Origin of the sequence: Anabaena sp. CCY 9910 (assembly GCF_963920875.1) — a bacterium.
GTDB classification, from domain to species: Bacteria; Cyanobacteriota; Cyanobacteriia; order Cyanobacteriales; family Nostocaceae; genus Trichormus; species Trichormus variabilis.
Map to the genome: position 1 here is coordinate 57,672 of NZ_CAWUDJ010000017.1, position 57,671 is coordinate 115,342.

The window sequence follows — 57,671 nt, forward strand, 5'->3', positions numbered from 1 at the left end:
TAGCAGACGAACCAACCGCCGCCCTAGATAAACAATCGGGACGTGATGTCGTGGAAATTATGCAGCGTCTCGCTAAAGACCAAGGTACTTCCATCTTGTTAGTTACCCACGATAACCGCATTCTCGACATCGCCGATCGCATCGTGGAAATGGAAGATGGTATATTAGCTCGTGATTCCCAAACAGCGATCGTCAGCTATGATGCCGGCGCTTGGAGTGAAACCCCTTAAGTTATCAATTTAGCATTCATTTAACGCCAGGCTGCTTCTGTGGTGTGGAGGCGTTTGCTTGACGGCTGGTACGGAAAGTTACATTTACACCATCATTCGATTGCTCTAACACTAATAAGGGCGTTGGTTTAGCCTTTTGATCCCAGTGCATATGAGCAATCCGACCTTGAATAGTTGGTTGCCATGTATCTTCATCATCCATTGGACTGAGATAAGTTTCAATACAGTCAATAATTTGGCTAATAGTCGTAGAAGTTGCCTGTGTTGGTAACTTCATTAAGCGAATTTGGATACGAAATAGTACTCGTTTAGCTGTGTTTGGGGGAGTACCAGTTTCATATTCCACATCAAAGGTTTCATCAACTTGTCGTCCAGTGGTGTTGGCAATACCCACAGTCCCTTGTTGCGATTGATTGGGACGCAAAGCTTGAGATATTTTATCTTTAATTCTAATTTTTACTTGATTGAGAATGGCAAAATGGAATACCTCTTCTGACATCCGCATCCGCAGATAATCAAGGTTAAAGTCCCGCGAGTTCACCAAGTCGGGATTGGTTTCCATTTTACGAATCGTTTCGAGAGCCAGTTTAAATTTTTTCTCTAGTTCTTTAGCACGAAATTTTTCAAACTTCAGTTTTTTCTCCAGTTGCGTCATCTGGAGCCTACCATAAACCACTAAAGCAATCACCGCTAAAAGTAATCCTCCAGAGGTAGCCAGCAAAACAGGTGAGATTTGAGACTCGGCTGCTGGTTTTTGCTGGATTACTTTTTTTGTTTTTGGCGGTGGGGATTGGGCAAGGAGTATTGAAGTTACCATAGTGAGTAAACGGAAAAGTTTGACTACTTAGTGTTAGGATGCCCAAATTTTGGCTTGTAAATTGCTGTATTATTACGCCTTGTGCAACTTTGTCTCAAACCTAACCCCCAACCCCTTCCCTACAAGGGAAGGGGAGCAAGATTTAAAGTAGAGACGTTGTATACAACGTCTCTACAGTTGCAGGAGAGAGGTACCCTGCGGGTACTCCTGCGGAGAACTCGTAGAGTAGCAAGCTATGGAGAGGGGTTTCAAGAATAAGCTGTAAATTGCTGTATTATTGGTATTTTTTACAGCTTCTCTCAAACCGCATATGTACATAAATCCCCATGTTGGTGCTGGGCATTCTCCAAATCTGCAAAGAATTTCCCAAAATACTGTGGCTGAATTGAGCCATGTCCGCCTCATTGCCACAGATATGGATGGTACTCTGACTCAGCAAGGAAGATTTTCTGCGGCTTTGTTGCAAACCCTAGAAGATTTAAAGGCTGGGGGGTTGACAGTACTGATTGTCACCGGACGTTCAGCCGGTTGGGTGAGTGGAATTAGTAGCTTAATGCCAGTTGCGGGGGCTATAGGGGAAAATGGGGGTTTGTTCTATCCTGCGAAAAGTGAGCATCCCTTACTATTAACACCCATTGCCGATGTAACTGAACATAGACAGAACTTAGCTTTGGTTTTTCAAGAATTAAAACTGAAATTTCCCCAAATTGAAGAATCAGGGGATAATCGCTTTCGCCTTACCGATTGGACATTTGATGTAGCTGGCCTGACTTTAGAGGAACTAAAAATTATGGGTAATCTCTGTCAAGATATGGGTTGGGGATTTACTTACAGCAACGTCCAGTGTCATATCAAACCACAAGGACAAGAAAAAGCGATCGCCTTATTGCAAGTTTTGCAAAAATATTTTCCCGATTATTCACCTACACAGGTTGTAACAGTTGGTGATAGCCCTAACGATGAAAGTTTATTTAATCAGCGTTATTTCCCCCTTTCTGTCGGTGTGGCGAATGTGTTGAAATATGCAGACCAGTTGCAGCATCAACCCGGTTACGTCACCACTGCGGCTGAGGGGGAAGGATTTTGTGAGTTATCTAGTTATATTTTGAGGAAGGGCAACTAAGGATTACCAATTACCAAATTATGCAAGACTCAGCATTTACCATTTTTATAGCTTTCGGCTGTATTTGGATACTCATAGGCGCAGTTGGTCTAATTGCTGTTGTGAAGTCGGAAGGTCAAAAACTTCGCTTTGATAAATGGGGACTGATAGTGTTAATCCCGATTATTGTGCCGATAGTGGTAGTTCTTCTGTATCAGGTGCTAAGACCGTTGTTTCGGTGAAGATGAAGCAATTATTCTTGAGCAAGGGATGATACTTATTCGACAGATAACCAGCTAGTTTGGGCAATTTTGCGACCATTAGGGTACAGCACTATCCTTGCCTACCATTACGCCCTCATACCCTTCCCCAGCAAAAAGTCTCATACCGTCAATCCCATAAATATTGGGAAATATCTACTTAAAACAGTACGATTGTTCTACTATAACCATAGTAAAAATAGTATTATTAAAAACTGTTTCACGCTGCCTCACTTTATCACCCTGTCGATATGTCAGATAATAAGCTAGCCGCATCCCTGAATGGACATCTTCCCTACGCCAATCACAACAGCCAGAATACCATTAGAATTCGGGGTGCGCGACAGCATAATCTGAAGAATATTGACTTGGAATTGCCACGCGATCGCCTAATCGTGTTTACTGGTGTATCAGGTTCAGGTAAGTCTTCCTTGGCGTTTGATACCATCTTCGCGGAAGGTCAACGGCGGTATGTGGAATCCCTCAGTGCTTACGCCAGACAATTTTTAGGACAATTAGATAAACCGGATGTGGAAGCCATCGAAGGTTTAAGCCCGGCGATTTCCATTGACCAAAAATCTACATCCCACAACCCCCGTTCTACTGTGGGAACGGTGACAGAAATTTACGACTATTTGCGACTGTTGTTTGGTCGGGCTGGTGAACCCCATTGTCCCATATGCGATCGCTGTATTGCACCCCAAACCATTGATGAGATGGTTGATAGGATTATGGAACTACCGGACAAAACTCGGTTTCAAATTCTCGCGCCTGTGGTTAGGGGTAAGAAAGGAACTCACCGCAAATTATTATCTAGTTTGGCTTCCCAAGGCTTTGTTCGGGTGCGGGTTGATGGCGAAGTCCGCGAACTTTCCGACTCGATTGAATTAGATAAAAATATTACTCATATCATTGAGGTTGTCATTGACCGACTGGTAAAAAAAGACGGTATTCAAGAACGTTTGGTAGATTCTTTGTCTACGTGTCTCAAACAAGCTGGTGGTATTGCCAACATATTGATCAGTAATTCATCAACAACGGACGATGGACAAGAGACAACTGACGATGAAGAATTAGTATTTTCGGAAAACTTTGCTTGTCCTGAACATGGCGCAGTTATGGAGGAGTTATCACCCCGCTTGTTCTCCTTTAACTCCCCCTATGGCGCTTGTCCCAACTGTCACGGCCTTGGCACTTTACGCAGATTTTCGCCAGAATTAGTCGTACCTGACCCTGAAGCTCCAGTATATGCGGCGATCGCTCCTTGGTCAGAAAAAGAAAATTCCTATTACCTGGAACTACTATATAGCTTAGGACAAACTCACAATTTTGAGTTACAAATCCAGTGGAATAAGTTAACCCCAGAGCAACAACAAATTATTTTGTATGGGGAAAAGCAGGAAGGTAAAGATAATCCTAAAACACCAAGTTTTAAAGGTGTATTGCCAATTTTGCAACGCCAATATGAAGGCGGTTCCGAATTAATTAAGCAGAAATTAGAGCAGTATTTAATTGACCAACCATGCGAAGTTTGTCACGGCAAACGGTTAAAACCAGAAGCCTTGGCAGTGAAGTTGGGACAATATAATATTTTAGATTTAACTGGAGTTTCGATTCGGGATTGTCGAGAGAGAACAGAACAATTAAAATTAAGCGATCGGCAGATGCAAATTGCTGATTTAGTCTTGCGAGAAGTTAAAGCTAGATTGCAATTTTTGTTAGATGTCGGCTTAGATTACCTCACCCTAGATCGTGCCGCCATGACCCTTTCTGGTGGTGAAGCCCAACGCATTCGCCTCGCTACACAAATTGGCTCTGGCTTAACAGGTGTTCTCTACGTTTTAGATGAACCAAGCATTGGTTTACACCAAAGAGATAACGCAAGATTACTCAAAACTTTAACTAAATTAAGAGATTTAGGTAATACCTTAATTGTAGTTGAACACGACGAAGAAACAATCCGTGCTGCCGACTACCTAGTTGATATTGGGCCAGGTGCAGGTATCCACGGCGGTAATATTATTTCTCAAGGGGATTTGCAAGCTTTATTAACAGCAGAAGAGTCTCTTACTGGTGCATATTTATCAGGACGTAAGGTCATTAATACACCAGGAGAACGCCGTGAAGGAAATGGTCGCAGTTTAACCATTAAAAATGCCTATCGCAATAATTTAAGAAATATCGATGTAGAAATTCCTTTAGGTAAATTAGTTGCTGTCACGGGTGTTTCCGGTTCTGGTAAATCGACATTAATTAATGAATTACTTTACCCATCACTACAACATCATCTAACTAAAAAAGTTCCTTTACCAAAAGAGTTAGAGAAAATTCAGGGTTTAAGTGCAGTAGATAAAGCGATCGTCATCGACCAATCACCCATCGGACGCACACCACGTTCTAACCCCGCAACTTACACAGGGGTTTTTGACGTAATTCGGGACGTATTTTCACAAACAGTAGAAGCAAAAGCCAGAGGTTACAAACCCGGACAATTTTCTTTCAATGTTAAAGGTGGACGTTGTGAAGCCTGTAGCGGACAGGGTGTAAATGTCATTGAGATGAACTTTCTTCCTGATGTTTACGTGCAGTGTGAAATTTGCAAAGGTGCAAGATACAACCGCGAAACGTTGCAAGTGAAATATAAAGATAAATCTATTTCTGACGTTCTCAACATGACTGTTGAGGAGAGTTTAGATTTCTTCCAAAACATCCCCAAAGCTGCTACAAGGTTGCAAACTTTAGTTGATGTTGGATTAGGCTATGTTCAACTAGGACAGCCTGCAACTACCTTATCTGGTGGTGAAGCGCAAAGGGTAAAATTAGCCACAGAATTATCTCGCCGCGCTACAGGTAAGACACTTTATTTAATCGATGAACCCACCACAGGATTATCTTTTTATGATGTCCACAAATTACTAGATGTGTTGCAAAGATTGGTCGATAAAGGTAATTCGATTTTGGTAATTGAACACAACTTAGATGTAATTCGTTGTGCTGATTGGGTGATTGATTTAGGACCAGAAGGTGGCGACAAAGGGGGAGAAATCATTGCGGTCGGTACACCAGAGGAGGTTGCTAAAAATACTAGGTCTTATACTGGGCAATATTTACAGCAGGTGTTAAAACAGTATCCTGCGGTGATAATTTAGTATAAATGTGGGTAAACACGAATAAATAAATTATCAGAAATTGACGGTTTGGTAGGGTGCGTCAGTATGAATCATTTCTGATTATAGTTAAGTTATATCGCACTGACGCACCCTACATTTTGGATAATTTTTTGTCTTGAGGGAAACAAGCTACATCTGCTGTTAATTATTCTTGCTTGTACCTCACTACAATGAGAACCGCTATATATAGAAATCATCAAACGCTTCACAATAATCAGTGTGCGCTTGACAAAATCCTCTAAGCTTTTTACGACTGATGACGTGCATTATTCAAAATAGGATGAGATAAGACTAAGCATCATCAGCAGTCTCATCACTTTGCGGTTGTAATGTTTTCACTACAACTCTACCATTCTCCACCACAGTATAAGTTTTACCCACACTTTTGCTGTGGTCAATAGGAGTATCCTCACCTTGGTTTTGATGAGAAGTATTTTGCATCTGTTGTTGGTTTAGGACAACTGCACAACTAGCGCAATAAAAAGAAGACATATCTAGTAAATTGAGATATGTCTTTATTATCGCATATCTAAGTTCTAGCCTCTTTCTAAGGAGGTTCGTTGGATAGTATTAGCTGATGTTCCATCTGGTGACTGTCCGCTAAACATATAGCGTTGTTCGGGAATTGGATAACCAGCTTGACCAAAAGTCTCCCTGATGGTTTTATTCGTATCAAAATAAACTTGCCAGTAATTTTCATTATGGCAATAAGGACGCACTGCTAATACTGGCCCTGCTAAATTGAATTCCAATATTTCTACATCTGGTGCAGGATTATTTAATACATGAGGAATTTGGCTAATTCTCTCTTTTAAACGCCTAATTGCATCCGTAGGATCAACTGCGTGATGCAGTTGTGCTTGCAAGTCAACACGACGGTAAGGATTGGCAGAAAAATTCTGGATATTATCAGCAAATATTTTATTATTACCAATAATTGTCTTTACATTATCGAGTGTATTGATAGTTGTGGTAAACAGTCCAATTTCTTCTACTGTTCCTGTAACTCCTGCTGCTTGAATAGTATCACCAACCATAAATGGGCGAAAAATAATTAAAAATGCACCAGCCGCGAAGTTTGCCAACAGACCACTCCAAGCCGCACCAATGGCTATACCAGCTGCCGCTAGTAATGCTGCAAAAGAAGTAGTTTCTATGCCGAAAAACCCAAGAATTGCTACGATTAAAACAATTTTCAGAATTACATTAACTATATTCACAATATAGTTAACTAGTGTAGGCTCAACGTGTTTATTGCGAAAAGCACGGCGCAGTAGTTTTAAGCCAAAATCAATCAACCATTGAGCAATAATCCAAAGAGCGATCGCTCCTAAAACTCTCAGTCCAAACTGTGTTAAAAGAGCTAGAGCAACTTGACTAATTTCAGCTACATTCATAAGAATTTATCTATTTTTGATGCTTTTTGAAAAGAACGGTAATTTAACGCTATATGCTGACTAAAAGTTATTAAATTTTTACAGCTTGCCATAATAGTGAGAATTAGTTGATGGCTTAACCTCTTTCTTAAGTTAGGTTTTATTTTTTACCCGGAAAAAGTATTAATAATGAATGCTGAAACACGAGAAATAAGGGAATATAAACACAAAAAAAGGTAAGCCAGAGAATGACCTACCTTGTAGTTAATCCTTATTCTGCTTGAGGAAAAATAAAGTACTTAAAACTCAGTAATTACCTTATGAAGATAATGCCGATGAGGGAATGACAGAACTAGTACCATTTTCGGGTGGCATACTAAAACCATAGCGTTGTTCAGGGATGGGATAACCTGCTTCACCAAATGTTTCGCGTATGGCTTTATTGGTATCAAAATAAACTTGCCAGTAATGGTCGTTATTGCAATAGGGACGTACTGCTAATACAGGGCCTGCTAGATTAAAGGTAAGAATTTCTACATCTGGTGCAGGGTTTTCTACCACATTGGGAATTTGACTAATTCTAGCTTTTAAAAGAGCGATCGCTTGATTATGATCAACATCATGATGAAGTTGCGCCAGTAAGTCAACGCGACGGAAGGGATTAGCTGAGAAATTCTGGATATTATCAGCGAATATTTTGTTATTGGCGACTATTGTCAACACATTGTCAGGAGTCGTGATATCTGTGGTGAACAGGCCGATTTCTGAGACTGTACCGGTTATCCCTGCGGCTGTGATAAAGTCGCCAACCTTGAATGGACGAAAAATAATTAAAAATGCACCTGCGGCAAAGTTCGCCAATAATCCACCCCAAGCTGCACCAATAGCCACACCTGCGGCTGCTAACAATGCCGCAAAGGACGTAGTTTCAATGCCAAAGAAACCGAGAATTGCCACAATCAGCACAATTCTCAATGTGACAGAAACAATATTCAGTAGGTAGTTAATGAGTGTTGGCTCAATATTCTGGGTGCGTAAACCACGACGCACTAGCTTGATGGCAAACTCAATCAGCTTTTGAGCAACAATCCATAGTGCGATCGCCCCTACAACTTTCAGCCCAAATTGAGTTAACAGTGCAAGGGCTACCTGTCCAATTTGTGGGAAATTCATAATTTCTTCTTATTTTAGTGTTTATCAAAAAAGATACTAGAAATTCCGTAAAAACTGTCTATGGATACTTTTTTTTAATCTTTGGCATCAATAAGCATGATTGAAAACGTCTGTTACGTTTCACAGAGTAGAAAACTCATCATCTATCTTCAGCTAGAGAAATAAGCTCTATGGAGAAAAATGTTGATACATGAAGCTGGATAACTGTACATAAATATGGGCATACTGGCTCATAGACAAGGTCTTGTACCATGAAACTCTTCACTTGGGAGCATTGTGAAGGTGACTACAAATTTGCCAAGCCGAGCGCTGACTACTCCTTTATAATCCTCCCTCGTCCGAAGGCTGATTATTAGTTTTCACACATAAGTCCTCAGAAAAATTGATATCCGCGTGGAGTCAGTCAAGATGAATACATATGTAGATTTGGCGATCGCAATTCCTGGTTATTTTGTATTAGAAGAAATTTATCATGGCTCAAAAACAGTTGTTTATCGGGCAGTAAGAGAAGTAGATCAGCAACCCGTGGTGATCAAACTGCTCAAGCGCGAGTATCCTACCTTTAGTGAACTGTTACAGTTTCGCAACCAGTATGCGATCGCTAAAAACTTAAAGATTCCCGGCATTGTCAATTTATATAGCTTGGAAGCATACCGCAATAGTTATGCAATGGTGATGGAAGATTTTGGTGGCATTTCTTTACGAGATTATGCTCAGCAGCAATCGCTTTCTTTAACTGAAATTTTGACCATTACCATTCAACTAGCAGATATTCTGCATCATCTTTACCAACAAAGGATAATTCATAAGGATATCAAACCTGCAAATATTCTGATTAACCCAGAAACTAAACAGGTTAAATTAATCGATTTTAGTATCGCCTCCCTACTTCCTAGAGAAACCCAAAGTATTATTAGTCCTAATATTTTAGAAGGAACTCTTGCCTATTTATCACCAGAACAGACTGGAAGAATGAACCGAGGAATTGATTATCGTAGTGATTTTTATTCTTTGGGTGTCTCACTTTTTGAATTACTCACTGGACAATTACCATTTACTACTGATGATCCAATGGAGTTGGTTCATTGTCATATTGCTAAACAACCAGACCAATTCAAACTACCCTCTTCCTTCCCTAAGGAAGACTATGGGAACGGGTTCTCCAACGGAGTACAAACCGCAAAATTGCCAAATGGGGAAACCATTCCCCAAGTTGTTGGTGAGATCGTGATGAAGTTAATGGCAAAAAATGCCGAAGACCGTTATCAAAATGCCTTGGGTTTAAAATATGATTTAGAAAAATGTCTAGCAGAATTACAAGAAACTGGTAAAGTCGAATACTTTACAATTGGTAGTCGGGATGTATGCGATCGCTTTCTTATTCCTGACAAACTCTATGGTCGAGAAGCAGAAATAGAAACTTTACTAGCAGCCTTTACTAGAGTGAGTCTTGGTGCTACAGAATTGATGCTAGTAGCTGGTTTTTCTGGAATTGGTAAAACGGCGGTAATCAACGAAGTTCATAAACCTATTGTTCGTCAACGGGGCTATTTTATTCAGGGTAAATTCGACCAATTTCAACGGAATCTTCCCTTCTCAGCATTTGTGCAAGCTTTCCGTAATTTAATGGGGCAATTACTTACAGAAAGTGATACTCAAATTCAGCGATGGCGAGGCAAGATACTAGAAGCTGTAGGTGACAATGGACAGGTAATTATCGAAGTCATACCAGAGTTGGAACGAATTATTGGTAAGCAACCACCAGCACCAAAACTATCAGGTACGGCTTTACAAAATAGATTTAATTTATTATTTAAAAAATTCACTCAAGTGTTTACTAGTGCTGAACATCCACTAGTAATTTTTCTTGATGATTTGCAATGGGCTGATTCTGGTTCATTGAAATTAATCCAGTTGTTAATGAATGACACAGGTTATCTGCTTTTAATTGGTGCATATCGGGATAACGAAGTGAATCCAGCACATCCGTTAATGTTAACGGTGAATGAAATTGGCAAAGATAATTGCACCATCAAGAAGATTGATTTAGCACCATTAAATCAATTGCAGGTGAATACATTAGTGGCGGAAACACTGAAATGCTCGGAGGAAATAGCCCAGTCTTTGGCTTTATTAGTATTTCAAAAAACTCAGGGTAATCCTTTTTTTACTACACAATTTCTTAAGGCACTATACCACGATAATCTAATTCAATTTAACGGCGATTTAGGCTGTTGGCAGTGTGATATTGCCCAAATTAATCACCAAGCTTTGACAGATGATGTGGTTGCCTTTATGGCATTTCAATTACAAAGACTGCCACGAGCAACTCAAGAAATATTGCAGTTAGCAGCTTGTATTGGCAATCAATTTGATTTAGAAACTTTAGCAATTGTTTGGGAATCATCGCCCACGAAAACGGCGGCTTGTTTATGGAAGGCATTAGAAGAAGGTTTGATTATACCCCAAAGTGAAGTTTATAAGTTTTTTGTTGGGCAAGAGCAGGAAATAGATCATGCACAAACTACGGAGATTGTTACATATAAGTTTCTTCATGACAGGGTGCAACAAGCTGCCTATTGTTTGATTCCAGAAGCTGAACGGGCGATCGCTCATCACAACATAGGACAATTACTACTACAAAAAATCTCCCCCGCAGCGAGAGAGGAGCATATCTTTGAAATAGTTAATCAGTTAAACTACGGCATTACACTGATTACACAACAAAGCCAACGGGATGAACTCGCCCAACTCAACCTGAATGCGGCACAAAAAGCCAGAGCTGCAACAGCTTATCAAGCCAGTCGTGAATACGCTGACACAAGCATCATACTTTTAGGTGAAACTGCTTGGCAGCGACAATATCAATTGACTCTCGCCATCCATGAATTAGCGGCGGAGATTGCCTTATTGTGTGGGGATGTTGAGCAGATGAACCAGTTAATTGAGACGGTGGTTAATCATGCCAAATGCCCTTTGGATCGGGTGCAAGTTTACCAAGTCAAAATCCAAGCTCTCACCTCCCGCAATGAGTTGTTAGAAGCGATCGCCACAGGTACATCCCTCCTGCAAGAACTAGGAGTCAGCTTGCCTGATCATCCCACTCCAGAGGATGTACAGCAGGCTAGAGAAGAAATTAACAGATTAATTGGCGATCGCCACCTAGAGGAATTTATCAATCTGCCGAAGATGACAGATCCGGAAAAACTTGCCATCATGCAAATTTCCAGCAGCCTCATCCCCGCTTGTTACATGACAGGTTCACTGTTGTATCTGTTGATTGTTCCTCTACAGGTGAAACTTTCTGTGCAATTTGGTAACAGTCTGTTTTCTGCTCATGGTTACGTGAGTTATGCCTTCCAACTGAGTACAACATGGCAAGATATGGCGTTGGCGCAACAGTTGGGACAAATAGCTTACCAGCTAGCCTCCGAGCCAGAGGCGAAAAACGTTCGCGCCGCTACTTTCATTGTTTTGGGAGGATATTTTTATCACTGCACAGCTCATCTGCAAGACACACTACCAATTATCCAAGAAGGATGTATTGCAGGATTAGAAACAGGTAATTGGGAATTTTTTGGCTACAACGTGCAGAATTTTGGGATGAACGCTTACTGGAGTGGTGAATCTTTGAGCGAATTTGCATCCCAAATTTCTACTTATTACCAGCAGTTACTCGAATTTAATTTGGTGACAAGTGCAAATCATTGTTTCGTTTATTGGGAATCAGCATTGACTTTACTAGGAAAATCAGCTGATGAGATTTCATTACGCCAAGATGCCTATGGAGAGAAAATTGTCGCTGAAGCACTAGCTGCTAACGATTTGTGGCGATTATTCCAGTTTTACCTGTATCGCTTGGTGCTGAATTTTCTGCTAGCAGATCCTCGCGCCAAACAAGATGCAGAAACAGCCAGACAGTATTTAACTGGCTGTGTAGGGAGTGTAGCCGAACCAATTTTTTACTTCTACGATTCCTTAATAGCACTGGCTGAACTTCACTCATCACCAGCCGACAGTGATAGTCAATGGCAACGAATCCGAGAAAATCAAGCCATTCTGGACAAATGGGCGAACCATGCGCCGATGAATTACCTACATAAATGGCAATTGGTGACAGCAGAAATACATCGTCTGCTGGAGCAGAAAACTGAGGCCATAGAATTGTATGAGATGGCAATTAAAGGTGCAAGAGAAAATAAATACCTCCGAGACGAAGCCCTAGCCAATGAACTTGCCGCAAAGTTTTATCTGGATTGGGAAAAAGAAAAAGTTGCCGCAGTTTATATGCAGGAGGCTTACTATTGCTATGCCCGTTGGGGTGCTAAAGCCAAAACTAACGACTTAGAAAAACGCTATCCCCAACTGCTCCAACCCATTTTGCAAGAACGACAGTTTAAATTTAACTCCCAAGAAACTATAGCTGTTTCTGGCACATCTTCATCTACCCTCATTTCCGCAGTAGGCAGTACTAGTATCTCCGACACCCTAGATTTTGCCTCTATTTTAAAGGCTGCTCAAGTTATTTCCACTTCCTTAGAATTAGACGAACTCATCACCAATCTCACCCAGATTATTTTAGAAAACTCTGGGGCAAAAAAATCTGCACTGCTGCTTCCCCAGGAAGATATTTGGCAAATCAAAGCCATGACTTTGAGCAACCTCCAACCAAATTCTTCCGAGTCTACCCAAACTATTCTGGAATCACAACCATTAGAAACTTGTGAAGATATCCCCAAAAACATTATTTACTATGTCAAAAATACCCAACAAACCGTTGTCATAGATAATCTACAAACAGATATTCCCGGACTGATTGGGGAATATATGTTACAAAATCAACCCCAGAGCGTATTTTGTACGCCAATGATGAATCAGGGGCATTTAGTGGGGATTCTCTATTTAGAAAATAGACTAACAAGGGGAGTATTTACTAGCGATCGCTTGGAAGTGATCCGCCTCTTATCTGCCCAAGCCGCAGTCTCTCTAGAAAAAGCTCGTCTTTATCAAGAATCTCAAACAACAGCTCAACAGCTGAAACAATCCCTCAAACAACAGAAAATCTTGTTTGATGTTGTTAATCAGATGCGCCAGTCTTTAGACTTGAATGCTATTTTCTGCGTAGTTACCCAAAATATTCGTCGTATTCTCGATGTTGATCGGGTGGGAATCTATCAGTTTCACCTAGATGTAAATTATGAATATGGCGAGTTTGTCGCCGAAGATGTATCACCTGCATTTCCTTCCGCTCTCGCAGTCAAAGTTCAAGATCACTGCTTTGGCGAAAACTATGCCAACCTCTATAAACAGGGACGCATCTGTGCAATAACCGATGTACAATCATCGGAGGTTTTAGATTGTCATCGGCAAATTTTGGCACAGTTCCATGTTAGAGCATCATTGGTAGTGCCAATTATGCAGGAAGAAGAACTGTGGGGACTACTTTGTATTCACCAATGCGATCGCCCTCGTCAATGGGAACCTTTAGAAATGCAGTTTGCCCAGCAAGTCGGCGCGCAAATGGGTATTGCCCTCAAGCAAACAGACTTATTAATCCAAACGCAAAAACAAGCCACCCAACTAGAACACACGCTGCAACATCTCCAGCAAACCCAACTTCAGTTAGTGCAGAATGAAAAAATGTCTGCATTGGGTAATTTAGTTGCAGGGGTAGCCCATGAAATGAATAATCCTTTGGGCTTTATTGCCGTCAGTCTGCAACATACTCAACCCACCTTTGCTGATATTGTGGAGCATTTAAAACTATATCAAGAAAGTCTGCCCCATCCTGGAGATAAAATTCTCCATCATGCCGCACAAATCGATTTAGATTACACTTTAGAAGACTTACCCAAGTTAATTGAGGCGATGGTGATGGCGTGCGATCGCCTCAAAAATATCAGCACCAGTCTTCGCACTTTTTCACGGGCAGATAAAGATTACAAAATACCTTTTAACATTCATAAAGGTATCGATAGTACCATTTTAATCTTGAAACATCGATTGAAATCTAACGACAAACGTCCAGCTATTGAGGTAATAACTAAGTACGGTAATTTACCCCACATTGAATGCTTTCCCGGACAATTGAACCAGGTCTTTATGAATATCTTAGCCAATGCTATTGATGCTTTAGAAGACGCAAATAATAATTTGAGTTATGCAGAAATTGCAGCGAATACTAACCGCATTATCATTCGTACCACCCAAGTAAATAACCACGTCAAAATTTCTATTGCTGATAATGGTATCGGCATGAGTGAAGAGTTAAAGCAAAATATATTTGAGCATTTATTTACGACCAAAGGCGTAGAAAAAGGTACAGGATTAGGACTAGCGATCGCTCGTCAAATTGTTGTAGAAAAGCATGGTGGAACAATCGATGTCAATTCTCAACTAGGTCAAGGCACTGAATTTGTGATTATTTTGCCCATAACAGCAGAAAGAGCCAATAAATATTGATAAGATAAAAAGACAAAAGGGCATCTAAAATAGATGCCCGTCATGCAGGGAAAACTTTTAATAGTTATCCCTACACCTTCCCAACAATCAGCAACAGTGGCTAGTTAGTGATTAGCCACACTCACAGTCACAAACGTGAATATAATTATCTTATTCACTACTAATTATAAAAGCCGCAGTGTAACCACTGAAAATTTATTTCTACTATCAATAAAATTATCATTACATTTACTAATAGTAAGGTTAGTTGCTAATCAACTTCAACGGAGGTAATGGGTAATGGATAATACGTACAGTTTCTTTTCTATCAGAAATTCCCCATTTCCACAGATACAATCAGTATTCAAGGAAACTGAATATCAATTGTCCTCTTTAACAAATTTTTGGTGTTGATTGTAATAATATATATTTCCAGCAATAGCAGCCATCACTACCCAAGAGAGAGTATTCAGCCTAAAATCAAAGAGAGTTACATCCACTGTATTGAATAATAGCCACTCTCCAAAAACAACAAGATAGCTGAAAAATATCAATTTATCTTGCTGATTTATATTGTTGGATTTCCATAAACTTTGCGAACCTGCAAACAATATCCAACTAAGCAATCCAAAAAATAAAAAAGTACTAGGTAATCCAGTTTCAGCAGAGAACATCAAAAACAAATTATGGGGATGTCCCAAATCAATGTTCATCTGAGCTTTGTAAAGGTCTGTAAAATTACGCAGTCCCCACCCTGTCCAAGGACGTTGCTGAGTCAAAGACCAAGCAAATTGCCATTGAGTTTTTCGCATCAAGGCCAGTGGTCTATCTGGATACATCTGGTCGTTTAATCTCGCCCAAAAGAAAGCAGGAACAATCTGGCGCAAAACTTGAGCGATAGGGGGAGGTGCAAAAGCTGACAGTAAGACTGTGGTGACGACAGCAGCAACGCCACCGACTAGTAAGCGCCAACCTTGATAAAGTGCAAAAGCTAAACAAGCAATAATGGCGATCGCCCACCCATTACGGGAATTAGTTAAAATCAACGCGGCAAAGTCGGCAATTACTGAGAGTGTTAGGAAAATAATCAAAGCTAGGGAATTATATTCTCCTTGCGCCCTGTGCCTTGCTTGCCGTTGTTCTAAGAGTAATCCTATACCTAGTGTGAAGGCGATCGCTAAATAAGCTGCAAAGATATTGGCGTGCATAAATAGAGCAGCCATGCGTCCTGGTGGACTACCTCCAGGTGCGATCGTCCAATCTAATAAAATCCACAAAACTTGTATTTGCAGGTTCCAGCCGAAAAATAACTGCCCAAAGCCCATAACTACGACTGGTACAGAACCAAAAACTAAAATCCAAGCTATGTGCCGTAATTGAGCAGTTGTCTGAATCAGGAAACCTAAACCTGTAAATAACAAAAAGAATGGCAGTAAATTAAACAACCCTACAAAAGCGGCTGTTTTGTCATTGGCAAAGCAGGCGGAAATAAACAGCAAAAAACTCAGCAGTGCAAATCCCCAGTTGATAGGACGGCGGATAATACTGCGGTATTGGCGTACCCAGGTTACTAACACCGCTAGCATCATGCTCACAAATCCCACAAAGGGAGTGAGGGGAAAGATTAACAGTCCTAATTGAAAGCAATTCCAAGGAAATTGGCAGTTAGGTTTGGGATGATAAAAAGCTATCTTCAAACTAGAAACCCAGGTTAATAATCACACAATCAGCGCATGAGAAAGGGGATTGAAGAAGGTCAGGGAGCAGGGACAAAGGGAAGAAATTGAATTTTGAATTTTGTTGGCGCAGCCTACTCTTCTCCTCCGGAGACGCTAAAGCGAACGAGTTCTCCTTTAGAGTACACGTAGGAAATTTTGAATTTTGTAGCTTGCTTCCCGTAGGGTATTTTGAATTTTGAATTGATTTCATCCCAGTCCCCAATCCCCAATCCCCAGTCCCTATCTTCAAGCCAATTCCCAACATTCAGCACGGGTCAGACGAATTTGGGCCAAGGCAAAAATAGTGGGGATGATCCGGCCGTAGTTTGTAGCAATGCTTCTCCAGCCTAAATCGGCGAAAAACCACGCCCACATTACCGGGCCAACAAAGGCAAACATAGTGCGGACTGCTCCATAACGGGCTGCACTCACAGTCATACCCTGACGCGCCATTTGCAATGTAACGTAGCTTTGAAACTGCGTTGTCGCTGCTTGAGAACCTTTAACTAAAGCATCTTTAGCCACTTGATAGGTAGCAAAATGGATAGCAAATTGACGGGCAATTTGTTGGAGTACAAACGGTTTAACTAGTGATGTGACAGCTAAAGCACTACCACCTTTTAACAGCAAGCCCAAGGGGTCACTTTGCAATAACAAAGGTAAAGGTTCTTTTACCTCTGTTTTCACAAGCTGACGTTGTACCTGCATAGCCAATTTTTGTTTTTCTTTTTCTGGTAATTTTTTCCAAACTTGTCCCAGCAGATGTAAAAATACTTCCGCTTCTAAATCAATTGTTGTTAAATCTTGAGAGTAAGGAATTTTTAAATACTTACAGACTTGAATTAATGCTTGACGGTAAGTTACTTGGCTTGTCCGTCCTCGTAACACTGTCACTCCATCGGCGGCTAAAAATCGAAAGCGATTTTCTAGCGAATCTAGCCAAGCTTCTCTATTTTGGCTTTGAATTTCGATTGGTTCAGGTGTCTGAACATAATCTAGGGGATTGAACTTACGACTAAACAGAATTGCTGTTAAATCCTGCAATTCTTCATCCGTTGCTAACTCCAGCGCCGCCCTCAGTTCATCCAATTTCCCTTCCTCCCTTCCATGCAGCTTTCCTGTACCCTATTCTACTATTAGCTTTCAGCAGAAATTAGTATTGGGGAGTGCTGAGTCATTAGTCCATAGTCAACAGATAATACTTCTTTCTTGCATTTCTTCCCAATCCTCAATCCCTAAAAATATGAATGACATTGTAATTATCGGTGCAGGTATCGCTGGCTTGGTTTGCGCCCAGCAATTAAGTCAGGCTGGGTATTCGGTGTTAGTTGTGGAAAAGTCCCGTGGTTTGGGGGGACGATTGGCTACACGGCGCTTGCACGGAACTTGGGCAGATCATGGAGCCTGTTATTTAAAGCCCAAGGGTGAATTATTCACGGATTTTATCAAGTTATTGCGCGATCGCCATATCCTAGAAATCTGGACAGATGAAGTTTACGAACTCCAACCCAACGCCGCACCCCGTTATGTTGCCCCTGGGGGAATGAGTGCGATCGCTAAATTTCTCGCCCAAAATTTAAATATTTTGCTCAATCAGCGTGTTACAGAAATTAACTTAACACCTGAAAACACCTGGCGTTTAACTTTAGAATCCAGTAACGAAGAATTAACAGCTAAGGCTTTAGTTATTGCTATTCCTGCACCCCAGGCTGCGATGTTGTTGACACCCTTGGGCGCAGGTGTTTTGGGTCAAGAATTTTTGACAAATTTGAGTGCTGTAGAATTTGCTCCCTGTATTAGTGCGATCGTTGGATATCCCTCTTCATCTCATCCACTACCAAACTGGAAAGCTTTCAACTTTATCGATGATGCTGTTTTGGGGTGGATGGGTTTAGATAGCAGTAAGCGTCATCAACCCCAACAACCAGTATTTGTTTTACAAAGTAGCGCCAATTTTGCCCAACTTCATTTAGAGTCTTCAGATTTACAACCCATAGGACAGCAGATGTTACACCATGCAGCCCAAACGCTAGAACTCCCTTGGTTGGGTATTCCAGAGTGGTTACAAGTACATCGTTGGCGGTATGCCTTTCCTCATATTGTTTGGCACAATCAAGTTTTAGTAGCTCAAGCTAAACTCCCTTTAGTTTGCTGTGGTGATTGGTGTGGTGGCAATCTTGCTGAAGGTGCTATGCTCTCTGGACTGGCCGCATCTGTGGAAATTAACAATTATTTAAACCAGCTAATTCTACCTGATGTGAACTTTCTCAAAGTTTTTACCTAATATTTCCATCTATCGTTAGACTGGTTTCGCAATGTAGTAAACCTCATTTTTATGAATTAGTAAATTACTGGTTAAAAATGATGTTTCACGAAATACATAGATGATGAAAAAAGCCGTGTATAAGGCACACCCAATAATCTATAGGCATCCGATTTGATGATTCTTGGTGCTGGCTGCACTTGTGCATAAATATCTAAGTATCTGTAGGGTTGGCATTGCCCACCACAAATATGATACGGTGGGCAATGCCAACCATACGTATATTTTACGTTGATCCCTAATCTTATTTAATGCGTTTTGTGTAGATTTTCGTTAAAAACTCATAAATTTGAAAAAATTAAAATATAAATAGAAAAAATTAGGCTTAGTAGTCTCTTGAGTCCTGTTTTTTAACAGCTATACTGTCCATCAGACTCTATTTCAAAGAAAGGTGTAAAACCAAATTTCTGGAAACTCACCAAAATAAAAAGTTCGTTTATGGTCGGTGTGTATATATAAAGATAGTTTCTAAATAGTTACCCGAAAAAGAGTGTTATTTAGGATCTTTCTGCTTTATACAAATCGAACCACCAAATAAATAAAAAAGGAGTTAAAAATGATTAAAACAGTAGTCAATTTAACACAACAATCAGTCTTGGGAGAGATTGAAAACGTTTTAGATACCTATCCATATCACCCTTATCAACAAGCATTTGCAATTCCTGATTTGCGCCAAGAGCTAATCGCTTTTGTTCTCAATCGTATCCCCTGCCTCTATAGCGCCATATCTGACGAACAGTTACTCATACCAAGCTGTGAGCAAGAAAGCTGGTGGAACAACAAATTACCTCGTAGTCCTTTGGAGCAGCAACAACACCTACAACGCTTGATTCACCAAGGCATTTATTCTATATTCCAAGAAAAATCAGACTGGATCAGTCACCACCTTTGTGAATCAGTACAAGTAGGCTGTGAGCCATCTCACTGGTTTGGTTAACTATTTAGTCAATAGTCATTAGTCAGTGGTCATTAGTCATTGGTGATTCAACAAAAATCTCAGACTATGGACTATTGACTATGGACTATTGACTAATTACAACTATTAGATGATTGCTGATGTAGGCAGATGCGATAGACTACGCCTTAGTGGAAGCGCACATACTCCTGCAAAGAAGCAAGCTATGCGTAGCGTCTCGAAGCGTTTGTTGATTCCCCGATGTACAAAACGCCAATTCTACATTTGAGATATCGGCAGTTGTGGAGTAGACGATATTCTAAAGAAAGCTACTCTACAAACCCTGAGGAGTGAGATAAATACCAACTTCATCACCTAAGTTGGTGACGCTCTTCTTCTGATGTTAATTCAACACTGTCTTGTAGAGAACGTTCATTTTCCTCGTACTCTTGTTGAATCATCTCAAAAACGTCAATAAGTTCACCACGAGCTTGATCCGGTGCTTTTCCCCAAGAGTGATAACCAGACATTGTTGAGATGTGTGCAACAAATGAGCCATTATCGCCAGGGCGGTTCACAGTGGTGTAGCCTTGTTGAGACTGCATGAGGATAGCCTAATGGTTGAAATTACATCTTCAGTGTAAAAGCAAAATCTCAAAAGTAGGTAAATTTAAGGGTAATATTCAACTATGGTAATCTTTTGCAGCACTTAACTAGTTTGTAATTCTGGTGTGGCCACTTGTAAAAACTCCCGTACCCGCCGCAGATAGGTAGGCGCATCTTCCAGCATAGGGAAATGTGCTGTATTGGGAATCAAGACAAACTCCACTTTGTCATTTAAGGAAGCTGCTTGTCGTCCCATCTTCGCCGGGATAATTTGATCATATTCCCCAGCTACTAATAGAGTTGGTACTTGTAACTTAGCAAACTCCTGAGGCATGACTTCAGCTTGAGCTTTACTGACAGAAGTAAAAATTGTCCCTAATGCCGTGTCATAATCGGCTACTAGAAAATCCTCTAAGAAGGCCTTGCGCTCACTTTTAGGTATAGGACGATGTAAAAATCTCGCCATAAACATTCTGTCAACAAATGGTATTTTTCCTAACCACTTGGGACGGAACTTAACTACATAACCACCAAATTTATGAAAAGCGGCGAAAGCTTTTTCGTCATATTCAAAAATACCGCTACAGGTTAATATCCCCCGTTCTACTCGTTGGGGATAGCGGTTAAAAAACATTGTGGCGACAGAAGCACCCATTGAGTGAGCGTTCACATAAACACGCTGAAGCTTTAATTCATCAAGGAGAACCACTAAATCCTCAGCGTATGCTTCTATCTCATAAGTTAACTCTTGAATGGCTTGAGATTTTTCCTGAGTAGAATTAGCCCCCGTTACAGACTCACTAGCCTGAGTAACGGTTGGTTTACCCTGGGAGCGCCCAAAACCCCGCAAATCGTATAGTAGACAATCAAATTGATCTGATAAAGCGTTAGCAGTGCTGATCCAGTATCTAGCCGAACCAGCCCAACCATGAATGAAAACCATCACAGGCTTAACTAAATCTACCGATGGTTGTTTCACCCACTCGTAATAATGCTCAACGCCACGAACATTGATATAAGGCATTTGCTCAAAGTCAATAGTCAATAGTCCAAAGTCAATAGTCAATAGTCAACAGTCTATTAACTATTGACCATTGACTCATGACTACTAAGCTGATTCTGGTTTAGGTAATGAAGAGGGGTGTACTAGCAATTCTGCGGTTGAGCGCTTCTCTACCATTTCCCTGGTGACTGTGCATCGTGTCACATCTTTACGGGATGGTAACTCGTACATCACATCTAGCATTAGTTCTTCCACAATACCCCGTAATGCTCTCGCGCCAGTTTTCCGGCGGTAGGCTTCTTGCGCGATCGCCTTGAGTGCATCTGGTTTAAAGTCTAATTGGACGTTGTCCATCTTCAGCAGTTTTTGGTACTGCTTGACTAGGGCGCTGCGTGGTTGAGTGAGAATCGCCATCAAGGCTTCTTCATCTAAAGGATCTACCACCGCTACCATTGGTACCCGGCCGATAAATTCGGGAATCATGCCAAATTTCACCAGGTCATCTGGTTCCAGGTGGCGTAGAACATCTGCTGCCCGTTTTTCTTTAGATTGCCCTTCCCCAGGCTGCACAAAGCCTATTGACTTTTTGCCTCCTCTCTGGTCTACAACCTTCTCTAAACCAACGAAGGCTCCACCACAGATAAATAAGATATTGCTGGTATCAATTTGGATGCAGTCTTGGTAAGGATGTTTCCGTCCTCCTTGGGGGGGAACATTGGCGATTGTACCTTCTAGCATTTTTAACAAAGCTTGTTGTACACCTTCGCCGGAAACGTCCCTGGTGATGGAGGGGTTTTCACTCTTGCGGGCAATTTTATCAATTTCATCAATGTAGATGATGCCACGCTGGGCTTCTTCTACATCCAAATCAGCTACTTGTAATAATCGCAGTAAGATATTTTCTACATCTTCCCCTACATACCCTGCTTCTGTGAGCGTTGTCGCATCAGCCACAGCAAAGGGGACATCGAGAATTTTGGCTAGGGTTTGGGCTAGGAGAGTTTTGCCGCAACCAGTAGGGCCGATTAAGAGAATGTTTGACTTTTGCAGTTCTACGGCATCATCAGCGCCATTTTTGCTACTACCCTTAGACTGCAATATGGCCAAGCGTTTGTAGTGGTTGTAAACAGCTACAGATAAAACTTTCTTGGCTTCATCTTGACCGATAACGTGTTCGTCTAGGTACTTTTTAATCTCTCTAGGCTTGGGTATTTGGCTCAGGGAGAGATTAGAAGAACGGGCGCGGCGTTTCTGAGGGGGTTCTGATTTTGGTGCTGGTTGCGCCGCCGCACCGCTAGTATCTAGCAACTCCTCATCTAGTATTTCATTACACAAGTCTACACATTCATCGCAGATGTAGACTCCCGGCCCTGCGATCAATTTCCGCACCTGCTCTTGAGACTTGCCACAGAAAGAACATTTTAAATGGGAGTCGTACTTAGACATACCAGCCTCTTATTTCACGATGGTGACGTTTTCCCCTGCTGTGGGAAGATTTTGTCTGGAGATGACTTGATCGATCAAACCGTAATTTTTTGCTTCTTCTGCTGACATAAAGAAGTCGCGATCGGTATCTGCTTCAATTCTTTCTAGGGGTTGACCAGTATGATTAGCCAATAACTGGTTCAACTGAGCCTTAATGTAAAGAATTTCCCGTGCTTGAATTTCTATATCAATGGCTTGACCTTGAGCGCCACCCAGGGGTTGGTGAATCATAATGCGGGAATCAGGTAGGGACATACGTTTACCTTTAGTTCCTGCGGTTAACAAAAATGCCCCCATGCTTGCTGCTAACCCAAAACATATAGTAACAACATCGGGACGGATTTGCTGAATTGTATCATAGATTGCCATGCCTGCGTAGACAGATCCACCAGGGGAGTTGATGTAGAGTTGGATATCTTTTTCTGAGTCTTCCGCGTCCAAAAACAACAACTGGGCAACAATTGTGTTGGCTACAGCATCGTCAATGGGAGTTCCTAAGAAGATAATCCGCTCTCGCAGCAGGCGGGAGTAGATGTCGAAGGCTCTTTCTCCCATACCAGATTGTTCTACGACCATTGGCACGATGTTGCCTATGCCGTTGAGGTGTGAAGACATTCCAAATCGACTTAAACTGTTGATGGAGTGATTTGCCGACTGCGATACAAGCATACGAGGACAATTGGAGATAGTTGGGACAGAGATTTTGGCAACATATAGCTGCCTTTGGGTTAATAAATGAGATTTTGATTCACCTATGTGTTAACCATTATGCCTCATCTATATTCTTCTCGTGTTACCCCCAATTAGGTGAGGGAGAGTGCAAACCATTCCATTGACTATTTTTTCCACATTTACGGTGAGTCTTGAGTAATAATTTTTCATACTCATGACTCAGCATTTATAACTTAAAAATTTCAATTTGGTGAGGGGGTGTTCTGGAGACAATGGCTGTTAACACCTGGTAGGGTGTGTTGTGGTTTGAGCCTGAAGGAGCAAAAATACATAACACACCCTACAAAATTGCCTTTTTATTCCCCTGTAGTCGATTCTGCTGTAACCTCTATGGTTTCTGCCTCAGTCTCAGGTGCAGTTATCTCAGACTCTTGGCTAGCTAATGAGCCTTCTGGTACAAGTTCAACGGTAGAATTTGCTAACAGCCAATCGATGATTTTTTCGGATAATAGCTCGTTTTCTACGATTGTATGCAATCTTTCTACGTCAATATCCTCGTCTGGGTATTGTTGCACCAATTCTGTCACCCTGGCTTGAATTTCTTCTGGGGTGACTGCAATTGATTCGCGTTTAGCAACTTCTTGCAAACCCAAAGACCGTTTAAGGCGTTCTACAGCCTCAGGGCGCGATCGCTCCCGTAACTGCGGGATAATATCCTGGGTGAATAATTTCTTCACATCCAGTCCCTGTTGCGATAGGCGCATAGCTGTTTGCGTCAGCATCGCATCTACTTCTTTCTCAATCAAGGTTTCTGGCAAATCTACTTCTATGTGCTTAACTAGTTCGCCTAACAAAGCCTCTTGCTGATTATTCTTGGTTTTGTCTTCCGCTTCTTTCTGATAACGCTCTGCCAAAGATGCGCGCAATGCTTCTAGGGTATCGAAATCGCTGACTTCTTGAGCAAAGTCGTCATTTAATTCCGGTAGTTCTTTTTCTTTAATTTCTTTGAGAGTCACCGTAAAGATTGCCGGTTTCCCTGCCAATTCTTGGTTAACGTAAGGATCTGGGAATTGAGCTGACACTTCTTTGGTGTCCCCTGGATTCATGCCCACGATGCCAGTTACGAAACCAGGAATAAATTTATCTTCCTGTAATTCTACCTGGAAATCGCTAGCGTCACCGCCAGGAATGGGTTCTGGTTCGGCATTTTCGTCATCACCTCCAGCTTTGGCGATTACACCTTTAAAGTCCACTACAGCCACGTCACCAATTTGGGCGGCTCTTCCTTCTACGGGAATTAATGTCGCCAATTCTTGACGTTCTTTTTCTAAAACTTCATCAACCCGCGCTGGATCATACTTGATTTCTTCGGCTTTGGCTTCTAAACCTGTGTACTGTACTAGGTTAATTTCTGGCTCTACATCCACCGCCGCAGTAAAAGTCAGGGGCTGTCCTGGTTCGTAACTATTAATTAAATCATCGAAAGATGAGCGCAGGCGTGGTTGACCAATTGCGGCAATGGATTCTTGTTTGATTGCTTGCTCTATCCCATCTTGCAGCAATTCTTCCAGGGCTGCGGCTTTGATGTGAGTTTTACCTAGACGCTGTAATAATACTTGTCTTGGTACTTTGCCTTTACGAAACCCAGGAATGTTAACGGTTCTGGATAAATTTTTAATTACCTGTTCGTAAGTTTTTTGCGTAATTTCTGGTGTAATCTCTATTTCCAGACCAATTTGGCTGGCGGGAAGTTTTTCCTGGGTAACTTTCATGCTTCGTCTCTAAATTTTGGGGGTTTGTGACTCCAAGTACATACAAGATGCGATTAACTAAAGTGAGTGCTGGGTTTTGGGTTCTGAATTCTGAGCAAGATTTCTTATTCAGTCATCTTTACTGGGAACTTTTCCAGGAGAACTTGCTTGGCACTTGTAACTTTGCATCGCTTCTGTGATTTGATGTTTCTTGGTGATAAGTGGGAAGTGTCTACAAGGCAGATTTCTAGGCCTACAGTAGATATCCAGTTTACTGCTAATGGCAAAAAACTTGACGCTTTAGTGCTATAACTTTACCGAAAGAGTCATAGTTAACCTACCGCATCAGTTCTATAGGACTATTATCGTGATATCCTGGTTTTCACAAACAACAAACCAATAGCCTGTATCCTATAATAAAACGCCAAGTTTGTTTATTGTCCAAGCGTTAACGCCTTCACAGTAAACTAGTCTTGGGTTGTTAGATGGACTATTTTAGATGAACTCTAGCCACAAGGACAAAGAGCTGGAGAACTTTACATTGGTACTTTTGGATTTTTTCTGTCTACAAAAGACAGGGTGTGTAGCAAAAAACCAGTTTACAATTCAAAGTTGTTTGGTTGGACTGACTTCGTTGACATTGAATCATAGTACATTACTCATCAAGCTAACCCACATCACAGACAGGTGTGATTGTCTCCCAGAGTGAATTTTGTATATCATCTTGAAAACATAACTCTTCTCTATATTTTTCTCTGCAATAGAGATTTATTGTATAATGGGGTTAATTTTTTAATTAAGCAGTGAATTTAAGCAAAAATTGCTGTGAGAACCTGCATTTATTAAAGTTATGTAAACTTTAAAATCAGATTACCTAATTTAAGAAATATCGCTAAAAATCAGGAAAGTTTGCACTCAATATTTGATTATTCTTATTTTCAAAGACTGGATAAATTATAAATCTGTAAGAAACCACCAAAAACTTAACCGTAACCTCTGAGGAAGGAGGATTTTAGTTTGTCTAAAACGTATCGTGTAGCTATTTTGGGAGCAACTGGTGCTGTCGGCACAGAGTTGCTGGAGTTGTTGGAAAGCCGTAATTTTCCGGTGGCGGAACTAAAATTATTGGCATCAGAAAGGAGCGTAGGCCGATCGCTCCCTTTTAAAGGTGAAAATATAATAGTCGAGGCAGTGAGCGATCGCGCCTTGGAAAATGTTGATATAGTTTTAGCCAGCGCTGGTGGTTCCACATCCAAAGCTTGGGCATCTGTAGCAGTGGAAAAAGGTGCCGTAGTTATTGATAACTCCAGTGCCTTCCGCATGAACCCAGATGTTCCCCTGATTGTGCCAGAGGTGAACCCCCAAGCCGCCGCCGACCACAAAGGCATCATTGCCAACCCCAACTGCACCACTATTTTGATGACCTTGGCTGTATGGCCACTACATCAAGTTAGACCAGTGCAACGTATTGTGGCAGCAACTTACCAGTCTGCTAGTGGTGCAGGTGCTAAAGCAATGGCAGAAGTGAAAACCCAAAGCAGCGCCATCTTGAGAGGTGAGGAACCAGTCGCCGAAGTATTACCTTACCCCTTAGCGTTTAATTTATTTCCCCATAACTCTCCCTTGACAGATTCGGGGTATTGTGAGGAAGAGTTGAAAATGGTCAACGAAACCCGCAAAATCTTTGGTACACAAGAAATTAGAATTACAGCTACTTGTGTACGGGTTCCCGTACTACGTGCCCACTCAGAAGCAATTAATCTAGAGTTCGCAGAACCATTTTCTCCAGACGAAGCAAGAGAAATTTTAAGTCACGCACCTGGAGTAAAATTATTGGAAGATTGGGGAAAAAATTACTTCCCCATGCCCATTGAAGCTAGTGGTCGTGATGAAGTTTTAGTAGGGAGAATCCGCCAAGATATTTCTCACCCTTGTGGTTTAGAACTCTGGCTTTGTGGCGACCAAATTCGTAAAGGCGCAGCATTGAACGCGGTACAAATAGCCGAGTTGTTGGTAGAAAAGAATTTACTCCAACCTACAAAAGCTTATGTTGCTAGGTAGTCAGTGGTCATTGGTCATTGGTCAGTGGTCAGTAGCCATCATGAACTGCATCAGGGATGGGGGATTAGGGACTAGGAACTCAGCACAGGCTACACGCCCCAAAACCGCTCAAACGCAGCTATGCCCACAGGGCTTTACAGCACTCTTTCCAGTCAGTAGCTAGCAAGAAGCAACTGACCACCTTTGACCGAAGACTATTAGCAGTTAACTGGCAACTAACAACTAACAACTGACCACTGACAAACATAAAGGAGTAACAAAAGGGTGGGAGATTTTGGCACAGTTTTAACCGCTATGATTACACCGTTCAAAGCGGACGGGAGTGTTAACTATGCTGTAGCGGCAGAACTAGCAGCGCATTTAGTTGACAATGGTACAGACACATTGGTTGTGTGTGGTACAACTGGAGAATCACCCACCTTGAGTTGGGATGAAGAATACAATTTATTTGTAGAAGTTTTACAGACAGTAGCAGGCAAAGCCAAGGTAATAGCTGGATGTGGTTCCAATTCCACCAAAGAAGCGATCGCAGCTACGCAAAAAGCAGCTAAAATAGGAGTACATGGTACTTTACAAGTTGTACCTTACTACAACAAACCGCCACAAGCCGGACTGTATCAGCACTTTCAGGCGATAGCGCAAGCCTGCCCAGACTTACCGCTATTGTTATACAACGTTCCTGGTCGTACTGGTCAAAATCTCAGTCCAGAGACAGTTGTGCGGTTAGCCGAAATCGACAATATTATTGGTGTTAAAGAAGCTAGTGGCAATCTCGACCAAGCGGGTGAAATCCGTCGCTCGACACCAAAAGAATTCCAGATTTACGCTGGAGATGATTCGTTAACCTTGCCCTTGTTAGCGATAGGGGCAAAGGGCGTAGTTAGTGTAGCTTCCCATCTGGTAGGGAACCAACTACAACAGATGATTCAAGCTTTTAATTCCGGGCAAGTGACAGTCGCCAGTGATATTCATCTTCGACTCTTGCCGTTGTTTAAAGCTTTATTTATCACTACAAATCCGATTCCCATTAAACAAGCACTAAAACTTCAAGGTTGGGAGGTTGGTTCAACCCGTCCGCCCCTAAGTGATGCGGATGCAGAAGTCAGTCAAAAACTAGAAGCAGTAATGAAACATCTCAATTTAATCTAATCACTCATATCTCAGGACTAGTTAAATTCTATTTGTCAAAACTGTATATCTATAACTAATGGGGTTTATTAGAAAAATCTGATGATTAAAGTTTTATTACCGCCCAGCTTCTAATACTCTGAAAATTTGTGCTAAAACCTAATAAATATACAATGAATTTTTCAACTTAAAATTCCTTTTTATTGAATCAGAAACTGCACATTTAATCAAAATTTGGCTGCTTGTGAAAAGTAGGCTCATGTTTGTCATTCCTAAAAGAAGCTGAATTTGCAAATTTACTTAAAGTCTAAAACAACAAACAACAATCTCAGGAGAAAATGGCTAAAAACGAAACTAATGCTGGCCTAAAAATTATTCCCTTAGGCGGTTTACATGAAATTGGTAAAAACACCTGTGTTTTTGAATATGATGATGAAATCATTCTTTTAGATGCAGGTTTGGCTTTCCCCACAGAGGCGATGCACGGAGTAAATATCGTTCTGCCAGATATGACTTATCTGCGTGAAAATCGCCACAAAATCAAAGGTATGGTTGTTACCCACGGCCATGAAGATCATATCGGTGGGATTGCTTTTCACCTCAAACAATTTGACATTCCAGTAATTTACGGCCCTAGACTAGCAATGGCAATGCTAGAAGGTAAATTAGAAGAAGCTGGAGTACGCGATCGCACAGAATTAAGAAAAGTTTTACCCCGTGATGTTGTACGCATTGGTAAATCATTTTTTGTCGAGTACATCCGCAACACCCACTCCATTGCTGATAGCTTCACCGTTGCCATTCACACTCCTTTAGGTGTCGTCATTCACACCGGAGACTTCAAATTTGACCACACCCCAGTTGATGGCGAAAAATTCGACCTGCAACGCCTTGCAGAACACGGCGAAAAAGGTGTACTTTGTCTGTTGAGTGATTCCACTAACTCGGAAGTCCCAGGCTTCACCCCTTCAGAAGCATCAGTTTTTCCCAATCTAGATAGAGTTTTTAGTCAAGCGGAAGGACGGCTATTCGTCACCACCTTTGCTTCCAGCGTCCATCGCATCAACATGATTTTGCAACTGGCGAAAAAGCATAACCGCGTTGTCACAGTTGTTGGGCGTTCCATGCTGAACTTAATTGCCCACGCCCGTAATTTGGGTTACATCAAGTGTGAAGATAACCTGTTGCAGCCCTTGCACATGGTACGCAATCTGCCAGATGATAATGTTCTGGTTCTCACCACTGGTTCCCAAGGTGAAACAATGGCAGCCATGACCAGGATTGCCAACAAAGAACACCCCCATATTAAAATCCGCCAAGGTGATACTGTTGTCTTCTCAGCTAACCCAATTCCAGGGAATACAATTGCTGTAGTCAATACCATTGACAAATTGATGCAGCAAGGGGCAAAAGTGGTCTATGGAAGAGACCAAGGGATTCACGTTTCGGGTCACGGCTGTCAGGAAGACCAAAAGCTGATGATTGCCTTAACTCGACCAAAATTCTTTGTCCCAGTCCACGGTGAACATCGGATGTTGGTGAAACATTCCCAAACTGCCCAGAAGTCAGGCATTCCCGCCGAGAATATGGTAATTATTCAAAATGGGGATATCATCGAACTGACGGAAGACTCAATTCGTGTCGCCGGGAAAGTTCAATCTGGTATCGAGTTGGTGGACACTACAAGCTCTGGAATGGTCAGTGCCAAAGTACTGCAAGAACGTCAACGCATGGCAGAGGAAGGACTGGTAACTATTGCAGCTGCTATTGATTGGCAAGGTAAATTGTTGGCTAAACCAGAAATTCACCTGCGTGGTGTTGTTACTAGTGTAGAGCGATCGCTCTTACAAAAATGGGTACAACAGCGTATTGAAGAAATTTTGGGTGTGCGTTGGTCAGAGTTTGCGACTTCTGAAGGTGAACAGCCTGAGATTGATTGGGGTGGTTTGCAGGGAACTTTAGAGCGCGAGTTGCAACGTTCTATTCGTCGTGAGTTGCAATGTCAGCCATCGGTGACTTTATTGATGCAAATTCCTGATGAGCCACCTGTGAAGGTTGCTGATGGTAGAAGGCGGCGGACTCGCACAGCTGCTCAAGTAGCTTCTTAGAGAGTATTCAGGGGTAAAGCTCACGCAAAGGTGCAAAGACGCAAAGGCTCGTAAGGTGTCTTTGCGTTTTGCTGTGGGATATTAGGCGTATACAAGTTCTCTGTAGAGCGAGACTATATCCAAAAAACCTGTCTTAGAGAATATTGGATTGTTGACCCTCTAAAAAATATAGTTACTGTCTGTTTACTAGAGAAAGGTAGTTATCCGCAAACTGTATTTATGGAAAATCAACAGATTATTTCTACCTTATTTCCAGCATTAACTTTTACTGTTCAGCAAACACTTTCAACCTAAGTTAACCCACAAATAGGTAATTATTAAAGTGCATATTGTTAGTGGTACGCCAAAACGTAAATGCTCTAAAAATGTAAGCTTGTAACCTAAATCGGCAGCAGCTTCTACAGTAATGAGATTGGCAACTGCACCAAATAAAGTTAAATTACCTGCTAGAGTTGAACCTGCTGCTAGTAATAGCCAAGATTTGGTATCATCTGGGGAGATTAACGGTTGCAATAACAGTACAGCCGGAACATTAGAAATCAAGTTAGATAAAACAACTGTCACACCCAATAAACTTGCAGCAGAGTTGATGACATGGGTAAATGGCTGTAATAGATTCAATTTTTGGGTAGCTTTCGTCAAAATAAACAGTCCCGAAAACATCACCAAAAGATTCCAATCTACCTTTTTTAAAACTCGTTGTGGTTTAATTCTTCTAGTAATTAAAAGTAAACTAGCTGCAACTAGGGCTGACTGTGCTAAAGGTAAGCCGATAGTAAAAGCAATAAGTAAACCTGTAGTAATAACTAATGTTTTATTAAATAAAGGTTTAAATATTCTTTGGTTGTTGATGGGTACAACTTGGCAAGGTTTAGCTGAACGGACATCTGGGTAAAGTAGCCACAGTAATCCTACCTGAATTATTAAGCCGATAAAAGCAACGGGAGCTAAGATACGCAAAAATTCTAGGTAGGGAATCCCAGAAAAAGATCCTATCAAGATATTTTGGGGATTACCGCTTAGGGTAGCCACAGAGCCTATATTAGTTGCTCCGGCGATCGCTAGTAAATAGGGAATTGGATTTAAACTCAAGGCTTGAGCCAGACTCAAAGTCAAAGGCGTGAAGACTAGCGCCAAAGTATCGTTCAGGAAAAAGGCGGAGAGAATACCGCTACCAAAGGTTAAAGCAATCAACAAACCTAAAGGACTACGGGTAAAACTCAACAACACAGCTAAAGCACGCCGGAAAAACCCTGCATAGGATAAGTTGGCGTTGACTACCATCATACTTAACAGAAATACGATGGTATTTGGGTCAATTGCCTGCCAAGCTTCCTGTAAATTCAGTACACCAAAGGCAATTAAAAAGGTAGAGCCAACTAAGGCAATGGTGGCGCGGTTCATCCGTAAGCCTGGAATGTAGCCCAAGGCTAAACCCAGGTATGTCAGCCCTATTACGCCATAAATGGCAAATTGGATGAGAATCACTGTTTTTACTGCATGACTGTAAGTGCTAATAGTTTCTACAGTAACGCCGTGTGCAATTTTCTCTCAGACCTAACCCCCAACCCCTTCCCTACCAGGGAAGGGGAGTAAGATTCAAAGTAGAGACGTTGCATGCAACGTCTCTACAGTTTCAGGAGAGAGGTACCCTGCGGGTAGGCTTACGCCATTGTAAGATAAGCCAGCTATGGAGAGGGGTTTTAAGAATAAGTCGCACATCGCGTACAGTACTTAGCCAACAATAAAACTATTTCCGTATAAATATTCTTTTACTAGCAAAAATACTTGTGTTAACCTTTGTGAAGATTACCGCAAATTCCACCCTAGTACAGATGTCTTCACTAAAATTTAAACTGTGTCAAGTTATGAATAAGATCGGATGATCACACTACCACTTCCGAGAAAATTGCGATTAACTTGACGTAGTAATAAGTTGTGTTCTGGCTTCAGTACTCTTCCTGAATTAACGTTATATCGCTTTTTATGAGCGTTTTTTCCCGACAAGCTAGTTATCACACTGTATAAGTTCATCGGAAAGGTGAATACCCTCATATAAAAAGAGGCATTAAACATGAAGGTATTTGATAATACCACAAAAAAGCTTTTAGTTGCAAGCTGGGTTTGGATAAGTCACACAGAAGTTAACAATACTCCTTTAGCCCAGTTGCAGACTTCTCCGTCTCGGTCAGGTTGGGACATTCTCAGACCCTTAAGACGCTACTTAGACAGCATTGAAGTGAGCGATCGCTTATTAGCTCACCGCCTATGTCAACTAATTCCTGCTCAATGTCCGTTTGAACGCGACATCAATTTATTTGGCAAAACTCTGCTGCACATTCCGCCATTGTGCAAACTCAACCCTCTATATGAAGAAGTCGTTAGCTTGCGTTTTCGGGCGCTGTGCTATTTAGCTGATGAATGCGGCGAGGATGTATCGCAGTATTGTTAGTCAATAGTCAATAGTCAATAGTCAATGGTCAATAGTCAATAGTCGATAATTAGAAGCTAAAAATGACGGTTTTGAACTATGGATTATGGAGTCTTTTTCCGGGCTTCCCATTTCTGGATGGCTTCTTGAGCATCTTCGTAGACAGTTGTTCCTTCGGGGACTAAGGTAGCGGTTGCAATTGCAGCACTAAAATTTTCTTGATCGGCGCGATTTTTAGCGAGGTCAAGAATTTTTTGACTCCATTGATTAATAGATATTTGTGCCAAATCAAAGCCTGGTTGCCCTTGGGGTACTCTTTTAGCTACTTCGATGGCACGGTTATAAGTGGAAGCTTGCCCTTGTTTAATTAAAGCGTTGGCGGCATCTATCAGAGTTTGATTAGCTAGAAACTGTTTGGCTTCTGAGCGCCACTGGGCAATTGTGGTTTGAGCTTGGGGATAGAGTGTTTCGTCTTTGGGAATTAATTTAGCAGCTGCGATCGCATTGGCATATTGTCTTTGTTTGGCGCGACCTTCTGCTAAATCGAGAATCATCCGACTCCAAATCTTAATATTTTCCTGGGCTTGTTCGTAGAGTGGTTCGCCTGGTTTGATTTTCTTTGCAGTGGCGATCGCCAAACTGAGATCGCTAGCTTGAGTCTGTCTCAAAGACATTTTGGCTAGGTCTAATACAGCTTGATTACGTTTTTTTGATTCAGAAATAGGCGCAATTTGGGCAGTTGATTGATTCTTTGGTCGATTGAGTGGAGCTAACTTGGCAACTGGACGAGGAGTTGAGGGAGTTTTGATGATTTGTGAATCACTGGTAGCGGTAGGTAGTTGCTGTCTCGCTCTTAAAACTCTGGCTTGATTACGCAGGAGAATAATAGAAATTAAGGCTACAACCACCATAGTTCCGCCTCCCCACAGCAAAAACTGTCTCCATAATGGAGGCTCTGGCTTATTGCTTGGTAGCCGAGAGATATAGGGTTGGGGAGCATTGGGGATGAACCTCCCGCCTGTTTCTTCCTCGTCGGGTATTGGTGGTTGGTATGGTTGGGGAAAGTCAGTATTTATGGGAAATGGCTGTCTATCTAAGGTGATGGTGGGTGATTTGCCATTACCGTTAGTTTCCAGCCTGGGAGAATCTTCCCATTTCCCAAATTTTGGGGGCTTGGAGGTTGTTCTAGGGGATTCTCCCAAAGATGGTGCTGTTAAGGCTACAGCAAAACTTTCTTCTGAAAAAATAAGAGGTTCGGCTTCAGAAGGTTCTAGGGTACTAGGTACGGCGGCGCTCAGTTCAGTTTCAGGGTTGTTGGTTGTTTCTACTGGGGGTAAAATTGCCTGTTCATCAAAGGGGATAAAGGCTACAGGATTTTGTGTAGGTCGCCAGTAATGCTGAGATAATTCGGGAGTCAAAACACTTAAGTATTTTTCTAGTTCCCCTAAATTACTGCCGTAACCAGAACGCAAGGCTGATAATAATGCGCCTGTAAATATGCCGTGGCCTAGCTCTCTACTTTCCTGGGAAAACTGGTCTGGCTGACAGGAAAGAATGGTAGCCAGTTGTAGTTCTTCGGCTAGTTCGATGATTTCTTTACCTACGGGAGTATCCCCAAGGCTTGCAGAAGCACGATTGATATCAAATAGCAGCAAAACATTGAGGTTAGCTAGCTGCAAACTTTGCATCAGCGATCGCACTTCTATGCCAGTTTCTTCTACTAGCTTGGGGTCGCCTTCTGTGGGCATTAAATAATCTCTGCCGTTGTAATTAACCCCATAACCGCTAAAGAAGAACCATAAATGGTCTTCTGGTTGCCAACAGGCTGCGGCTAAGTCTTCTAGCAACAGCAATATATTTTCTTTAGTTGGATAAGTATCTCTATCGTCAATTGGTGGCGATGTATCCGTCATGAGCAAGCAGCGTTGGTTGACAAAACCTGCTTGATGAACCAAAAAGTCCTTTAGCGCCTCGGCATCGGCTTGGGCGCAGCGTAAAGGTTGAAATAATTGATATTGATTAACGCCTATGGCGATCGCCCAGTAGTTTGCCATCCCGCTCTTTGTAGGTTGTTGTGTGCTTGCCTAAAATTGCGGTTGGCTTTGCTGAAAAAACAAAGCTAACCTATGTCTAATAGTCTAGGAGATTCTCATTGAGTCATTAAAGATACGTATTTTTTATTACTTCCACTTTCGGGAAATTTTCTTGAGTTATTCAAATTACAGAACCTCAATTAAGGAGCTATCAGGTTATGACTAGGAGTAGTACTCACCCACTATCATCAATCATTCCCTTTAAAGTTATTAGCCAAATTGACAAAAAAATCCGGACATTTCCGTTAATCTTTTTGCTTTTATTTCCTGTTCCTGTATGGCTTGTAACAGAATTGGTTTTCCCGCAAATTGTCCGTGCTTACACTGCCAGAGTGGACTTGACTATCGACAGATTACCTGATGAAGCCTACGAAACCATACTACGCAGGGCAGAAATGAGTGCTAGGGCTGCCGCACAAAGGAGCTTTGATCAAGATATTTTGGTAACAGATATTTCCGTGATCATTTCCGTACAAAGTAATGGAGCGATCGCACCAGTGTTAGCCTTAGATGTCAGCCGTCAGCAATGGCGCACCCGCCCTGATCCGCAACGTTGGGCAACTTATTTCAAAAGCGCGCGATCGCTCTTATTTTTTGAACAGCCACAAAGCACTTCTAACCCAGCCGCCGCCGTCACTATTCCCTCAGCAACCCCTAGTCCCGCCCCGTCCCCACCACCAACAATAGAACCCGCCAATCAGCCACCAAAGTGAATATTAGGGGTGTAGTAAGAGGCAAGGGAGCAGGGGGCAGGGGGAGAAGGGGAGGCGAAGAAGAATGACTAATGGCTAATGACAATTGACCATTGACTAATGACCATTGACAATTGACTAATGACGAATCTCTGAAACTTTTCCATTTGACTTCGCCAAGCGATCGCTTAGAATAGAAAGGTTGTCAAGAATTGCGATATCGGCTATCATGGCGGTTCCTAAGAAGAAAACATCTAAATCAAAACGAGATAAACGTCGAGCTACCTGGAGACACAAGGCTGCTGTGGAAGCGCAAAAAGCTCTCTCTTTGGGTAAATCAATTTTGACTGGACGTTCTACATTTGTCTATCCTACTGCGGAAGAAGAAGACGAAGAAGAATAAAAAAATAGGTAATGAGTAATTGGCAGAACCTATTACCCATTACCTTTCACCCATGACTGATGATCAAATAATGATCTACAGCGTAAGTTATCTCTAGCTATTAATTTTTTAGTGTTTAACAAAATTAATATTTGTAAGTATTTGTAGGGTAAATATTAACTTAGTATTGCTTTCAATCAGTTTGTCATATTTTTAAGCTGAGTCATCTCTCTATTTTTGATTGTTATATAAATATGCTAGGAAAGTTTTTTCAGAAACCAGACCAAGAAAATAGCGATCGCGTTCCCCCAGGACAGCATTTAGCTAAGGGTTTTCCTGTATTGACTTATGGCGCAGCGCCTAAAGTTAGTATAGATGGGTGGGAGTTTCGGGTTTGGGGTTTGGTAAAACCATCTGTGTTTACTTGGTCTGATTTCATGAATTTACCTCATCATGAATTTACAGCCGACTTTCACTGTGTAACCCGTTGGTCTAAGCTTGATGTCAAGTGGACGGGGATTAAGGTCACAGATTTTATGAGTCTGATTGAGGTAGATTCCAAGGCTGCTCATATCATGGAACACTGCTATGGCGGTTACACCACGAATATCGCAATGGCAGATTTTGTCAGGGAAGAGAATTTTTTCGCTTTTAAGTTATTTGGTGAAGACCTACCCTCAGAACATGGCGGGCCAATGCGTCTGGTTGTACCCCACCTCTACGCCTGGAAAAGCGCCAAGTGGATTAATGGGCTGGAGTTTCTTGACAAGGAAGAATTGGGTTTTTGGGAACGCAATGGCTACCATCGTCGTGGTGAACCTTGGGAAGAGGAAAGATATAGTTGATGGGATTGGTAATGGGTAATGGGTAATGGGAGTATTACCTCTTATACCAACTCTATATGAAGTTGCGTCAAATAAATGATGTAGAGACGTTGCATGCAACGTCTCTACAGTACAGGATAAAGTGCATCTTCATTAAGAAACGGTATTACCAGATTCCTCATTCTTTTGTGGGTGAGGAATTTTAATTTCTATTTCCTGATTTCCCAATCCCCAATCCCTAGTCCAAAGTAAAAGTCAAAAGGAAAAATCTTTTACCTTTTAACTTTTTACTTTTAACTTTTTTGCTCCCAATCCCCTACTTCATCATTCGTTTGAGTAAAGATAATTTATCTTTGTAGGGTGCATAACGCCAATCTAGGTCTAGCCAGAAGGCGTTTTTTAAGACACTCTTGTAATGGGAAAATGTGTCAAAGCTGGCTTTACCATGATAGCTACCGATACCGCTATCGCCTACACCACCAAAGGGTAAGGATGAAACACCCACCTGCATAATGGTGTCGTTGATACACACTCCACCTGATGAGGTTTCTTGGAGAATTTGTTGTTGTAGGTCTTTATTTTGGGAAAATATGTATAAAGCCAGGGGTTTTGGTTGAGAATTAATGAGGGCGATCGCATCTTTTATCTCTGTGTATTCAATCACAGGTAAAATCGGCCCAAAGATTTCTTCCTGCATTACAGGATCTGTTACAGAGATGTTATCTAGTAATGTGGGAGCAATATATTTATCTTCGTAGTTTGTTTCCCCACCAACAATAACTTGACCATTGTTAAGGAATTTAGCTAAACGCTCAAAATGTCTATGGCTAATAATCCTCCCGTAATCAGGACTATCTATTGGTTTATCGCCATAAAATTCTTTGAGACTTTTTTGTATGGCAGCAATTAAATCTTTTTTAATTTTCTGATTAACTAAAAGATAGTCGGGTGCGATGCAAGTTTGTCCGGCGTTAATGAATTTGCCCCAAGTAATGCGTTTAGCTGTATATTCGAGATGAATCTCACTATCAACAATGCAAGGACTTTTACCACCCAACTCTAAAGTAACTGGTGTGAGATGTTTGGCGGCGGCTTCCATAACAATTTTGCCTATACCTGTACCACCAGTAAAAAATATATGATCGAACTTTTCAGCTAGTAACTCTTGGCTAGTTTCTGCGCCACCTTCTACTACTGCCAAATACTCACTGGAAAAATATTTACTAATCAGTTCTGCTACTAAATTAGATGTGTGAGGTGCAAGTTCTGAAGGTTTTATAATGGCACAATTTCCGGCGGCGATCGCCCCTACTAATGGTGAAATTATTAATCCGAATGGATAATTCCAAGGACAGATAATTAAAACGACTCCTAGCGGTTCTGGATAAATTCGTGCTGAATAAGAAAAGAAGTCTAGGGGAACATCTGCTTTTTTTGGCTTAGACCAATTTTTCAGATTTTTGATTGCATAATCAATTTCTTTAATTACCCCAACCTCGGCAAAGTAAGCTTCGTATTCCGATTTGTTTAAATCCGCTTTTAATGCCTTAGTTATTGCTGTTTCATTATCAGTAACTAATTTTCTCAGTTTTTTGAGTTGTTCCAGCCGGAAGTTGATATTTTTAGTTTGTCCAGTCTGAAAAAAATTACGTTCTTGTTGAATTATTTTCCTAATCTTCGATGTTTCAATAGTAAGCATTTTTTCCAGCCTTTAATTTTCTACTTTCTCAAACTCTAAAAATATTTTCATCTAGTCTGCTTTACCTACTATTTGAATAGGTAAACTAACGACAAAAACACTGCCTTTGCCTAACTCTGAATTAACTACTATTTTACCGTGATGAGCCTCAACAATGCGCCGAGAAAGATACAAGCCTAGACCACTACCAGAAATTTTATGACTACCTTGACGAAATCTTTCAAATAATGTGGCGTGTTCTTCTAATGGAATACCTGCGCCTGTATCTGCGATTTCAACCTGTATATAGTCGATGTTGGGAGAATGTAAGGAAGGGTCAGAAAAATCTTGTTTAGCGTTTAATATAATGCCTTTGAGGCGGATAGTCACTGAGCCAGAGGCTGTAAATTTGATGGCGTTACCTATAAGGTTGGTAAATAAGCGATGCAATTCTAAGCGATCGCCTACGGTGGGCGGAATGCCATCGCCTAGTTTATTTGGTGTTGATGTGTCGCCAAAATCGCTATTAATTGCCAAGTTTTTTTCTTGAGCCAAGGGGGTCAGTTCTGCAATCACCTCATTTAATAATTGGCTGAGATTTACTGGTTGAAATGCTAAGGTTTTGCGACCAGCTTCAAAGCGATAAACTTCTAATAAAGTATTCACCATTGACAGCAGGTTAATATTACTCCGCGCCATGATGGTGATTACTTCCTGCATTTGCGGTGATAAATTTCCCAAAGCACCTTGTTGAAATAGTGCCAACATCCGATCAGCCGCTACTAAGGGAGTGCGTAAATCGTGGGTGAGACGAGAGACGAAATCTTCGCGCTGACGAGCTATTTCGTCCCGTTCATCCATACTATGCTTCAAGCGAAGAAGCGATCGCACTCTTGCCAGTAATTCGTCCACTGTGACGGGTTTGCGGATAAAATCATCAGCACCCAAATCTAATCCATGCGCCACATTTGGGGCATCATGGGCGGTAATCAGCAAGATGGGGATGTATTGCTGCAACTTCATCTCCCCACGCACCCGCCTAGTAACTTCATAACCATCCATCCCTGGCATCATTAAATCCAACAGCACCAAATCACAAGGGGATGCTTGCAGTTCTGCTAATGCTGAGATGCCATTTTCGGCGGTACTAACTGTATAACCTTCTTCCTCCAGAATGGTTTTAATCAAAAACACGTTATCTGGAGAATCATCAACAACTAGAATTTTTCCAGATTGAGCAGTTTGTAAACTCATGGGATGCCAAAGTATAGAGTAATAGGGATGCTGTTATTAGCAAGTACTTAGCTAAATATGAGGCTTGACTCTTCCGTAGAGTAGGATAGCTCCCTATAAACAATCTGGCAATTGAAAATTTGATGGAATTGCTGGGAATTATATAAAATTTCAGCTAATAGTAAAGCTCTAAAAGCATTAACGCTTTAAAATAAAAAATACCTCTGCGCCATTGGTAAAACTGTTGCAGGTTCGCAAGTCAACAATTCCCCATCTGCTCTAACTTCATAGGTTTCGGGATCTACTTCTATATGGGGTAAAGCATCATTCAGTTTCATATCCTGCTTAGTTAATTGGCGAGTTCCAGAAACTGCGACTGCTGATTTTCGTAAACCCAACTGTTGAGGAATGTCTCTTTCTAAAGCGGCTTGGGAAACAAAGGTTAAAGATGTGGCATTTCTCGCACCTGCAAAACTGCCAAACATGGGGCGCATATGGACAGGTTGCGGCGTGGGAATGCTGGCGTTAGCATCCCCCATCTGTGACCAAGCAATCATCCCGCCTTTAATGACTATCTCTGGCTTGACACCAAAAAACGCTGGTCGCCACAAACATAAATCTGCAAGTTTACCTGCTTCTACAGAACCTACATACTGAGCGATTCCATGCGTAATTGCTGGATTGATTGTGTATTTAGCAACATATCTTTTAGCTCTTAAATTGTCTGCTTTGCCATCTCCAGCAAGGCTTCCCCGTTGTAATTTCATTTTGTGAGATGTCTGCCAAGTGCGAATTATTACTTCACCGACTCTACCCATAGCTTGGGAGTCGGAAGCAATCATACTAAACGCGCCTAAGTCATGGAGAATATCTTCGGCGGCGATGGTTTCTCGGCGGATGCGGGATTCGGCAAAAGCCACATCTTCAGCGATCGCCGGATCGAGGTGATGACATACCATCAACATATCTAGATGTTCGTCTAAGGTGTTGACGGTGTAAGGACGGGTGGGATTGGTGGAAGATGGAAGGACGTTGGCTTGTCCGCAAACTTTGATGATATCTGGTGCGTGTCCACCGCCTGCGCCTTCGGTGTGGTAGGTGTGAATGGCGCGATTTTTAAAGGCGGCGATGGTATCTTCCACAAATCCGGCTTCGTTGAGGGTGTCGGTGTGAATGGCTACTTGTACGTCGTATTCATCGGCTACACTCAAGCAAGTGTCAATGGTGGCGGGGGTGGTTCCCCAGTCTTCATGTAGCTTTAAACCAATTGCACCAGCGAAAATTTGTTCTGTCAGCCCTTGGGGTTGACTGGTGTTACCTTTACCTAAAAAACCTAAATTAACAGGAAAAGCATCAGCCGCTTGCAACATCCGGTACATATTCCAAGGGCCGGGGGTGCAGGTAGTGGCGTTGGTTCCTGTGGCTGGGCCTGTACCGCCGCCAATCATGGTAGTGATACCGGAGGCGATCGCTACTTCTATTTGTTGGGGACAAATAAAATGGATATGGGTATCGATACCGCCAGCCGTGAGAATCATTCCTTCACCAGCTAAGGCTTCAGTTCCAGGGCCGATAATAATATCTACATTGTCTTGAATATAGGGATTCCCGGCTTTCCCAATTTTAAATATCTTCCCATCTTTAATGCCAATATCTGCTTTGACAATCCCCCACCAATCGAGAATCAAAGCATTTGTAATTACTAAATCTACTGCACCATCGGCGTTAGCAATGGGAGATTGTCCCATCCCATCCCTGATGACTTTACCGCCACCGAATTTCACTTCATCGCCGTAGGTTGTGAAGTCTTGTTCTACTTGTATAAATAATTCTGTATCAGCTAGTCGGATGCGATCGCCTACTGTGGGGCCGTAGGTTTCTGCGTAGGCTTGGCGGGACATTCTGTAGGGCATTATACACTCCTGATAAATGAGGTTATAGTTGAAACGCAGAGGGGCGCTGTAGACGCTTCGGCTTCCCGCAGGGTGGTTAGCGCAGAGGGGAGAGGAGAATGGAGGAGAATGATTTGACTGGGATGATAATTGGGTGTGGGATGAGGGTGCATACGGTGTTGGGGCCAGGGTTGTTGGAGTCGGCTTATGAGGAGTGTTTGTTTTATGAGTTGAGGCGGGAGGGACTGAGAGTGGGTAGACAGATTCCTGTACCGCTTGTGTATAAGGAAGTGGAATTAGATTGTGTTTATCGATTGGATTTAATAGTAGAAAATAAAGTAATTGTTGAAATCAAATCTGTAGAATCTCTCAAACCCATTCACGCAGTACAACTTCTAACTTATTTAAAACTCACAAACTGCAAACTCGGACTCATCCTCAACTTTAACGTCCTCCACCTCAAAGAAGGCATCAAACGCGTAGCCAACAACCTCTAACTCCGCGTTCCTCTGCGCTAACCTCCGCACCCCTCTGCGTTAATTTCCCCATTCACCCTCCCATTAAACCCATAAACCTCACGACTCCCAACCAAAGGAACTAAACTAACTTCCTTCTCATCCCCAGGTTCAAACCTAACCGCCGTCCCCGCAGGAATATCTAAACGCATTCCCAAGGCCAATTCCCTATCAAAAATTAACGCCTGATTAACTTCATAAAAGTGAAAATGGGAACCAACTTGTATAGGGCGATCGCCTGCATTCGCAACACTTAATTTCACAGTATCACGACCAGCATTTAATTCAATTTCCCCGTCGGATGTGATTATTTCCCCTGGAATCATAATTAATTAAATTTATTAAATTAACGAATAGGATTATGCACAGTTACCAACTTTGTCCCGTCAGGAAAGGTTGCTTCTACTTGTACCTCATGCACCATTTCCGCAACACCTTCCATCACCTCATCTCGTGATAAAAGAGTTGTGCCATAACTCATCAATTCTGCTACTGTATTGCCATCTCTTGCACCTTCTAAAATAGCCGCAGAAATATACGCCACGGCTTCTGGATAGTTAAGTTTTACCCCCCTATTTTTGCGCCTCTCTGCTACTAAAGCGGCTGTAAAAATTAATAATTTATCTTTCTCTTGTGGCGTAAGCTGCATAATTAATTAGGAATTAGAAATTACGAATTAAGTTTGCCACACTCTGGGTATACATTTACCACGACTGAAGAACTCAACTCGCAGCAATTGCCAAACAGACGTAAACCAGTTTCTCACCTCAGATGTGGAAGCACCACGATATCTACATAAAAATCCATTTTCTAAGGAAGTAACGCCTGCTTCGCCTTGAGTATTCCCTAAATTTCGCACTTTGGCGATGATTTCTGTAGAAACCGCACTACCCAACCAAACTAGACTACCTACTATTGGTTGTCCAGCCAAACCATGAGGACTGTGAAAAACGGCTTCGTTTCCTGGTAGCCATTGACGATCTATCCACAAAGGAACGCCTTGTTGCCAAATTTCTGTATGCGATCGCCATTCTCCTTGGTAAAATTTCTCTCCTCTAGCACTACGACCAAATCGCGTAATTTCCCAGCCTAAAAAATTAGCGCCAGTGGCTAATTCTACCCGTAAATCTTGGCGATAAATTGCCCCGTTAAATAAAATTGTTTCTTGCGGTAGCCATTCTAAACAAGCACCCGCATCAATTTTTATCTCGATGGTTTGTCTGGCTTGTAAGCCTTCGCTGCGATATACCTTCCCGGCGGCGGCTGTGGTAATTAAAGCTTGTGCGTTGGGTTGGAGATGGAGGTTATAAGATAAGCGATCGCCTCCCACCACACCCCCAGCCGTATGCAAAATCACGCTATGACAGACCTTTTCCCCTTCTGGATAAAAGGGACGCTGTACCTTTAGCGGTGCTTGCTGGTGATTGTAAATTAATTGGGTAGAATTTGAGCGATCGGCATAAACTAAATCAAGTTTGCCATGCCAGCCTTTTATTGCTTGTAGATTGAAACCCATTTATCCTAATACGATTTAACATTATTTTTTTGCTAAAATTACATAATCATCTAATGTATAACTTGACTGATACTTTTGACCAAAGTATTTTTGCAAAAGTGGAGTCATATAGACTTGTTTAGGCAGATTATGTTCAGCAAATTGAGCAAATTTTACAGCAGAACAAGGATTCCTAGAATCTCTAGAAGTTAAATATTGATACCATACTAGTTTCAGTCCTAATTCTGAAACAAATTTAATTACAGTATTTTTTTCCTGTTCTTGGTCTTCTCTTAATTTTAAATTGTAAATTTTGAATAACTTCTTATCTTGAATAATTAGCAAGACATAACCTTCTTCATTTAATCCAGTTTCAAATATTTGTTTATAAGTATTATGTGCTTGTAGCCTTACATCTGGGTCTGAAAAGAAGCAGTGAGAAATGACAATAAAATCAAAAAAATTTTCAGGCAAGTTACTAGGTTTTTGTTGCCAATTTAAAATATCAGTAGTCACAAAGCGATAGTAAGTATTTATAGGTTTGGTTTGGGACTCTATATATTTTCGCCAAAACTGGAGTCCACGATACTGAAAGGAATCTTGTTTTTCTAAAGAATAATAAGATATATGAGTTTGTGGCAAAGGCGTAAATTCACTAATACTTTGCAGAAGTAAAGCTAAACTATAAGCTACTGTTCCTGGTCCTGCTGCAATATCAAGAATATTAATTTTATTATTTATTAGCCCATCTTGATAAATCAAAAACCAAGCTAAATATACACAATAAACATTATCTAAGAAGTATTTCATAAAATAAACATGGGGTGTCAGACTAAAACGGTAGTCTGGGTCTTTCCCTTTTTTTAAGCCATCAATATCATCAATGGCATCTTCTATTTTTATCATTAGTTTCTGTTGGGAAAATCTACTAAATTCATCATTAATGTATTCAACTAAATTTACTTCCAAATCTTCAAATATATGTTTTTGAATTCCTGTACATTGAAGCTTATATTGATCATGTTTAACTAAATTAAACTCCTTGCAAACGAAATCAATAAATTGTTTATTTGGAATTAATCCTAAATTAGCTTTTGACTCTTGCTTTTCTTTTAAATTTTTGTTATTATCTTTATATTCTTGATATAATCTTTCAAACTTAATTCTATCTCTAAACAGTTTCTCTAACCAAGAAAATCTTGCACCAGATTTTTGAATATCATGTAATATTTGTAATGATTTTCTTGTATCTCCACGAATTACTGCTAATTTAAACTGCTGACTACGCCACCAATTTGCTATAGGATTAATCATAACCAAATCCGTCTTTACCTTCTTTGATATCTACATGAGGAAGCCGAGAAATTAATTTTTCTTTGAATTTAATGTAGCTTGATTTTTCACTATCATACCACCAAGCATATTTCTGCTTAATTGTAATTACTTCTTGACGTGTTGAAGCGATGAGCGAGCTACTATGACTAGGATGAAAATCTTGAATTACAACTCTATCGGCAATAACTAGTCTATCAATAAAATCTGCTTCGTCATTGATAAAAGTAGGAAGTAAAGGGGTAATAGTTATAGAAATTCTAGGAACAAACCCCTTGGTAGAATCTATACTTTTTTTAATGATATAAATGGCATTTAATCTAGCTTTAATACTAGGCGATCTCGGTTCAAAATCTTTTCTCACTGATTCGCTTCCAGTGGGTATACTCATATTAATTCGCAATCTCTGAAACCGTTGTAAATAATCAATATCTCTGGTGATAATTGGACTGCGAGTTTGAATAACCAAAGTTGGTGTAGGATGACCATCATTTCTCACATCAAGCATTACTTCCAGTAACCTACGAGTTAGCTGATACTTAGACTCGAATGGTTGATAAGGGTCTGTCACGCTACTCATGTAAATTCGAGGAGGAATCTGAGGATTATGCTTATACCATTTATGCAATTCCTTAGCCAATATCTCCTCAGAATTTTCTTTAAAAATTACCCAATTACCCCAATCTTGGCGCATTTTATTGTTAGGACTAAAAGCCGCAGCATAACAATAACTACAACCATATTGACAACCACGATAAGGATTTAATGTAAAATCATAAGCCGCAATAAAACCTGTTGCTTTTGTTAGCAAAGATTTAGCTATTTGTCCATAAACGTTAGTGTTACCAAATTTTTCTCGAACTAATTTTGTCGGTTCGCTGTCGCAGTAACCTTCATACCTTGGTTTTATCATTTTTCATCTATATATCTATATAAAGTAAGTTAAATTGCTCTAACTCACCCTATTTGATATTATTCCCACTTTTATTTGACTTTAAAAAATAAACTAATCAATTAGCCAATTTTCTAACTGTAAATCTTTCACTCTAGTTAAATCTGAATCATGAGAGACTAAAGTTAAATCATGAATTATAGCGGTAGCAGCTATCAAAATATCCGCATCCTGAATAATTTGACCTCTGTTGGTTAAATCAGCATGAATTTCTGAGGCTTTTTCAAAAATTTTGATATCATCTAAAAATAAAATAGGATAATCTTGGCAAAATTGTTGAAATAAAGCTAATTTTTTAGTGGCATTACTTCTTAAAAGTCCTCTTTGGATTTCATAGTAAGTTATTCCACTAATCAAAATGTCTATTTCTAATCTACTTACCTCTTGCAATTTTAAATTGATTTGGAAATTCTGTTTTAGTGATGCAGAAACAATATTAGTATCTAATAAATAACCCATCTAACCTCGTTTTACGGATTCGTCAAAAAGTTGCATTTGCTCTGGCGTGAAGTCATTTAGCATTCCTGAAACTAGGTGTAAAGATAAAATTCTTTTAATCCGTTTCGTCAATTCTTCTTCAGAGATACTTTCCAGATCAGGAACAGCAGCCGGATCAAAAGTGCGATTAATCATTTCGATCATTTCCTGTTGATTTAAGTTTTCCTTATAAATATGATTGTTGTCAATTAAGGTTTCGACAATTTCAGTTAATTTTTGAGAATTAGGTTGATGATTAATCAAAGTCATAGTTAAATCTCCTCAAAATAATATGTCTGTCGCTTAAATCTTATGTTAGCAGTTTCCATTTTTCTGGAAAGGTAAGAGTTGACAAAAAAATAGCCACCTCCACTAGGGAAGCAGCTATTTTTTTTAACTTATCTGACTGACTACAGAATATTAGTAATCGAAGTCACCGCCGCCAGCGCCAGCGCCAGCAGGAGCAGCATCCTTGGGTTCTGGCTTGTCAACAACGATGCACTCGGTTGTCAACACCATTCCAGCGATGGAAGCAGCGTTTTGCAGTGCAGAACGTGTTACCTTCGCGGGGTCAACGATACCAGCGCCGAACATATCTACGAATTCGTTGGTAGCAGCGTTGAAACCAACGTTGAATTCTTTTTCTTTGACGCGTTCAGCAATTACAGCGCCGTTTTGACCAGCGTTTTCTGCAATTCTCTTCAGAGGCGCGGGTAATGCACGAGCGACAATCAAAGCACCAGTCAACTCTTCATCTTTGAGGTTGCTGTTAGCCCAAGCTTCCAATTCAGGAGTGAGGTGAGCTAGGGTGGTACCGCCACCAGGAACGATACCTTCTTCTACAGCCGCCTTGGTAGCGTTGATAGCGTCTTCTAGGCGGAGTTTCTTGTCTTTCATTTCTGTTTCGGTAGCTGCACCAACTTTAACTACAGCTACACCACCAGAAAGTTTAGCCAGACGCTCTTGTAGTTTTTCTTTGTCGTAGGAAGATTCTGTTTCTTCCATTTGACGACGAATTTGTTCTACACGACCTTTGACGGCAACATCGTTACCTTCAGCAACAATTGTGGTGCTGTCTTTGGTGATGGTGATGCGGCGAGCTTTACCCAAGCTGTCTATCTTGGTGTTTTCTAGCTTCAGACCAGCATCTTCGGTGATTAGTTGACCGCCGGTGAGGATAGCGATATCTTCTAGCATAGCCTTACGGCGATCGCCAAAGCCAGGAGCCTTCACAGCAGCTACGTTGAGTACACCGCGTAAACGGTTAACTACTAGGGTTGCTAGAGCTTCTTTTTCAATATCTTCAGCGATAATCACCAGAGGACGACCAGCACGAGCTACTTGCTCTAGAACTGGTACTAAATCTTGGACGAGAGCAATTTTCTTATCGGTCAACAACAAGAAAGGCTCATCGAAAATCGCTTCCATCCGCTCTGGGTCGGTAGCGAAGTAGGGGGAAATATAGCCTTTGTCAAAGCGCATCCCTTCGGTGATTTCCAATTCGGTAGTTACAGACTTACCTTCTTCTAGAGAGATAACGCCTTCCTTACCTACTTTGTCCATTGCTTCGGCAATCATCTGACCGACTTCATCGTCGTTACCAGCAGAGATTGAGCCAACTTGAGCAATAGATTTAGAATCTTCTACAGGACGAGCGTGTTCTTTAATTCTGTCAACCAAGAAACCGGTAGCTTTATCAATACCGCGCTTCAACAGAATTGCGTTAGCGCCAGCCGCTACGTTCCGCAAACCTTCTTTCACAATGGCGTGAGCCAGAACGGTTGCAGTGGTTGTACCGTCACCTGCTGCATCGTTGGTTTTGGAAGCCGCTTGACGAATCAAAGCAACCCCAGTGTTTTCAATATGATCTTCTAATTCTATTTCTTTAGCGATGGTTACACCGTCATTAACGATTTGCGGCGCACCAAATTTTTTCTCTAATACTACGTTACGACCTTTGGGGCCAAGGGTAACAGCTACAGCCTCAGCCAGGATATCAATGCCTCGCTCTAGAGCGCGACGAGCGTTTTCGTTGTAGATAATGCGCTTTGCCATAGGTGTCTCAATCTCAGGAAGTTAAATCAAGTTTTGTGTCGTGAAATTTGATCTTCGGTAAATAGATGTTGCGATTACCTATTACCTATTACCCATTAGCCAACGACTGCTAGAATGTCTTTTTCAGAAAGTAGGACGTATTCTTCGGTTCCCAGCTTGACATCGGTGCCAGCGTACTTGGAGTACAGCACTTTATCGCCAACTTTTACTTCCAATTCTTGACGGCTACCGTCGTCATTCCGTTTGCCTGCTCCAAGAGCAACTACTTCACCTACTTGGGGTTTTTCCTTAGCGGTGTCGGGCAAATACAAACCACCTGCGGTCTTTTCTTCAGAGGCGCTCACTTTTACGAAAACGCGATCGCCTAAAGGTTTAACGGTGGATACGCTTAGAGATACTGCTGCCATACTTTAATTTCTCCAGAGTTAGCACTCTCAACTCCTGAGTGCTAATCTACCGAAGAATAGTCCCCAATGGCAATATTTACGTGTGTACGGGTTTCCGAACTAGAATAATTGGGGAGTGGGGAGTAGTGGTTTAGAAGGCTTTCCATTAAAAATTACAAATTCAGTAGCTAGCTTCTTGCTTTTGGTGAGTATTACGAATTACAACTGATAAGTCATCATCTATACGTTTATCGACAAGCCCGTAAGTACTAATACTCAATTATTCGTATTTTTCAGGTTCTTTTCTGTAAGTAATGAATATTTTTATATGGACAACTTTATTTGCAAACTGGGGAAATTGTTATAGAACAGTAATCAGGGAGACGCTCAATGAGTAACAATACAGTGATGTAGTGCAACAAAACTCAAGCTCATAGCTTGCTAGTTTGTTGTTCTAGATCGATAATAGTTGTCTAACCGGAAGTGTCTGGTATCGCCAAGCAAACCCGGAGGTTATTGAGCGGATCGTCCAAAAACACTTGGTAGGCATAATGGTGGCGCAAGAATCAGCATTTTTAACCCATCCTTTGCCAACAACTCCCTTACTTGCTTGTGAACATCTAAACAAAGGCTGAACATCAGAAGGGTATTGTAGAGCAGTAAGCCGATGAAAACGCGGGTTGTGTTGCAGCTAGGGTCATCTTAAGCCAATACTTACTTGTGAACTAGAAAGATTATTATTTAATCAGTGTATTTTCACCCGCCACTTTCAAAGGGATATATAATAGCGCATTATAATACTATTGCTCTGCGTATCCTTACTAGAATATTGCCAATGCACTGGTGTGTCATCGAAAGTGAAAACCACTTTTAAGACTCCAAGGAAGAAAGGGCAACTTAAGTGGGAAAAATGACAACATCTCAACAATCCACCATAAAGGATAACCATTCAAGACCTTGATGGATCGAAGCGCGACAAGTGCCACTGCTATGAAAGAGCCCAGCATGAAAGATCACAAACGACTTCTATTGATTGATGATGACCCTAACCTCATCTTGCTGGTGAAGGACTACTTGGAATTCAGAGGATATGAAGTCATCACGGCGGAAAACGGACGAGAAGCTCTGGAAATTCTCGAACATGATGTTCCAGATATGATCATCTGTGACGTGATGATGCCAGAAATGGACGGATATACCTTTGTAGAACAAGTCCGGCAAAACGAACGCACCAGTTGGATTCCTGTTTTGTTCCTATCAGCAAAAGGACAAAGTGCAGACCGAGTTAAAGGTCTCAACAAAGGTGCAGATGTTTATATGGTCAAGCCTTTTGAACCAGAAGAACTCGTAGCACAAGTAGAATCTTCACTGAAACAAACTATCCGTTGGAAGGAACACCAAGCCAAAGGCGGGGAAAACGGTTCTCGCATCCAGGTTCCCTTCGATGTGCAGTTAACCCCAACTGAATTGAAGGTAGTGCAGTTTGTAGCTAGAGGTCTAGCTAACCGGGAAATTGCTGAAGAATTAAATGTTAGTCAGCGCACCGTTGAAAGCCATGTGTCCAATATGTTGGGCAAAACCAATCTCCACAACCGCACCGAACTAGCACGGTGGGCGATTGAAAATCAAATGGCTTAAATAGCTATCAGCATTCAGCCGTCAGCTTTGAAAAATTAACTGACAGCTGACAGCTGATAGCTTAAATTATTTGATTGGTAATGGGTAATGGCTCACAGGTAATTGTTGTAGATAAAAAATATCCAACCCGTCGATTTCTAGTCTACATGGTCTAAAGTGGATCACAAAAACCACTCTGCTAACCCATAACAGTAGTAGGCAGACAGGCAAAGTTATACGCGTTGTCACCGATTGTTAAGGCTTCAAACCCTGTTATGTTCATAGTGATAGCACCGGATGTGAAGGTCACAAACGTATTACCATTGACGGTTGCAGAGCCTACAGTATAACTTCCTGAAGATAATATCAATGTGTCTTTACCAGACCCGCCGTAGAAATAACCAGTTCCAAAACCTTTGAGAATATTTTCACCACTGCCAAAATATATACTGCCATTGCCACCGAAATTTCCAATATTGTCAGAAGAGTTTAAAGCACAGACTGTATTATTGCCATTTCCGAGTTGGATGATGCCATCGTTATAGATGCCATAGCCTCGACTATTTCCAATGATGGTGTCGTTGCCATCTCCCATTTCGATCTTGCCACTGTTTTGGATACCGTACTGTGCGCCACCACTTGCTTCGATGGTGTCGTTGCCATCTCCCATTTCGATCTTGCCGCTAGCGTTGTTAGTGATGCCAAAGGCAGCGCCATTACTAATAATTTTGTCATCGCCAGTTCCGGTATCAATCTCGCCATTATTATCGATACCGATACCTGCTGAGGCATTAGCAATAATAATGTCTTTGTCCGCACCAGTATTTATCCTGCCATCATTTGCAATGGCGGGTAAACGGTAGCTATTAGCAGTGATGGTGTCTTCGCCAGAGCCTGTATCAATTTTGCCAGTGCTAGTGTTGTAGATGCCGTCGAATCTGCCTGTGGCAGTGATGGTGTCGTTATCAGCGCCAGTATCAATCTTGCCATTGTTCGTAATGCCGTAGAGTTCGCCCTTGGCAGTGATGGTGTCTTCGCCAGAGCCTGTATCAATTATGCTGTTAGGGTTAATGATAATGCCATAGCCATAGCCATAATCAGAGATAGTGTCCTTACCTGCGCCACTATAGATTTGATTATCAAGATTACCGTCGATAATAATAGTGTCATCATAGGCTGTACCTATGATTTTCAATTGTTCGATATTTTTGTAGCGGACTTGATTGGTGTCGGCGGTAATTAAACCTTGCTTGGTGGTAGTGTTGAAACTTGAGGTGATGCCAGCGATCGCACTACTATAGTCAATGCACAAGTAATCATAGCCTGTCCCTCCATCAACTGTCTGAGTTGCTAAGGGATGTACAACTGTGTCTGCACTTGGGCTACTAATATAGAAAGAGTCGTCACCGCTACCACCATTGAGAGTGTTAGAACCCTGAACTCCATAGGCATAAAAAATATCATTTCCGTTTCCACCTGAAACTATATTTTTGCCTTTCCATTGATAACTAATATTAAGGGTATCATTTCCATCACCTCCATCGAGAACGTTATTCCCAGCAGACAAATCAACTCCAAGATAATCGTCTCCACTTCCACCCCGGAGGGTATTGTTTCCTTGGGAATAGCGAGCATCAAGCCGATCATTTCCAGAACCACCATCTAAGATATTCTTTCCATAAGAAAAGCGAACATCTAAAATATCATTTCCCACTCCACCCTTGAGGGTGTTATTTCCACTGGAACTATAAGCGTAAATTTCATCATTTCCCTCACCACCATCTAAAAGGTTGTTCCCAGTAGAGTTACCTGCATCTAAAGTATCATCGCCTGCTTCACCGTAGAGGCTATTATTACCTTGTTCTCCGTTTAAATTGTCATTACCTTCACCACCATAAAGTTTGTCATTACCCAAGCCGCCATAGAGTTTGTCATTATCTAAGCCGCCATATAGATAGTCATCACCTAAGCCGCCATAGAGATAGTCGTATCCCGCAAATCCTTTGATGGTGTCGCTCTCATCACCACCGTAGAGATAGTCATTGCTATTTGTTCCACAAATAATTGTCATAAATTTGGCCCCCTGTAAATCAAATCTGTATGCTATTTTGAAGTTCTAAATTGGCAATTTAGTCCTGTTTTGATGCACTCATGATTAGTTAAGAGTTGGCACAATCAGCACGTTTTATGTCATCTTTAGGTACCAATACGTTTCGGTTAAGGGATTTCTTGGTTAAGACAGGCAGGGGAAGTAAGGGGAGAACAGAAGTAGGGGAAGAGAAAAATTATGAAAATAAACTTCTTTCCTCCCCTGCCTCCTCTGCTTCCTCTGCCTCCGCTGCTTATCCGAACGGTATTGCTTTAGGTACGACAAATTATGTATGAGTATTCACCCTGTTGATGGGCTTAACGGTAATACTTATCTAGCTGTTTGGACAAATGTTTACAGCAGATTGTAACTAGAGTAAGTATGGAATTTATAACTCTCAGCTAGAGAGTCAAAGTGTTTTAATTCTGTTAGGTTTAGCTTGGTATTAGGGTGTTTTGACTGCTAATTGCTGAATTCTTTTATATATCCTGCCAAGTGTATACTGAACCATGAATGGATCAAGGATATTCAGTCATCTTAGGTTCTTAATTCATGACCGTCTGATGAAAGATAACCCAATATTTACATTGTTTTGTTAGGTGGTAATGCGCTGAACCAAACCCACTTTTCAATTTTGAGAACGCGCACTAGAAATTAGAGGTTAGGATATACCTCATGTAATTGGGAACTGTTATGAGAAGGTGATTAAGACTAAGCTAATTCGCTCAGAATTTAGCAAAACGAATACACAGAACACCTAATTAAGTTCATACCGTATATTTATTTATGAGTCTATAGTTGTATAGACATATTTACATATCATTCATAAAACTTATATTATGCGATGTGCAACTTTCTCTTAACCCTAACCACCAACCCCTTACCTAGTAAGGAATTGGAGCAAGATTCTACCAATTCAAAATTCAAAATTAAGAATCAAGACAGTCGCACATCGCATTATCTGACAGCTGACTCTACTAAAACTCAGCGTTTTGTGGTGTCCGGGGGAAGGGAATTACATCCCGAATATTGCCCATTCCTGTGATAAATTGCACAAGTCGCTCAAAACCCAAACCAAAGCCAGCGTGAGGAACAGTACCATAACGACGTAAATCGAGATACCACCATAAATCTTCTGGCTGCATCCCTTGCGCTAATATTCGGCGTTCCAACACATCTAAACGTTCTTCTCTTTGGGAACCACCGATGATTTCGCCAATTTTTGGTGCAAGGACATCCATCGCGCGGACTGTTTTTTCATCGTCGCTCAACCGCATATAAAAGGCTTTAATCTGTGCGGGATAATCTGTAACGATGACTGGCTTTTTGAAGAGTTGTTCTGCTAGGTAACGTTCGTGTTCTGATTGTAAATCTAAGCCCCAACTTACAGGATATTCAAATTTAACATCAGCTTTTTCTAAAAGTTTGATGGCATCGGTGTAAGTTAAACGCTCAAATTGATTATTAATAATATTTTCGGCTGTTGCTAAGACAGTATTATCAATGCGTTGATTGAAAAATTCCATGTCTTCTGGGCATTTTTCCAACACATGATTAAAAATGTGTTTGAGAAAAGCCTCAGCTAAATCCATATCGCCTTCTAAATCGCAAAATGCCATTTCTGGCTCAACCATCCAAAATTCTGCCAGGTGGCGGGAAGTGTTGGAGTTTTCTGCACGGAAGGTAGGGCCGAAGGTGTAGACGTTGCTAAAAGCCATCGCCATGACTTCGGCTTCCAGTTGTCCACTGACTGTTAAGTAGGTGGGTTTAGCAAAAAAGTCTTGGCTGTAATCAATTCCTTGATTGTCTGTGCGGGGAATCTGCTTTAAATTCAGGCTGGTGACGCTAAATAACTCCCCTGCGCCTTCACAATCGCTGGCTGTGATAATGGGGGTGTGTACCCACAAAAAGCCCCTTTCTTGGAAGAATTGGTGAATGGCGGCGGAACAAGCATTACGGACACGGAAGACTGCACCGAAGGAATTAGTACGCGATCGCAAATGTCCAATTGTGCGTAAAAATTCAAAAGAGTGGCGTTTCTTTTGCAGTGGATAAGTTTCGGGGTCAGCTTCACCGTAGACTTTCACTGCTTCGGCTTTTAATTCAATACGCTGTCCTTTTCCTTGGGAAGCCACCAATACGCCATTAACTTCAACTGACGCACCTGTATTCAGTTGTTTGACAATTACTGCGTAGTCTGGCAAATCCTGATTGATGACAACTTGCAAATTACCTAGTGATGAGCCGTCATTAACTTCAATAAAAGCAAATCCCTTGAGTTCACGCTTCGTTCTTACCCAGCCTTGAACTACCAGAGACTCATCAGGTTGACCACTCCGCAATATTTCTGCAATTCGTCGGTTTACCATATTTACCCAGCACAGGACTTTAATATCCAGCCTATAATAACGCCCATTCCACCAAAGCGGACGGCTTGCCAGAAAGGTTTTTTCAGGCTACGCCAAGAAAACAACTGGCTTTCTAAGTTTAGTTCTAGCATTTCCAGTTGCTGTTTGATTTGTCGTAACTCTGTTTTAATTTCTGGGGTTTGGTATTTATTGTGCTGTAATTCTTGACGGCGTTGTTGCCATTGTGCCTGTTGTTCACGATCGCGCGTTACTTGATCATACCTTTGTTTTAAGCTCAAAAGCGATCGCTCTACTTCCTCTAGCTCCTGTTCAAAGTGCGGTTCTTGATTTTCCCCTGATGATTGTGGTTGTTTTGGCGGCTTCATGGACAAGTAGTAAACTATGATTAACAGCGAGTCTGCCAATATTTAAGGAGTCATTAGACTCAGCACTCATTACTCAGCACTTGTCAATTATGTCTCAACCTAGCCAGCTTTCTCAAACCAGTCAACTCCATGAGTTTAGCGATTTGGAACTAGCCCAAGCCCTCATGGAAAGACTGAGTATTTCACCTGACGATTGGCATCGCCTCAAGTCTAACCGCAATTCTCGTGCTAGTGAACAATTAGCCGCCGCTATGGTATTTTTGCTCAAAAACCAACCCCAGGAAGCTCTTGCTAGACTAGAACAAGCTGTTGGTTGGTTAAATCGTTCAATATCTGCCCCTCCCTGTCCATCTCATGGAAATAAGGGACTAGGGACTGGAGAGTAGGGACTGGGATAATTTACCCAATACCTAGTTCCCAATACCCATTCCCTTAATTATCGCCGCAGAGATAGACGGGGGCGGCTTTCCATTTGTTTACATAATCTCAATTCTGTGCCTTTGCGATTCCACTCTACTTGGTCAAAGATTTGGTGCAGAAGACACATTCCTCTACCGTTTTCTGATTCATCGGGTGGTAAATAGTCTGTGGGATCTTCTTCATGACTGGTTATAGGGCTAAAGCCTTGTCCCTGGTCTGATATGACCCACCAATACTGATTATCTATGAGGGAGAAACGGACTACAACTGTTTTGCTTGGGTCAAGGTTGTTGCCGTGTTTAGCTGCATTGACTAAAGCTTCTTGTAGCCCTAATCGCAGTTCTGCTTGTAGTTTGGCGGGAATTTCCGCCAACAATAAATCTAATATAGGACAAAGATAGAGAGTTGAGGCGAAACTAATAGTACCCCAATAACGTCCAACTGGACGGAGCGAAATGGTTATCACGAGAGAAACCCCATAGCTTTCAGTTAGCTAGACATCAGTTTGCTTTTGCAGGCACTCTGATAAAAATGGAGGTGGTCATACTGCCTTCAAACTTGCGTCTTTATTACTAAGTTTTGAAAATGCTGGGGAGCATTGACTCTGTTTATGAGGTTTGATTGTTGATACATAAAGCGGCTGTGAGTGATATGCTAAGAGTTTTAGCAGGCTAAGAATGGGGCAAATTACAATAGATTTGTAATTGTCTTAATGTTGCCGATTTGTACTTTAAACAATCTTATTCATGGGTTATTGGAGCCATGCAACTTTAATTTTTTTAACAAAATCATTGCTATGTTTAAGTTAATTCGATCTTAGCATTTTTACTATGCAATAGACTACAAATTTGAGATTTGAGTTTTTCTCAAGGACTAATTATCCTTACCAGACTGTGATAGCACAAGAAAAGCGGCAGCTTCCACATGAGATGTTTGGGGGAAAAAATCGGCGCTTTGGATACGTTGGATAGTATATATTCCATCTGCACACAGTAATTTGAGGTCACGAGCAAGAGTGGCTACTTTACAGCTGACGTAAACAATGCGGGCAGGTTTCGATGCTAATAAAGATTCGATGACAATGCGATCGCACCCTTTACGCGGCGGGTCTAGTAATACCACATCTGGTATTATTCCCATCTTGGGCAGCAATTTCTCAACAGCCCCCACTTGAAATTCCACATTATTAATACCATTGTGTTGGGCATTGACAATTGCCTGTTGTACAGCTTCTGGTTGCAATTCCAATCCTATAGCTTGGCGTACCTGTTTACATAAAGGTAAGGTTAAGGTACCAATGCCACAGTAGGCATCAATTAAGGTCTCATGCCCTTGCAGATTTAGTTGTGACTCAATTACTTGTAATAATGCTTCGGCGGTTTCTGTAAAAACCTGAAAAAAGGTATCGGGGCGGACTTGAAACTCCAATCCAGCAAAAATCTCTCGCAAATAGGGAACCCCAGCAATACATCTGGTTTCTCTGCCAAAAATCGCATTGGTGCGTTCAGGATTACGATTTAAGGACACACCCACCAACTGGGGATAGCGCTGCAACCATTCCTGGGCTTGCTGTTCAATTCCTGGTAAGTTTCCTTCTTTGACAACTAAAGTTAATAAAATTTCCCCTGTGCGCCTACCGATACGTAAACCAAGATGGCGAATTTGTCCTTGGTGGCGTTTTTCATCGTAGATAGGCCAGCCACGCTGTTGGATATCTTGCTTAACTTGTGCTAGTAAAGGATTTAAGCGGGGATCTTGGACTGGGCATTGATTTAAGTTAACTACATGATGGCTACCTTTTTGATAGTAACCAGCTTGTACTTGACCTGTAGCAGAAACATCGAGGGGATAGGTAGCTTTATTGCGGTAGCCTAAAGATGAGGCTGTCACCAATACGGGATCTACTGGTGGTTGAGCAAAACCACCAATGCGTTGTAAAGCTTGGATAACTTGATGGCGTTTAGCAATTAACTGATATTCATAATCTATATGTTGCCACTGACAACCGCCGCACTTGTCAGCCACAATACAACTGGGGCGAATGCGGTGAGGGGA

General features: G+C 41.4%; 48 protein-coding genes (2 of these 48 cut by a window edge). 17 read left to right on the forward strand and 31 right to left on the reverse strand.

Going from position 1 to position 57,671, the window contains the following annotated elements; translation table 11 throughout:
• On the forward strand, positions 1 to 230 hold the 3' end of the coding sequence (locus ACM5QX_RS14585; protein WP_190567347.1) for a DevA family ABC transporter ATP-binding protein. The gene continues 505 nt to the left of window position 1, outside the view; 230 of the gene's 735 nt are visible here — the last part of the coding sequence; the start codon falls outside the window, past its left edge; the stop codon is at positions 228 to 230.
• Positions 231 to 246: 16 nt separating this feature from the next.
• On the opposite strand, the gene ACM5QX_RS14590 is transcribed toward ACM5QX_RS14585, so the two are convergent.
• Positions 247 to 1,047, reverse strand: a complete 801-nt coding sequence (locus ACM5QX_RS14590) for a hypothetical protein (protein WP_414754178.1) — start codon at positions 1,045 to 1,047, stop codon at positions 247 to 249.
• 310 nt (positions 1,048 to 1,357) lie between these two features.
• On the opposite strand from ACM5QX_RS14590, the gene ACM5QX_RS14595 reads away from it, so the two are divergent.
• Entirely contained in the window at positions 1,358 to 2,170 is an 813-nt protein-coding gene (locus ACM5QX_RS14595; RefSeq protein WP_414754179.1) for an HAD family hydrolase, read from the forward strand.
• A gap of 162 nt (positions 2,171 to 2,332) precedes the next feature.
• Here ACM5QX_RS14595 and ACM5QX_RS14600 read toward each other — a convergent pair whose 3' ends face one another.
• The gene (locus tag ACM5QX_RS14600; RefSeq protein WP_414754180.1) at positions 2,333 to 2,470 is read right to left on the reverse strand and encodes a hypothetical protein; all 138 of its coding nucleotides are present in this window, start codon (positions 2,468 to 2,470) and stop codon (positions 2,333 to 2,335) included.
• 190 nt (positions 2,471 to 2,660) lie between these two features.
• Here ACM5QX_RS14600 and uvrA point away from each other — a divergent pair, with 190 nt between their 5' ends.
• Positions 2,661 to 5,558 carry an excinuclease ABC subunit UvrA gene (gene uvrA, locus ACM5QX_RS14605; RefSeq protein WP_414754181.1) on the forward strand — a complete coding sequence of 966 codons (2,898 nt, stop codon included), beginning with the start codon at positions 2,661 to 2,663 and terminating at the stop codon, positions 5,556 to 5,558.
• A 312-nt stretch (positions 5,559 to 5,870) separates the two neighbouring features.
• On the opposite strand, the gene ACM5QX_RS14610 is transcribed toward uvrA, so the two are convergent.
• From ACM5QX_RS14610 to ACM5QX_RS14620, 3 genes are all read right to left on the reverse strand, one after another.
• On the reverse strand, positions 5,871 to 6,071 hold the full coding sequence (locus ACM5QX_RS14610) for a hypothetical protein (protein ID WP_414754182.1): 201 nt from the start codon (positions 6,069 to 6,071) through the stop codon (positions 5,871 to 5,873).
• Between the two features lie 44 nt (positions 6,072 to 6,115).
• Positions 6,116 to 6,976 carry a mechanosensitive ion channel family protein gene (locus ACM5QX_RS14615; protein WP_414754183.1) on the reverse strand — a complete coding sequence of 287 codons (861 nt, stop codon included), beginning with the start codon at positions 6,974 to 6,976 and terminating at the stop codon, positions 6,116 to 6,118.
• 297 nt (positions 6,977 to 7,273) lie between these two features.
• The gene (locus ACM5QX_RS14620; RefSeq protein WP_414754184.1) at positions 7,274 to 8,128 is read right to left on the reverse strand and encodes a mechanosensitive ion channel family protein; all 855 of its coding nucleotides are present in this window, start codon (positions 8,126 to 8,128) and stop codon (positions 7,274 to 7,276) included.
• 408 nt (positions 8,129 to 8,536) lie between these two features.
• Between ACM5QX_RS14620 and ACM5QX_RS14625 the strand changes: the two genes are divergently transcribed.
• The gene (locus tag ACM5QX_RS14625) at positions 8,537 to 14,590 is read left to right on the forward strand and encodes an AAA family ATPase (protein ID WP_414754185.1); all 6,054 of its coding nucleotides are present in this window, start codon (positions 8,537 to 8,539) and stop codon (positions 14,588 to 14,590) included.
• A 359-nt stretch (positions 14,591 to 14,949) separates the two neighbouring features.
• Here the strand turns inward: ACM5QX_RS14625 and ACM5QX_RS14630 are convergent, their stop codons facing one another.
• Together ACM5QX_RS14630 and ACM5QX_RS14635 are read right to left on the reverse strand one after the other, a co-directional pair.
• Complete coding sequence (locus ACM5QX_RS14630) at positions 14,950 to 16,266, reverse strand: O-antigen ligase family protein (RefSeq protein WP_414754186.1); 1,317 nt, start codon at positions 16,264 to 16,266, stop codon at positions 14,950 to 14,952.
• A 267-nt stretch (positions 16,267 to 16,533) separates the two neighbouring features.
• Positions 16,534 to 17,376 (reverse strand): YaaW family protein, encoded by an 843-nt coding sequence (locus ACM5QX_RS14635; RefSeq protein WP_011320310.1) that lies wholly within the window; start codon positions 17,374 to 17,376, stop codon positions 16,534 to 16,536.
• 154 nt (positions 17,377 to 17,530) lie between these two features.
• On the opposite strand from ACM5QX_RS14635, the gene ACM5QX_RS14640 reads away from it, so the two are divergent.
• Together ACM5QX_RS14640 and ACM5QX_RS14645 are read left to right on the forward strand one after the other, a co-directional pair.
• Positions 17,531 to 18,571, forward strand: a complete 1,041-nt coding sequence (locus ACM5QX_RS14640) for an NAD(P)/FAD-dependent oxidoreductase (RefSeq protein WP_414754187.1) — start codon at positions 17,531 to 17,533, stop codon at positions 18,569 to 18,571.
• Positions 18,572 to 19,169: 598 nt separating this feature from the next.
• Positions 19,170 to 19,547 carry a hypothetical protein gene (locus ACM5QX_RS14645; RefSeq protein ID WP_190449806.1) on the forward strand — a complete coding sequence of 126 codons (378 nt, stop codon included), beginning with the start codon at positions 19,170 to 19,172 and terminating at the stop codon, positions 19,545 to 19,547.
• A gap of 329 nt (positions 19,548 to 19,876) precedes the next feature.
• On the opposite strand, the gene ACM5QX_RS14650 is transcribed toward ACM5QX_RS14645, so the two are convergent.
• From ACM5QX_RS14650 to tig, 5 genes are all read right to left on the reverse strand, one after another.
• Positions 19,877 to 20,110, reverse strand: a complete 234-nt coding sequence (locus tag ACM5QX_RS14650) for a hypothetical protein (protein ID WP_414754188.1) — start codon at positions 20,108 to 20,110, stop codon at positions 19,877 to 19,879.
• 104 nt (positions 20,111 to 20,214) lie between these two features.
• Positions 20,215 to 21,135: an alpha/beta fold hydrolase gene (locus ACM5QX_RS14655; protein ID WP_414754224.1), complete on the reverse strand. Its 921-nt coding sequence runs from the start codon at positions 21,133 to 21,135 to the stop codon at positions 20,215 to 20,217.
• Between the two features lie 84 nt (positions 21,136 to 21,219).
• Complete coding sequence (gene clpX / locus ACM5QX_RS14660; RefSeq protein ID WP_011320315.1) at positions 21,220 to 22,560, reverse strand: ATP-dependent protease ATP-binding subunit ClpX; 1,341 nt, start codon at positions 22,558 to 22,560, stop codon at positions 21,220 to 21,222.
• 9 nt (positions 22,561 to 22,569) lie between these two features.
• Entirely contained in the window at positions 22,570 to 23,268 is a 699-nt protein-coding gene (clpP, locus tag ACM5QX_RS14665; protein WP_010997826.1) for an ATP-dependent Clp endopeptidase proteolytic subunit ClpP, read from the reverse strand.
• Between the two features lie 359 nt (positions 23,269 to 23,627).
• The gene (gene tig / locus ACM5QX_RS14670; RefSeq protein WP_414754189.1) at positions 23,628 to 25,043 is read right to left on the reverse strand and encodes a trigger factor; all 1,416 of its coding nucleotides are present in this window, start codon (positions 25,041 to 25,043) and stop codon (positions 23,628 to 23,630) included.
• A gap of 147 nt (positions 25,044 to 25,190) precedes the next feature.
• Between tig and ACM5QX_RS14675 the strand changes: the two genes are divergently transcribed.
• The 4 genes from ACM5QX_RS14675 (at position 25,191) to ACM5QX_RS14690 (ending at position 30,319) form a co-directional block, all read left to right on the forward strand.
• On the forward strand, positions 25,191 to 25,334 hold the full coding sequence (locus ACM5QX_RS14675) for a hypothetical protein (protein WP_153228386.1): 144 nt from the start codon (positions 25,191 to 25,193) through the stop codon (positions 25,332 to 25,334).
• 705 nt (positions 25,335 to 26,039) lie between these two features.
• Entirely contained in the window at positions 26,040 to 27,083 is a 1,044-nt protein-coding gene (locus ACM5QX_RS14680) for an aspartate-semialdehyde dehydrogenase (RefSeq protein WP_414754190.1), read from the forward strand.
• Positions 27,084 to 27,347: 264 nt separating this feature from the next.
• Positions 27,348 to 28,232, forward strand: a complete 885-nt coding sequence (dapA, locus tag ACM5QX_RS14685; RefSeq protein ID WP_011320318.1) for a 4-hydroxy-tetrahydrodipicolinate synthase — start codon at positions 27,348 to 27,350, stop codon at positions 28,230 to 28,232.
• Between the two features lie 317 nt (positions 28,233 to 28,549).
• Complete coding sequence (locus ACM5QX_RS14690; protein ID WP_190567329.1) at positions 28,550 to 30,319, forward strand: ribonuclease J; 1,770 nt, start codon at positions 28,550 to 28,552, stop codon at positions 30,317 to 30,319.
• 285 nt (positions 30,320 to 30,604) lie between these two features.
• Here ACM5QX_RS14690 and ACM5QX_RS14695 read toward each other — a convergent pair whose 3' ends face one another.
• Positions 30,605 to 31,807: an anion transporter gene (locus ACM5QX_RS14695; RefSeq protein WP_414754191.1), complete on the reverse strand. Its 1,203-nt coding sequence runs from the start codon at positions 31,805 to 31,807 to the stop codon at positions 30,605 to 30,607.
• A gap of 586 nt (positions 31,808 to 32,393) precedes the next feature.
• Between ACM5QX_RS14695 and ACM5QX_RS14700 the strand changes: the two genes are divergently transcribed.
• A complete protein-coding gene (locus ACM5QX_RS14700; protein WP_414754192.1) occupies positions 32,394 to 32,771 on the forward strand; it encodes a Mo-dependent nitrogenase C-terminal domain-containing protein in 378 nt (125 codons plus the stop codon).
• Positions 32,772 to 32,854: 83 nt separating this feature from the next.
• On the opposite strand, the gene ACM5QX_RS14705 is transcribed toward ACM5QX_RS14700, so the two are convergent.
• The gene (locus tag ACM5QX_RS14705) at positions 32,855 to 34,804 is read right to left on the reverse strand and encodes a caspase family protein (RefSeq protein ID WP_414754193.1); all 1,950 of its coding nucleotides are present in this window, start codon (positions 34,802 to 34,804) and stop codon (positions 32,855 to 32,857) included.
• 197 nt (positions 34,805 to 35,001) lie between these two features.
• Here ACM5QX_RS14705 and ACM5QX_RS14710 point away from each other — a divergent pair, with 197 nt between their 5' ends.
• The 3 genes from ACM5QX_RS14710 (at position 35,002) to ACM5QX_RS14720 (ending at position 36,762) form a co-directional block, all read left to right on the forward strand.
• Positions 35,002 to 35,556 carry a hypothetical protein gene (locus ACM5QX_RS14710; protein WP_414754194.1) on the forward strand — a complete coding sequence of 185 codons (555 nt, stop codon included), beginning with the start codon at positions 35,002 to 35,004 and terminating at the stop codon, positions 35,554 to 35,556.
• Positions 35,557 to 35,764: 208 nt separating this feature from the next.
• Positions 35,765 to 35,938 (forward strand): 50S ribosomal protein L32, encoded by a 174-nt coding sequence (gene rpmF / locus ACM5QX_RS14715; protein WP_011320324.1) that lies wholly within the window; start codon positions 35,765 to 35,767, stop codon positions 35,936 to 35,938.
• Positions 35,939 to 36,171: 233 nt separating this feature from the next.
• Complete coding sequence (locus tag ACM5QX_RS14720) at positions 36,172 to 36,762, forward strand: sulfite oxidase-like oxidoreductase (protein ID WP_414754195.1); 591 nt, start codon at positions 36,172 to 36,174, stop codon at positions 36,760 to 36,762.
• A gap of 295 nt (positions 36,763 to 37,057) precedes the next feature.
• Here ACM5QX_RS14720 and ACM5QX_RS14725 read toward each other — a convergent pair whose 3' ends face one another.
• The 3 genes from ACM5QX_RS14725 to ureC form a co-directional block, all read right to left on the reverse strand.
• Positions 37,058 to 38,440: an aldehyde dehydrogenase family protein gene (locus ACM5QX_RS14725; protein ID WP_414754196.1), complete on the reverse strand. Its 1,383-nt coding sequence runs from the start codon at positions 38,438 to 38,440 to the stop codon at positions 37,058 to 37,060.
• A gap of 51 nt (positions 38,441 to 38,491) precedes the next feature.
• A complete protein-coding gene (locus ACM5QX_RS14730) occupies positions 38,492 to 39,673 on the reverse strand; it encodes a response regulator (protein WP_414754197.1) in 1,182 nt (393 codons plus the stop codon).
• A gap of 185 nt (positions 39,674 to 39,858) precedes the next feature.
• On the reverse strand, positions 39,859 to 41,565 hold the full coding sequence (gene ureC, locus ACM5QX_RS14735) for an urease subunit alpha (protein ID WP_414754198.1): 1,707 nt from the start codon (positions 41,563 to 41,565) through the stop codon (positions 39,859 to 39,861).
• Between the two features lie 98 nt (positions 41,566 to 41,663).
• Here ureC and ACM5QX_RS14740 point away from each other — a divergent pair, with 98 nt between their 5' ends.
• Positions 41,664 to 42,041 carry a GxxExxY protein gene (locus ACM5QX_RS14740; protein ID WP_414754199.1) on the forward strand — a complete coding sequence of 126 codons (378 nt, stop codon included), beginning with the start codon at positions 41,664 to 41,666 and terminating at the stop codon, positions 42,039 to 42,041.
• A 17-nt stretch (positions 42,042 to 42,058) separates the two neighbouring features.
• Here ACM5QX_RS14740 and ACM5QX_RS14745 read toward each other — a convergent pair whose 3' ends face one another.
• The 9 genes from ACM5QX_RS14745 to groES form a co-directional block, all read right to left on the reverse strand.
• Positions 42,059 to 42,385 (reverse strand): urease subunit beta, encoded by a 327-nt coding sequence (locus ACM5QX_RS14745; RefSeq protein WP_414754200.1) that lies wholly within the window; start codon positions 42,383 to 42,385, stop codon positions 42,059 to 42,061.
• Between the two features lie 20 nt (positions 42,386 to 42,405).
• On the reverse strand, positions 42,406 to 42,708 hold the full coding sequence (gene ureA / locus ACM5QX_RS14750) for an urease subunit gamma (RefSeq protein WP_414754201.1): 303 nt from the start codon (positions 42,706 to 42,708) through the stop codon (positions 42,406 to 42,408).
• A 27-nt stretch (positions 42,709 to 42,735) separates the two neighbouring features.
• Positions 42,736 to 43,575, reverse strand: coding sequence for an urease accessory protein UreD (locus tag ACM5QX_RS14755; RefSeq protein WP_414754202.1), 840 nt, complete (start codon positions 43,573 to 43,575; stop codon positions 42,736 to 42,738).
• 21 nt (positions 43,576 to 43,596) lie between these two features.
• The gene (locus tag ACM5QX_RS14760; RefSeq protein ID WP_414754203.1) at positions 43,597 to 44,868 is read right to left on the reverse strand and encodes a photosystem II assembly protein; all 1,272 of its coding nucleotides are present in this window, start codon (positions 44,866 to 44,868) and stop codon (positions 43,597 to 43,599) included.
• Positions 44,861 to 45,799, reverse strand: coding sequence for an SPL family radical SAM protein (locus ACM5QX_RS14765; RefSeq protein WP_414754204.1), 939 nt, complete (start codon positions 45,797 to 45,799; stop codon positions 44,861 to 44,863). Before ACM5QX_RS14765 ends, ACM5QX_RS14760 begins: the two co-directional genes overlap by 8 nt.
• A 93-nt stretch (positions 45,800 to 45,892) precedes the next feature.
• Positions 45,893 to 46,297: a PIN domain-containing protein gene (locus ACM5QX_RS14770; protein ID WP_414754205.1), complete on the reverse strand. Its 405-nt coding sequence runs from the start codon at positions 46,295 to 46,297 to the stop codon at positions 45,893 to 45,895.
• On the reverse strand, positions 46,298 to 46,585 hold the full coding sequence (locus ACM5QX_RS14775; protein WP_414754206.1) for a hypothetical protein: 288 nt from the start codon (positions 46,583 to 46,585) through the stop codon (positions 46,298 to 46,300).
• A gap of 150 nt (positions 46,586 to 46,735) precedes the next feature.
• Entirely contained in the window at positions 46,736 to 48,370 is a 1,635-nt protein-coding gene (gene groL, locus ACM5QX_RS14780; protein ID WP_414754207.1) for a chaperonin GroEL, read from the reverse strand.
• Positions 48,371 to 48,465: 95 nt separating this feature from the next.
• Positions 48,466 to 48,777 (reverse strand): co-chaperone GroES, encoded by a 312-nt coding sequence (gene groES / locus ACM5QX_RS14785; RefSeq protein WP_010997805.1) that lies wholly within the window; start codon positions 48,775 to 48,777, stop codon positions 48,466 to 48,468.
• 939 nt (positions 48,778 to 49,716) lie between these two features.
• On the opposite strand from groES, the gene ACM5QX_RS14790 reads away from it, so the two are divergent.
• Positions 49,717 to 50,394, forward strand: coding sequence for a response regulator transcription factor (locus ACM5QX_RS14790; protein ID WP_010997804.1), 678 nt, complete (start codon positions 49,717 to 49,719; stop codon positions 50,392 to 50,394).
• A gap of 178 nt (positions 50,395 to 50,572) precedes the next feature.
• Here ACM5QX_RS14790 and ACM5QX_RS14795 read toward each other — a convergent pair whose 3' ends face one another.
• The 3 genes from ACM5QX_RS14795 to ACM5QX_RS14805 form a co-directional block, all read right to left on the reverse strand.
• A complete protein-coding gene (locus ACM5QX_RS14795) occupies positions 50,573 to 52,444 on the reverse strand; it encodes a calcium-binding protein (RefSeq protein WP_414754208.1) in 1,872 nt (623 codons plus the stop codon).
• 995 nt (positions 52,445 to 53,439) lie between these two features.
• On the reverse strand, positions 53,440 to 54,831 hold the full coding sequence (gene asnS, locus ACM5QX_RS14800; RefSeq protein WP_414754209.1) for an asparagine--tRNA ligase: 1,392 nt from the start codon (positions 54,829 to 54,831) through the stop codon (positions 53,440 to 53,442).
• Between the two features lie 2 nt (positions 54,832 to 54,833).
• Positions 54,834 to 55,196, reverse strand: coding sequence for a hypothetical protein (locus ACM5QX_RS14805; RefSeq protein WP_190567310.1), 363 nt, complete (start codon positions 55,194 to 55,196; stop codon positions 54,834 to 54,836).
• Between the two features lie 89 nt (positions 55,197 to 55,285).
• Between ACM5QX_RS14805 and ACM5QX_RS14810 the strand changes: the two genes are divergently transcribed.
• Positions 55,286 to 55,582 (forward strand): DUF6439 family protein, encoded by a 297-nt coding sequence (locus ACM5QX_RS14810; RefSeq protein WP_414754210.1) that lies wholly within the window; start codon positions 55,286 to 55,288, stop codon positions 55,580 to 55,582.
• Positions 55,583 to 55,632: 50 nt separating this feature from the next.
• Here the strand turns inward: ACM5QX_RS14810 and ACM5QX_RS14815 are convergent, their stop codons facing one another.
• Together ACM5QX_RS14815 and rlmD are read right to left on the reverse strand one after the other, a co-directional pair.
• Positions 55,633 to 56,082: an ATP-binding protein gene (locus tag ACM5QX_RS14815; protein ID WP_010997799.1), complete on the reverse strand. Its 450-nt coding sequence runs from the start codon at positions 56,080 to 56,082 to the stop codon at positions 55,633 to 55,635.
• A 407-nt stretch (positions 56,083 to 56,489) separates the two neighbouring features.
• Positions 56,490 to 57,671: the 3' portion of a 23S rRNA (uracil(1939)-C(5))-methyltransferase RlmD gene (rlmD, locus tag ACM5QX_RS14820; RefSeq protein WP_414754211.1), read on the reverse strand. Its footprint extends 201 nt past the window's final position; the window shows 1,182 of its 1,383 coding nt (coding positions 202-1,383); the start codon falls outside the window, past its right edge; its stop codon occupies positions 56,490 to 56,492.

Coding starts and splice junctions, on each gene's coding strand:
- ACM5QX_RS14590 (WP_414754178.1), bottom strand. CDS start 1,047: ATGGTAACTTCAATACTCCTTGCCCAATCCCCACCGCCAAAAACAAAA.
- ACM5QX_RS14595 (WP_414754179.1), top strand. CDS start 1,358: ATGTACATAAATCCCCATGTTGGTGCTGGGCATTCTCCAAATCTGCAA.
- ACM5QX_RS14600 (WP_414754180.1), bottom strand. CDS start 2,470: ATGGTCGCAAAATTGCCCAAACTAGCTGGTTATCTGTCGAATAAGTAT.
- uvrA (WP_414754181.1), top strand. CDS start 2,661: ATGTCAGATAATAAGCTAGCCGCATCCCTGAATGGACATCTTCCCTAC.
- ACM5QX_RS14610 (WP_414754182.1), bottom strand. CDS start 6,071: ATGTCTTCTTTTTATTGCGCTAGTTGTGCAGTTGTCCTAAACCAACAA.
- ACM5QX_RS14615 (WP_414754183.1), bottom strand. CDS start 6,976: ATGAATGTAGCTGAAATTAGTCAAGTTGCTCTAGCTCTTTTAACACAG.
- ACM5QX_RS14620 (WP_414754184.1), bottom strand. CDS start 8,128: ATGAATTTCCCACAAATTGGACAGGTAGCCCTTGCACTGTTAACTCAA.
- ACM5QX_RS14625 (WP_414754185.1), top strand. CDS start 8,537: ATGAATACATATGTAGATTTGGCGATCGCAATTCCTGGTTATTTTGTA.
- ACM5QX_RS14640 (WP_414754187.1), top strand. CDS start 17,531: ATGAATGACATTGTAATTATCGGTGCAGGTATCGCTGGCTTGGTTTGC.
- ACM5QX_RS14650 (WP_414754188.1), bottom strand. CDS start 20,110: ATGCAGTCTCAACAAGGCTACACCACTGTGAACCGCCCTGGCGATAAT.
- ACM5QX_RS14655 (WP_414754224.1), bottom strand. CDS start 21,135: ATGCCTTATATCAATGTTCGTGGCGTTGAGCATTATTACGAGTGGGTG.
- clpX (WP_011320315.1), bottom strand. CDS start 22,560: ATGTCTAAGTACGACTCCCATTTAAAATGTTCTTTCTGTGGCAAGTCT.
- clpP (WP_010997826.1), bottom strand. CDS start 23,268: ATGCTTGTATCGCAGTCGGCAAATCACTCCATCAACAGTTTAAGTCGA.
- tig (WP_414754189.1), bottom strand. CDS start 25,043: ATGAAAGTTACCCAGGAAAAACTTCCCGCCAGCCAAATTGGTCTGGAA.
- ACM5QX_RS14690 (WP_190567329.1), top strand. CDS start 28,550: ATGGCTAAAAACGAAACTAATGCTGGCCTAAAAATTATTCCCTTAGGC.
- ACM5QX_RS14700 (WP_414754192.1), top strand. CDS start 32,394: ATGAAGGTATTTGATAATACCACAAAAAAGCTTTTAGTTGCAAGCTGG.
- ACM5QX_RS14705 (WP_414754193.1), bottom strand. CDS start 34,804: ATGGCAAACTACTGGGCGATCGCCATAGGCGTTAATCAATATCAATTA.
- ACM5QX_RS14710 (WP_414754194.1), top strand. CDS start 35,002: ATGACTAGGAGTAGTACTCACCCACTATCATCAATCATTCCCTTTAAA.
- rpmF (WP_011320324.1), top strand. CDS start 35,765: ATGGCGGTTCCTAAGAAGAAAACATCTAAATCAAAACGAGATAAACGT.
- ACM5QX_RS14720 (WP_414754195.1), top strand. CDS start 36,172: ATGCTAGGAAAGTTTTTTCAGAAACCAGACCAAGAAAATAGCGATCGC.
- ACM5QX_RS14725 (WP_414754196.1), bottom strand. CDS start 38,440: ATGCTTACTATTGAAACATCGAAGATTAGGAAAATAATTCAACAAGAA.
- ACM5QX_RS14730 (WP_414754197.1), bottom strand. CDS start 39,673: ATGAGTTTACAAACTGCTCAATCTGGAAAAATTCTAGTTGTTGATGAT.
- ureC (WP_414754198.1), bottom strand. CDS start 41,565: ATGCCCTACAGAATGTCCCGCCAAGCCTACGCAGAAACCTACGGCCCC.
- ACM5QX_RS14740 (WP_414754199.1), top strand. CDS start 41,664: ATGGAGGAGAATGATTTGACTGGGATGATAATTGGGTGTGGGATGAGG.
- ACM5QX_RS14745 (WP_414754200.1), bottom strand. CDS start 42,385: ATGATTCCAGGGGAAATAATCACATCCGACGGGGAAATTGAATTAAAT.
- ureA (WP_414754201.1), bottom strand. CDS start 42,708: ATGCAGCTTACGCCACAAGAGAAAGATAAATTATTAATTTTTACAGCC.
- ACM5QX_RS14755 (WP_414754202.1), bottom strand. CDS start 43,575: ATGGGTTTCAATCTACAAGCAATAAAAGGCTGGCATGGCAAACTTGAT.
- ACM5QX_RS14760 (WP_414754203.1), bottom strand. CDS start 44,868: ATGATTAATCCTATAGCAAATTGGTGGCGTAGTCAGCAGTTTAAATTA.
- ACM5QX_RS14765 (WP_414754204.1), bottom strand. CDS start 45,799: ATGATAAAACCAAGGTATGAAGGTTACTGCGACAGCGAACCGACAAAA.
- ACM5QX_RS14770 (WP_414754205.1), bottom strand. CDS start 46,297: ATGGGTTATTTATTAGATACTAATATTGTTTCTGCATCACTAAAACAG.
- ACM5QX_RS14775 (WP_414754206.1), bottom strand. CDS start 46,585: ATGACTTTGATTAATCATCAACCTAATTCTCAAAAATTAACTGAAATT.
- groL (WP_414754207.1), bottom strand. CDS start 48,370: ATGGCAAAGCGCATTATCTACAACGAAAACGCTCGTCGCGCTCTAGAG.
- groES (WP_010997805.1), bottom strand. CDS start 48,777: ATGGCAGCAGTATCTCTAAGCGTATCCACCGTTAAACCTTTAGGCGAT.
- ACM5QX_RS14790 (WP_010997804.1), top strand. CDS start 49,717: ATGGATCGAAGCGCGACAAGTGCCACTGCTATGAAAGAGCCCAGCATG.
- ACM5QX_RS14795 (WP_414754208.1), bottom strand. CDS start 52,444: ATGACAATTATTTGTGGAACAAATAGCAATGACTATCTCTACGGTGGT.
- asnS (WP_414754209.1), bottom strand. CDS start 54,831: ATGGTAAACCGACGAATTGCAGAAATATTGCGGAGTGGTCAACCTGAT.
- ACM5QX_RS14805 (WP_190567310.1), bottom strand. CDS start 55,196: ATGAAGCCGCCAAAACAACCACAATCATCAGGGGAAAATCAAGAACCG.
- ACM5QX_RS14810 (WP_414754210.1), top strand. CDS start 55,286: ATGTCTCAACCTAGCCAGCTTTCTCAAACCAGTCAACTCCATGAGTTT.